50 protein-coding genes and 1 other annotated feature (2 of these 51 only partly in view) are annotated in these 57,671 nt (G+C 43.2%); of the genes, 44 read left to right on the top strand and 6 right to left on the bottom strand.

The features are described from left to right. Nucleotides 1-350: the 3' portion of a surface-displayed alpha-enolase gene (gene eno / locus HMPREF2704_RS06515; protein WP_049475342.1), read on the top strand. The gene continues 955 nt to the left of window position 1, outside the view; 350 of the gene's 1,305 nt are visible here — the last part of the coding sequence; its start codon lies off the left edge, out of view; it ends in the stop codon at nucleotides 348-350. A 103-nt stretch (nucleotides 351-453) separates the two neighbouring features. On the opposite strand, the gene HMPREF2704_RS06520 is transcribed toward eno, so the two are convergent. Next, the gene (locus tag HMPREF2704_RS06520) at nucleotides 454-639 is read right to left on the bottom strand and encodes a hypothetical protein (protein WP_009731358.1); all 186 of its coding nucleotides are present in this window, start codon (nucleotides 637-639) and stop codon (nucleotides 454-456) included. Nucleotides 640-734: 95 nt separating this feature from the next. Beyond that, entirely contained in the window at nucleotides 735-1,745 is a 1,011-nt protein-coding gene (locus tag HMPREF2704_RS06525) for a lactonase family protein (RefSeq protein WP_049507697.1), read from the bottom strand. Between the two features lie 168 nt (nucleotides 1,746-1,913). Between HMPREF2704_RS06525 and HMPREF2704_RS06530 the strand changes: the two genes are divergently transcribed. The 3 genes from HMPREF2704_RS06530 to budA all read left to right on the top strand — a co-directional run bounded on the left by HMPREF2704_RS06530 (nucleotide 1,914) and on the right by budA (nucleotide 5,097). Further along, on the top strand, nucleotides 1,914-3,089 hold the full coding sequence (locus tag HMPREF2704_RS06530; RefSeq protein ID WP_070846022.1) for an AI-2E family transporter: 1,176 nt from the start codon (nucleotides 1,914-1,916) through the stop codon (nucleotides 3,087-3,089). Continuing rightward, the gene (locus HMPREF2704_RS06535) at nucleotides 3,079-4,308 is read left to right on the top strand and encodes a tetratricopeptide repeat protein (protein ID WP_070846024.1); all 1,230 of its coding nucleotides are present in this window, start codon (nucleotides 3,079-3,081) and stop codon (nucleotides 4,306-4,308) included. The genes HMPREF2704_RS06530 and HMPREF2704_RS06535 overlap by 11 nt, the downstream gene beginning before the upstream one ends. A 72-nt stretch (nucleotides 4,309-4,380) precedes the next feature. Beyond that, nucleotides 4,381-5,097, top strand: coding sequence for an acetolactate decarboxylase (gene budA, locus HMPREF2704_RS06540; RefSeq protein WP_070846026.1), 717 nt, complete (start codon nucleotides 4,381-4,383; stop codon nucleotides 5,095-5,097). A gap of 192 nt (nucleotides 5,098-5,289) precedes the next feature. Here budA and HMPREF2704_RS06545 read toward each other — a convergent pair whose 3' ends face one another. Then, on the bottom strand, nucleotides 5,290-6,951 hold the full coding sequence (locus HMPREF2704_RS06545; RefSeq protein WP_070846028.1) for an Rqc2 family fibronectin-binding protein: 1,662 nt from the start codon (nucleotides 6,949-6,951) through the stop codon (nucleotides 5,290-5,292). Nucleotides 6,952-7,101: 150 nt separating this feature from the next. Next, nucleotides 7,102-7,333 (top strand) — a binding site (T-box leader). Between the two features lie 132 nt (nucleotides 7,334-7,465). On the opposite strand from HMPREF2704_RS06545, the gene trpX reads away from it, so the two are divergent. The 22 genes from trpX (at nucleotide 7,466) to HMPREF2704_RS06655 (ending at nucleotide 29,931) form a co-directional block, all read left to right on the top strand. Further along, the gene (gene trpX, locus HMPREF2704_RS06550; RefSeq protein WP_037615563.1) at nucleotides 7,466-8,467 is read left to right on the top strand and encodes a tryptophan ABC transporter substrate-binding protein; all 1,002 of its coding nucleotides are present in this window, start codon (nucleotides 7,466-7,468) and stop codon (nucleotides 8,465-8,467) included. Nucleotides 8,468-8,590: 123 nt separating this feature from the next. Then, nucleotides 8,591-9,010 carry a chromosome partitioning protein ParB gene (locus HMPREF2704_RS06555; RefSeq protein WP_070661943.1) on the top strand — a complete coding sequence of 140 codons (420 nt, stop codon included), beginning with the start codon at nucleotides 8,591-8,593 and terminating at the stop codon, nucleotides 9,008-9,010. 314 nt (nucleotides 9,011-9,324) lie between these two features. Continuing rightward, a complete protein-coding gene (gene pheS, locus HMPREF2704_RS06560; protein ID WP_070846030.1) occupies nucleotides 9,325-10,380 on the top strand; it encodes a phenylalanine--tRNA ligase subunit alpha in 1,056 nt (351 codons plus the stop codon). Continuing rightward, on the top strand, nucleotides 10,374-10,898 hold the full coding sequence (locus tag HMPREF2704_RS06565) for a GNAT family N-acetyltransferase (RefSeq protein WP_070846032.1): 525 nt from the start codon (nucleotides 10,374-10,376) through the stop codon (nucleotides 10,896-10,898). The genes pheS and HMPREF2704_RS06565 overlap by 7 nt, the downstream gene beginning before the upstream one ends. Before the next feature lie 73 nt (nucleotides 10,899-10,971). Next, nucleotides 10,972-13,377, top strand: a complete 2,406-nt coding sequence (gene pheT, locus HMPREF2704_RS06570; RefSeq protein WP_070846078.1) for a phenylalanine--tRNA ligase subunit beta — start codon at nucleotides 10,972-10,974, stop codon at nucleotides 13,375-13,377. A 234-nt stretch (nucleotides 13,378-13,611) separates the two neighbouring features. After that, nucleotides 13,612-13,920 (top strand): PH domain-containing protein, encoded by a 309-nt coding sequence (locus HMPREF2704_RS06575; RefSeq protein ID WP_024056335.1) that lies wholly within the window; start codon nucleotides 13,612-13,614, stop codon nucleotides 13,918-13,920. A gap of 13 nt (nucleotides 13,921-13,933) precedes the next feature. Beyond that, nucleotides 13,934-14,143 carry a helix-turn-helix transcriptional regulator gene (locus HMPREF2704_RS06580; protein ID WP_024056334.1) on the top strand — a complete coding sequence of 70 codons (210 nt, stop codon included), beginning with the start codon at nucleotides 13,934-13,936 and terminating at the stop codon, nucleotides 14,141-14,143. Nucleotide 14,144: 1 nt separating this feature from the next. After that, the gene (locus HMPREF2704_RS06585; protein ID WP_070846034.1) at nucleotides 14,145-14,948 is read left to right on the top strand and encodes a DUF3169 family protein; all 804 of its coding nucleotides are present in this window, start codon (nucleotides 14,145-14,147) and stop codon (nucleotides 14,946-14,948) included. A gap of 11 nt (nucleotides 14,949-14,959) precedes the next feature. Then, nucleotides 14,960-15,853: an ABC transporter ATP-binding protein gene (locus HMPREF2704_RS06590; RefSeq protein ID WP_023918606.1), complete on the top strand. Its 894-nt coding sequence runs from the start codon at nucleotides 14,960-14,962 to the stop codon at nucleotides 15,851-15,853. Then, nucleotides 15,850-17,064, top strand: a complete 1,215-nt coding sequence (locus tag HMPREF2704_RS06595; RefSeq protein WP_023918604.1) for an ABC transporter permease — start codon at nucleotides 15,850-15,852, stop codon at nucleotides 17,062-17,064. Before HMPREF2704_RS06590 ends, HMPREF2704_RS06595 begins: the two co-directional genes overlap by 4 nt. Nucleotides 17,065-17,216: 152 nt before the next feature. Then, nucleotides 17,217-17,825 carry a hypothetical protein gene (locus HMPREF2704_RS06600; RefSeq protein WP_070846036.1) on the top strand — a complete coding sequence of 203 codons (609 nt, stop codon included), beginning with the start codon at nucleotides 17,217-17,219 and terminating at the stop codon, nucleotides 17,823-17,825. Further along, nucleotides 17,822-18,451 (top strand): hypothetical protein, encoded by a 630-nt coding sequence (locus HMPREF2704_RS06605; protein ID WP_003007942.1) that lies wholly within the window; start codon nucleotides 17,822-17,824, stop codon nucleotides 18,449-18,451. The genes HMPREF2704_RS06600 and HMPREF2704_RS06605 overlap by 4 nt, the downstream gene beginning before the upstream one ends. Beyond that, nucleotides 18,448-19,080 carry a hypothetical protein gene (locus HMPREF2704_RS06610; RefSeq protein ID WP_070846038.1) on the top strand — a complete coding sequence of 211 codons (633 nt, stop codon included), beginning with the start codon at nucleotides 18,448-18,450 and terminating at the stop codon, nucleotides 19,078-19,080. Before HMPREF2704_RS06605 ends, HMPREF2704_RS06610 begins: the two co-directional genes overlap by 4 nt. Further along, entirely contained in the window at nucleotides 19,077-19,706 is a 630-nt protein-coding gene (locus HMPREF2704_RS06615; RefSeq protein WP_024056326.1) for a hypothetical protein, read from the top strand. Before HMPREF2704_RS06610 ends, HMPREF2704_RS06615 begins: the two co-directional genes overlap by 4 nt. Further along, nucleotides 19,703-20,311: a hypothetical protein gene (locus HMPREF2704_RS06620; RefSeq protein ID WP_003007937.1), complete on the top strand. Its 609-nt coding sequence runs from the start codon at nucleotides 19,703-19,705 to the stop codon at nucleotides 20,309-20,311. Before HMPREF2704_RS06615 ends, HMPREF2704_RS06620 begins: the two co-directional genes overlap by 4 nt. A 111-nt stretch (nucleotides 20,312-20,422) precedes the next feature. Further along, entirely contained in the window at nucleotides 20,423-21,346 is a 924-nt protein-coding gene (locus HMPREF2704_RS06625) for an aldo/keto reductase (RefSeq protein ID WP_003007935.1), read from the top strand. Between the two features lie 162 nt (nucleotides 21,347-21,508). Beyond that, a complete protein-coding gene (locus HMPREF2704_RS06630; protein WP_070846040.1) occupies nucleotides 21,509-22,084 on the top strand; it encodes a TetR/AcrR family transcriptional regulator in 576 nt (191 codons plus the stop codon). Further along, nucleotides 22,081-22,761: an ABC transporter ATP-binding protein gene (locus HMPREF2704_RS06635; RefSeq protein WP_070665383.1), complete on the top strand. Its 681-nt coding sequence runs from the start codon at nucleotides 22,081-22,083 to the stop codon at nucleotides 22,759-22,761. Before HMPREF2704_RS06630 ends, HMPREF2704_RS06635 begins: the two co-directional genes overlap by 4 nt. 3 nt (nucleotides 22,762-22,764) lie before the next feature. Continuing rightward, the gene (locus HMPREF2704_RS06640) at nucleotides 22,765-23,910 is read left to right on the top strand and encodes an FtsX-like permease family protein (protein WP_070846042.1); all 1,146 of its coding nucleotides are present in this window, start codon (nucleotides 22,765-22,767) and stop codon (nucleotides 23,908-23,910) included. Between the two features lie 234 nt (nucleotides 23,911-24,144). After that, nucleotides 24,145-25,932, top strand: a complete 1,788-nt coding sequence (locus HMPREF2704_RS06645) for a glycerophosphoryl diester phosphodiesterase membrane domain-containing protein (protein ID WP_256318018.1) — start codon at nucleotides 24,145-24,147, stop codon at nucleotides 25,930-25,932. Between the two features lie 395 nt (nucleotides 25,933-26,327). Continuing rightward, nucleotides 26,328-28,073, top strand: a complete 1,746-nt coding sequence (locus HMPREF2704_RS06650) for an ABC transporter ATP-binding protein (RefSeq protein ID WP_070846044.1) — start codon at nucleotides 26,328-26,330, stop codon at nucleotides 28,071-28,073. Further along, entirely contained in the window at nucleotides 28,063-29,931 is a 1,869-nt protein-coding gene (locus HMPREF2704_RS06655; protein ID WP_061590967.1) for an ABC transporter ATP-binding protein, read from the top strand. The genes HMPREF2704_RS06650 and HMPREF2704_RS06655 overlap by 11 nt, the downstream gene beginning before the upstream one ends. A 301-nt stretch (nucleotides 29,932-30,232) precedes the next feature. On the opposite strand, the gene HMPREF2704_RS06660 is transcribed toward HMPREF2704_RS06655, so the two are convergent. Then, entirely contained in the window at nucleotides 30,233-30,715 is a 483-nt protein-coding gene (locus tag HMPREF2704_RS06660; RefSeq protein WP_045760200.1) for a glutathione peroxidase, read from the bottom strand. 159 nt (nucleotides 30,716-30,874) lie between these two features. On the opposite strand from HMPREF2704_RS06660, the gene rexB reads away from it, so the two are divergent. The 3 genes from rexB to HMPREF2704_RS06675 are packed head-to-tail and all read left to right on the top strand — an operon-like array spanning nucleotide 30,875 to nucleotide 38,124. Beyond that, entirely contained in the window at nucleotides 30,875-34,141 is a 3,267-nt protein-coding gene (rexB, locus tag HMPREF2704_RS06665) for an ATP-dependent nuclease subunit B (protein WP_070665381.1), read from the top strand. Further along, a complete protein-coding gene (addA, locus tag HMPREF2704_RS06670) occupies nucleotides 34,138-37,803 on the top strand; it encodes a helicase-exonuclease AddAB subunit AddA (RefSeq protein ID WP_070846082.1) in 3,666 nt (1,221 codons plus the stop codon). The genes rexB and addA overlap by 4 nt, the downstream gene beginning before the upstream one ends. Nucleotides 37,804-37,806: 3 nt before the next feature. Continuing rightward, a complete protein-coding gene (locus HMPREF2704_RS06675) occupies nucleotides 37,807-38,124 on the top strand; it encodes a DUF4298 domain-containing protein (protein WP_049475317.1) in 318 nt (105 codons plus the stop codon). Between the two features lie 357 nt (nucleotides 38,125-38,481). On the opposite strand, the gene HMPREF2704_RS06680 is transcribed toward HMPREF2704_RS06675, so the two are convergent. Next, entirely contained in the window at nucleotides 38,482-38,652 is a 171-nt protein-coding gene (locus HMPREF2704_RS06680) for a DUF3042 family protein (RefSeq protein ID WP_003002781.1), read from the bottom strand. 83 nt (nucleotides 38,653-38,735) lie between these two features. On the opposite strand from HMPREF2704_RS06680, the gene miaA reads away from it, so the two are divergent. The 10 genes from miaA (at nucleotide 38,736) to HMPREF2704_RS11550 (ending at nucleotide 48,394) form a co-directional block, all read left to right on the top strand. After that, on the top strand, nucleotides 38,736-39,623 hold the full coding sequence (gene miaA / locus HMPREF2704_RS06685; protein ID WP_070846046.1) for a tRNA (adenosine(37)-N6)-dimethylallyltransferase MiaA: 888 nt from the start codon (nucleotides 38,736-38,738) through the stop codon (nucleotides 39,621-39,623). Beyond that, nucleotides 39,616-40,863 (top strand): GTPase HflX, encoded by a 1,248-nt coding sequence (hflX, locus tag HMPREF2704_RS06690; protein WP_070674426.1) that lies wholly within the window; start codon nucleotides 39,616-39,618, stop codon nucleotides 40,861-40,863. The genes miaA and hflX overlap by 8 nt, the downstream gene beginning before the upstream one ends. After that, nucleotides 40,847-41,476, top strand: a complete 630-nt coding sequence (locus HMPREF2704_RS06695) for a cystathionine beta-lyase (protein ID WP_070674429.1) — start codon at nucleotides 40,847-40,849, stop codon at nucleotides 41,474-41,476. The genes hflX and HMPREF2704_RS06695 overlap by 17 nt, the downstream gene beginning before the upstream one ends. A 3-nt stretch (nucleotides 41,477-41,479) precedes the next feature. Next, a complete protein-coding gene (gene rnz, locus HMPREF2704_RS06700) occupies nucleotides 41,480-42,409 on the top strand; it encodes a ribonuclease Z (RefSeq protein WP_003011107.1) in 930 nt (309 codons plus the stop codon). Between the two features lies 1 nt (nucleotide 42,410). Next, nucleotides 42,411-43,166 carry an SDR family NAD(P)-dependent oxidoreductase gene (locus HMPREF2704_RS06705; protein ID WP_061590974.1) on the top strand — a complete coding sequence of 252 codons (756 nt, stop codon included), beginning with the start codon at nucleotides 42,411-42,413 and terminating at the stop codon, nucleotides 43,164-43,166. 10 nt (nucleotides 43,167-43,176) lie between these two features. Further along, nucleotides 43,177-43,887 (top strand): class I SAM-dependent methyltransferase, encoded by a 711-nt coding sequence (locus HMPREF2704_RS06710; protein ID WP_049475312.1) that lies wholly within the window; start codon nucleotides 43,177-43,179, stop codon nucleotides 43,885-43,887. Nucleotide 43,888: 1 nt separating this feature from the next. Then, on the top strand, nucleotides 43,889-44,293 hold the full coding sequence (locus HMPREF2704_RS06715) for a GNAT family N-acetyltransferase (protein WP_070674435.1): 405 nt from the start codon (nucleotides 43,889-43,891) through the stop codon (nucleotides 44,291-44,293). A gap of 240 nt (nucleotides 44,294-44,533) precedes the next feature. Continuing rightward, nucleotides 44,534-46,012: a hypothetical protein gene (locus tag HMPREF2704_RS06720; RefSeq protein WP_223345974.1), complete on the top strand. Its 1,479-nt coding sequence runs from the start codon at nucleotides 44,534-44,536 to the stop codon at nucleotides 46,010-46,012. A 188-nt stretch (nucleotides 46,013-46,200) separates the two neighbouring features. Next, a complete protein-coding gene (locus HMPREF2704_RS06725; protein WP_049475309.1) occupies nucleotides 46,201-47,592 on the top strand; it encodes a hypothetical protein in 1,392 nt (463 codons plus the stop codon). A gap of 34 nt (nucleotides 47,593-47,626) precedes the next feature. Beyond that, the gene (locus HMPREF2704_RS11550; RefSeq protein ID WP_223345978.1) at nucleotides 47,627-48,394 is read left to right on the top strand and encodes a hypothetical protein; all 768 of its coding nucleotides are present in this window, start codon (nucleotides 47,627-47,629) and stop codon (nucleotides 48,392-48,394) included. A gap of 55 nt (nucleotides 48,395-48,449) precedes the next feature. Here the strand turns inward: HMPREF2704_RS11550 and HMPREF2704_RS06735 are convergent, their stop codons facing one another. Next, nucleotides 48,450-52,250, bottom strand: a complete 3,801-nt coding sequence (locus HMPREF2704_RS06735; protein WP_070846048.1) for a Spy0128 family protein — start codon at nucleotides 52,248-52,250, stop codon at nucleotides 48,450-48,452. Between the two features lie 513 nt (nucleotides 52,251-52,763). Here HMPREF2704_RS06735 and recJ point away from each other — a divergent pair. The 5 genes from recJ to HMPREF2704_RS06765 form a co-directional block, all read left to right on the top strand. Next, complete coding sequence (recJ, locus tag HMPREF2704_RS06745; protein WP_070846050.1) at nucleotides 52,764-54,989, top strand: single-stranded-DNA-specific exonuclease RecJ; 2,226 nt, start codon at nucleotides 52,764-52,766, stop codon at nucleotides 54,987-54,989. After that, nucleotides 54,986-55,579 (top strand): TipC family immunity protein, encoded by a 594-nt coding sequence (locus tag HMPREF2704_RS06750; RefSeq protein WP_049522802.1) that lies wholly within the window; start codon nucleotides 54,986-54,988, stop codon nucleotides 55,577-55,579. Before recJ ends, HMPREF2704_RS06750 begins: the two co-directional genes overlap by 4 nt. A gap of 159 nt (nucleotides 55,580-55,738) precedes the next feature. Then, nucleotides 55,739-56,251, top strand: coding sequence for an adenine phosphoribosyltransferase (locus HMPREF2704_RS06755; RefSeq protein ID WP_003007878.1), 513 nt, complete (start codon nucleotides 55,739-55,741; stop codon nucleotides 56,249-56,251). Between the two features lie 101 nt (nucleotides 56,252-56,352). Further along, on the top strand, nucleotides 56,353-57,297 hold the full coding sequence (metA, locus tag HMPREF2704_RS06760; protein WP_024055870.1) for a homoserine O-acetyltransferase MetA: 945 nt from the start codon (nucleotides 56,353-56,355) through the stop codon (nucleotides 57,295-57,297). A 9-nt stretch (nucleotides 57,298-57,306) separates the two neighbouring features. Further along, nucleotides 57,307-57,671 carry the 5' portion of a DnaD domain-containing protein gene (locus HMPREF2704_RS06765; RefSeq protein WP_049472318.1) on the top strand. Its footprint extends 319 nt past the window's final position, so only the first 365 of its 684 coding nucleotides appear in the window; it begins with the start codon at nucleotides 57,307-57,309; its stop codon lies beyond the right edge, outside the window.

Genomic DNA, 57,671 nt, shown 5'->3' on the forward strand with positions numbered 1-57,671 from the left:
ACTTCTTCGTAACAAACACTGACTACCTTTCACGTGGTATCGAAGAAAAATGTGCTAACTCTATCCTTATCAAAGTTAACCAAATTGGTACTCTTACTGAAACATTCGATGCTATCGAAATGGCGAAAGAAGCTGGTTACACTGCCGTTGTATCACACCGTTCAGGTGAAACTGAAGATTCAACAATCGCTGACATCGCAGTTGCAACAAACGCAGGACAAATCAAGACTGGTTCACTTTCACGTACAGACCGTATCGCTAAATACAACCAATTGCTTCGCATCGAAGATCAACTTGGTGAAGTAGCTGAATACCGTGGATTGAAATCATTCTACAACCTTAAGAAATAATCTAGTTTACTAGACTAAAAAGATCCTTGAGTTTTCTCAAGGATCTTTTTTGCGATTGGTATAAACAAAAACTCCTCAACTAAAGCGTTGAGGAGTAGTTCTATTAGAACAAGCCTTTGATTTTGTCCAAGGCACCGCTGACCATTTCATTTCCAGATACAAGCCCTTTGGCTTGTTCAAGGTAGTCACCGAGGTTGTCTTTGTTGTCATCAACAAATTTCTTTGCAGCGTCGAAATCTTTCTTTTCGATCATTTCTTTTACTTGGTTAAATAAGTCCATTGGATTCATGCTTGGATCTCCTAAAATATAAGTTGTGAAGTCAGGCTCGCGCCTTTTTCTCATCTATTTAATCATTTTTTTAGAGGTTTGACAACTAAAACGACTTAATGAAAAACTGTACAAACGGCCTCTGGAACATAGAAGTCGTCGGATAGAAGGGTCAATTTTCCGCTAGTAGAATCTCGTTTGAAGACGGTGGCATTAGGTGAATCTTGATGGGCTGCGATCAAATAGTTTTGATCAGGACTAAGCGTGAAATCACGTGGATTGAGCCCTTGAGTTGGAACAATTTCAATCAGTTCTAGACTACCATCAGCCACAACTTTGAAGACAGCGATGGAATTGTGAGCACGGTTAGATGCATAGAGGAATTTTCCATCAGCTGAGAGCTTGATCGCAGAAGCCCATTTTTGACCATCGTAGTCTGATGGAATTGTGGAAACAGTTTGGAAGTGTTCGAATTCACCCATACCGTCATAAAAGAGTACATCGATCGTAGCATTTAATTCATTGATGAGATAGGCAGTCTTATAGTGGGGATGAAAGACCAGGTGACGAGGTCCTGCCCCTGGAGCTGTTTGATACTGATTGATCAGGGTTAGGTTTCCTTCCTCACTGACATCATAGACATGCAAACTGTCTGTTCCTAGGTCACACGTGATCAAGTACTGATCTGGTGTAAGGTCTGCATAGTGGGTATGTGGACTTGCTTGATTGGCATGAGGACCACTTCCTTGGTGGGTGTCTTGATTGACAAAGGACAAACGCCCATCTGACTCTAGCTTATATACGAGAACTTGGCCTTTGTGATAGTTGGCTCCATAGATCAGTTGACGCTTGTCATCGACAGAGACATAGCAGAGTGGTGCTCCCTCTTCAACAACGTGATTGAGCGGCTGAAAATCAGCTGTAAAACTTGCGATTCCTCCTTTTCCCTCTTCAGCTCCGACACTGTAGAGGTTGCCTTTTTCAGAAAAAGCGATATAGGTTGGATTGGGCTCAGCTGCCACTAGTTCAAGTTGGCTCAATGTCCCTGTTTCAGGGTCAAATTGTGCCTTGTAAATTCCTTTGGATTCTTTTTTGGTATAGGTACCGAAATAAATGGTTTGAGACATAGGACACCTCGTATGATTTGTTAGGTTTATTATATCAAAGGTCCTATTGGAAGGCAATTGCTAGTTGAAAAGGCGAGGGCCTTTCTTTCTTATTTTGCTAGTTTTTTCGTAACTTCAAGCTCAAAAAATGCTAAAATAGAAACAGATTGAAATGAAAAGGAGTTCTCTGTGGATAATAAAGAAAAACAGTTTAGTTTGTCCTGGTTTTTTAGATGGTTTTTAGACAACAAGGCCATTACCGTATTTTTAGTTACCTTGCTGTTGGGCTTGAACCTTTTGGTTTTGAGTAAAATCACCTTTATTTTTATTCCTATTTTTGAGTTTGCAGGAGCCGTCATGCTGCCTGTCATTATTTCTGGTTTGCTCTATTACCTGCTTAACCCTATTGTTGACTTTCTTGAAAGAAAAGGACTCAAGCGGATTTTTGCGATTTCCTTAGTCTTTTTCTTGATTGCAGTGCTTTTAATTTGGGGTCTAGCTGTAGTGATTCCATCCGTCCAACGACAAGTGGTGAGTTTCTTTCATAACCTGCCAACTTATTTGGAAAAGGCCAATGCAACCATCGATGATTTTCTAGATAATCGCGTCTCCTCAGATATCAAACCCCAATTAGATGAGATCACTAAGGAATTGTCTGCAAACATTACTTCTTGGGCGAGTTCGATCTCTGGGCGGGCTGTCAATTGGGTCAGCAACTTGATCGGAGTGGCTTCGCAAGTCATTGTTGCCTTGATCATCATGCCTTTTATTGTCTTTTATCTTCTTCGAGATGGAAAAAATTTAAAGGGCCACATTGTTCGCTTCTTACCGACTAAGATTCGTAAACCGGCTGAACAAGTTCTCTCAGATGTCAACACCCAACTCTCCAATTATGTTCGAGGGCAAATTACGGTAGCCATTGTCGTCGCCATTATGTTTATCCTCTTCTTTAAGATCATTGGCTTACGTTATGCGGTGACACTTGGGATCTCTGCGGGGATCTTGAATTTGATCCCTTACTTGGGTAGTTTCTTAGCCATGTTACCTGCTTTAGTTTTGGGCTTGGTAGCAGGACCAGAGATGTTTATCAAGGTCTTAATTGTATTTGCAGTGGAGCAAACCATTGAAGGACGTTTCGTATCACCTTTGGTTTTGGGAAGTCAGTTAAATATCCATCCGATTACCATTTTATTTGTGCTCTTGACGTCAGGATCTATGTTTGGAATCTGGGGAGTTTTCCTTGGTATTCCGGTCTATGCATCTGCTAAGGTGGTGATCGGAGCTATCTTTGAATGGTATAAGGTCGTTAGTGGCTTGTATGAAGAACACAATGAAATAGAAGAGGAAACACAGAGTGAGTCATAGTCAACAAATGGTAGAGGCTCTTGATCAGCAAGAGCTAGAAGAAGCAGAAGTTCAATTTCAAAAGGCCTTGTTAGAAGATAGTGAAGCGCAATTATTGGATTTGGGTCAATATCTTGAAAGTATCGGTTTTTATCCTCAGGCAAAAGAGGTTTATGAACAGATTGCAGAAACCTATCCAGAAGTATATCTGAGTTTGGCAACCATCCTTGCAGAGGAAGGGCAAACGGAAGAGGCCTTTGCATATTTAGAAGAAATTGGCCCTGAGTCTAACTGGTATGTAGCCAGTCTCTTGGTTAAGGCCGATCTCTATCAGCTGGAAGGTCTCGCAGATGTGGCGCGTGAAAAGTTAGTTGAAGCAGCCAGTCTGTCTGATGATCCCATCATTCAATTAGGGCTAGCTGAAATTGATCTGGAATTGGAACGCTATCAAGAGGCTATCCAAGAGTATGCCCAGTTAGACAATCGGGAGATTTTGGAAGCAACAGGAATTTCCACCTATCAACGGATTGGTTTTGCCTATGCCAATCTTGGTAAGTTTGAAGCAGCTGTTCCTTTCTTAGAGAAAGCTCTGGAGATTGAGTTTGATGACCAGATTGCTTACGAATTAGCGACCCTATTGTCTGACCAAGAAGAATTCCAAAAAGCCCTGATCTACTACAAACAAATTGATACCTTGTCGCCTGATTTTGAGGGCTATGAGTATGGTTATGCCTTGGCTTTACAGGCTGAAAATGACCGTGAAAAAGCGCTTGAGATTGCTAAACAAGGGATCCAGAAGAATCCATTTGATGCCCAATTGAAGCTCCTTGCTTCTCAGCTTTCTTATGAACTCCACCAACCTGAGCAAGCAGAAGCTTATCTATTAGAGGCTAAAGAAGTGGCAGATGATATAGAAGAGATTGCTCTTCGCCTGACCACCCTTTATTTGGAACAGGAACGCTTTGACCAAGTCTTGGATTGGCAAAATGAAGAAGTCGAAACGGTTGTCACCCGTTGGAACATTGCCCGTGCTTTGGCTGCCTTGGAGAAAACAGAAGAGGCCGTCTCAGCCTACCAAGAGCTCTATGAGGATTTAAAGGACAACCCAGAATTCCTCGAAGCCTATGTTTATTTGTTGCGTGAGGCTGGAGATGTGACGAAGGCGCGTGAAGTGGCTAATCAGTATTTGGCGATCGTACCAGACGATGTGCAGATGCAAACCCTCTATGATAGCCTCTAATCAAAACCATATCGTGAAGATTCGGAATAGTTTGTGGTATACTGGTAGAAGATAGAATGAGGAGAGAAAAACATGGAACCAGTGAAACTTTTTCAATACAATACCTTAGGTGCCCTAATGGCGGGTCTGTACGGGGGGTCATTTACGATAGGAGAACTCTTAGAACATGGGAACCTCGGAATTGGGACGCTGGATTCTATTGATGGAGAGTTGATCGTATTAGATGGTAAGGCATATCAGGCCAAGGGATCTGGCGACCATCCTGAAATTGTTGAAGTTTCTCCGGATGCCAAGGTTCCTTATGCAGCAGTCGTTCCTCACCAAGCAGAAGTGATTTTCCGTCAACGCTTTGAAATGACGGACGAGGAATTGGAAGCTCGTATTGAGTCTTATTACGATGGCGAAAATCTTTTTCGCTCCATTAAGATTCGTGGTGACTTTGTCAAGATGCATGTCCGTATGATTCCAAAATCAACACCAGAGATGAAGTTTGCAGAGGTTGCAACCCATCAGCCAGAGTATACACGGGAAAATGTCACAGGGACCATCGTCGGTTTTTGGACACCAGAAATTTTCCATGGCGTGAGTGTGGCAGGATACCATTTGCACTTTATTTCAGATGACCATACCTTTGGTGGCCATGTAATGGATTTTGTCATCTCAGAAGGGATTGTAGAGGTGGGGGCTATCGATCAGCTGGATCAACGTTTCCCAGTCCAAGACCGTCAGTACCTCTTTGCCAAATTCAATGTCGATGAGGTCAAAGAAGATATCCATAAAGCAGAATAAAAAGAGGCTGGGACAAAAGTCCTAGCCTCTCAATTATTTTTGGATTGTCGAGCAAGACGCAGTGGTTGAGTGGGCTCTACTACGCTGATTTCATCAGCTTTTACAGCCCTACTCAACTGTGCGGAGGTGGGACGACGAAATCGAATTCTAACGAATTACCGATTTCTGTCCCACTCTCTTTTATTTTTGAAATCAGTCTGTTAGTTTCATGGCTTTGATTTTTTCTTCTTCTGGGGTAACCCTCAGAGTCTTCTGGCCAGTATAGGTCACAAAGCCTGGTTTTCCTCCGGTTGGTTTATTGAGTTTCTTGGCTTCGATCATATCTACTTGTACCAGATTTGAGAGACGGGCCTTGGAATAGTAGGCGGCCAACTCTGCGGCATCGGTCTTCACTTCATCCGTCGGATCGAGATTTCCTGTAATGACGACATGGCTGCCTGGGATATCTTTGGCATGGAACCAGAGCTCGTCTTTTTTAGCGATCTTAAAGGTCAGTTCATCGTTTTGCAGATTATTGCGACCCACTAAAATGATGGTTTTGCCATCACTAGCCAGGTATTTTTCTGGTTTTTTCCGTTTATGGATTTTTTCTCGGTTGCGCCGTTTGATAAAGCCGGTCTGGATTAACTCTTCACGAATCTCTGCCACCTCAGCCAGGCTCGCTTGAGAAAGGGCCGTTTCAACAGTTTCAAGATAAGAAATGGTTTCCTTGGTTTCTTGAATGAGGATGGTCAAATGTTTGACGGCTTCTTTTAACTTCTGGTAGCGTTTGAAGTAGCGTTGGGCATTTTGATTGGGGGTCAGGGCCTTGTTAAGTTGAATGGTGATCGGTTCATTTGTATAGTAATTATCCAAAACAACCTGGTCTTGGTCGTTGGGTACCTGATGGAGGAAGGTTGTCAGCAATTCTCCTTTTTGGCGGAATTCTTCCGCATTGTCGGTCGCCACTAACTCAGCTTCTTGTTTGGCTAATTTTTTCCGGTTCTTTTCAAGATCGTTTTCGACCTTGCGGATCAATTCACTGGCCTGTTGTTGCACTCGATCGCGCTCAGCCTTGTCTCGGTAATAGTTATCCAGCAGATCGGAAAGTGTCTCAAAGGTTTGATTGGTCGCATCTGCAAAGGGGATAGCCGAGAAGGATTTGGTCGTTAGGCGAGGCTCAGAAGGTGCCTCGAAAAAGGCACGGAAGGTCTTTAATTTTTCATCCGTCTCAAGTCGCTTGGCCAATTCTTGAGCCGTATCTCGCCCCAAACCTTGGAAACATTTTTGAAGGTTCTTTGGGCTTAATTCTTCCTTGTGAAGAAGGGCAAAGAGGGCTTCATCTCCAATTGTAAAAGGATTGACTGCGTTGGTTTTCGGAGGAGCTACATAGGTTGATCCAGGGAGAATGGTCCGGTAGCTATTTTGTGAGAAGCCGACATGTTTAATGGCTTCGATAATTTTATTGCTGGTGCGGTCCAGGAGAATAATATTACTGTGCTTGCCCATGATTTCGATCATGAGGCTGACAGAAATGGCATCTCCAATTTCGTTTTTATTGGAGACACGGATTTCAAGAATCCGGTCGTTTTCCATTTGCTCAATTCCTTCAATGACAGCGCCTTGAAGATATTTGCGCATAACCATAATAAAGGTATTGGGAAAGGCAGGATTTTCAAAGTTGGTCTGGGTCCGTTGAATCCGTCCAAAGACAGAATGGGCAGAGAGCAAGAGCTTTTGGTTTTTCCGATTGCCTCGGATTTGGAGCACCAATTCTTGCTCGAAAGGTTGGTTAATTTTTTGAATGCGACCGCTCAATAGTTCGGCCTTCAATTCTTGCACCATATGGTGTAAAAAAAATCCATCAAAAGACATGGGATTCCTCATCATTCTAGCGTTTATTCTAGTAAATTATATCAAAATTAGTGCGGAAATCCTAGAAAGAAGCTAGGGGCTGTTCAATAGAAAATGCGAACGTTTTCAAAAAAATGCAGAAAAAGTATTGACAATTTTGAAAGAAAATTTTAAAATGTAAGAAATTAGAAAAGTAGTAAATGAAAGTTTCAAGAGAGCCCACGGTTGCTGAGAGTGGGTAGCGGCAGTTTATGAAATTGGACTAATGATGAGATGAATTTGAAACAATAAAAATTCGGTTGGCACACCTTATCGTGCAACTTGTTGCTAGACAAGACAGAGATATGGGGGAGACTATCTTTTTCCCATAAGTGAGGTGGCACCGCGATGACACGTCCTCACATAGCTTTTGCTATGTGTGGGCGTGTTTTTTGTTTTAGATGAGAAGGGAGAAAAGATATGAAGAAACGATGGCGTCGCAGTCTTTAGATGATGGAAAAAAAGAAGAAAATGAAAAATAGAAGAGGTATTAAAAATGAAAAATAAACGTTTAATGGGAATTATTGGTTTGATTGCAGCAGCAGTCATTGGGACAGCGATCTATTCAGCTACAGCAGGCAAAGATAACAAGGCAGCAAGCAGCAATGAAAAGGCTAAAGTTGGGGTCTTGCAGTTGGTCAGCCACCCTTCGCTCGACTTGATCTACAAAGGGATTCAAGATGGTTTAGCTGAAGAAGGTTATGACAAGGACAAAGTGGACATTGATTTCCTCAATGCAGAAGGCGACCAAAACAAAGTTGCGACCATGAGTAAACAATTGGTAGACAAGGATAACCAAGTCTTGATTGGGATTGCAACTCCATCTGCTCAAGGTTTGGCTAGTGCAACCAAAGACAAACCAATTGTCATGGGTGCTATCACCGATCCGGTCGGTGCTAAATTGGTCAAAGATTTAAAAAAACCAGGTGGCAATATCACTGGGGTATCTGACCACAATCCAACTGAGCAACAGTTGAAATTGATCAAAGAGTTGACTCCAAACGTGAAAACAATCGGAATCCTATACTCAACCAGTGAGGATAATTCTAAAACGCAAGTAGAAGAATTTACAAAATTGGCTGAAAAAGCAGGTTACAAGGTGGTTCCTTATTCAGTACCTTCTACAAATGAAATTGCTTCAACAGTATCTGTGATGACTGGGAAAGTGGATGCCATCTGGGTTCCAATTGACAACACCATCGCTTCAGCCTTCTCAACTGTAGTCGAAGCAAACAAAACAGCTAAAAAACCAATCTTCCCAAGTGCGACAGCTATGGTAGAAGCTGGTGGTCTTGGTTCAGTCGTTGTCGACCAACATGATCTTGGAGTAGCAACTGGTAAAATGGCTGCGAAGATCTTGAAAGGTCAAAAACCTGCGGATACACCTGTTGAAATCTTTAGCCAAGGAAAATCTGTCATCAATAAAAAAGTCGCTGATGAATTGGGCATTACTATTCCAGAATCTGTCTTGAAAGATGCTGGACAAGTCATTAAATAAAAAGGAAACGAATCACAAGAATGGCAGGGGAATTTAGCATTGGTAGGTCTTTAAATTGTGATATTTAAAAATGTTTACCAGTGCTCACGACCAGCTTTGTTACTCATGATAGAGGAGAAAGATATGGAAGTTAATATAACAGATCTTCATCCGACCCAACTATATTTATCAGAAAAGAAGTTACAAGCTATTCAGATGCTGGATCAGTCGGCAGACATCATCAATGTAGATCCAATTAGTGTTCTTGCATTTGGAAATCGCTTCTTGATTACAGACGGGCATCACAGGGCTTATCAGGCTTTATTGGCAGGTCGGGATATGATTTCTGCTGAGCTTGATAGAGATGGTGGCGATGAGTTGTATGCTCTCTATGCGCAAGCTTGCGAGGAAAGAAAGATAACCTCTGTTTTGGATTTAAAACATCGTATCTTACCTCAAGATGAGTATGAAGCAAAATGGTATAACTGGTGTGATGGTTTTAACCAAGCAGCCACTCTTCTATTGAAGAAGAAAGCAGATGCAACAGACAAGGTAAATAGATAATGCACTGCCTCTTGTTCCTTTGTCTATTGAAATTAGTCTCATCTAACTTGTTTTTTAACAAAAAATCTGCTAAACTAGATAGTAATCGAATAGAAATCTGCAAGACTAGTATCTCAATGGAAGTGCGACAGGGAGAAGGGCCGTGACTGAAAGCTCTTTGCATGAAAGCTGAGTGAATTCACTTGCGTAAAGGATTTAGAAATTAAGGTCTGGTTTACAGATAAAAACGGATGGTACCGCGTGTCAACGCTCCGAATGTGGGTGTTGGCGCGTGGTTTTTTCTATGTCTGTAGAGGGACCATGGTGGAGGAAATATGTCAACGATTGAAGAACAATTAAAAGCGCTTCGCGAAGAAACGCTGGCAGCTTTGAAGCAGATCTCTGCTGAAAATGAAAAAGAATTGCAAGAACTACGGGTCTCTGTCCTTGGGAAAAAAGGATCTTTGACTGAGATCCTCAAAGGGATGAAAGATGTCTCTGCTGAGATGCGTCCGGTTATCGGGAAACACGTCAATGAAGCTCGCGATGTCTTGACGGCTGCTTTTGAAGAAACAACCAAACTCTTGGAAGAAAAGAAAGTCCAAGCTAAACTAGCTAGCGAAAGTATCGATGTGACGCTTCCAGGGCGTCCGGTTGCTAGTGGTTACCGTCATATCTTGACCCAAACCAGTGAAGAAATCGAAGATATCTTTATCGGAATGGGTTACCAAGTCGTGGATGGCTTTGAAGTGGAGCAAGACTACTACAACTTTGAACGCATGAATCTGCCTAAAGATCACCCTGCGCGGGATATGCAGGATACCTTCTATATCACAGAAGAAATCTTGCTTCGGACCCATACCTCACCAGTACAGGCGCGGGCGATGGATGCGCATGACTTTAGCAAGGGACCATTGAAGATGATCTCTCCAGGGCGTGTTTTCCGTCGGGATACAGATGATGCGACCCACAGCCACCAGTTCCATCAGATCGAAGGTTTGGTTGTTGGGAAGAACATTTCTATGGCAGACCTTCAAGGAACGCTACAATTGATCGTGCAAAAGATGTTTGGTGCAGAACGTCAAATCCGTCTGCGTCCTTCTTACTTCCCATTCACTGAGCCATCGGTTGAGGTGGACGTTTCTTGCTTCAAATGTGGTGGAGCTGGATGTAACGTATGTAAGAAAACTGGTTGGATTGAAATCATGGGAGCCGGTATGGTTCACCCACGCGTCCTTGAGATGAGTGGTATTGACCCAACAGTTTATTCAGGATTTGCCTTTGGACTTGGTCAAGAGCGTGTGGCTATGCTTCGTTACGGAATCAATGATATCCGTGGCTTCTATCAAGGGGATATCCGTTTTTCAGAACAATTTAAATTATCATGTTAGTAAAAGTTAAGCCTAATGAATTTCAAATTTTAAGGGAATTAGAGGTGGAAACCTACGGGGATACCTTTGGTCCCTACATCTCGGATGCCGATATGGAAGATTATTACCAGACAGTTTTATCGCTAGAGCAAATCCAAAAGGATTTGGCAGACCCGGAATCAGAGACCTATTTTGTCCTTGATCACCATCAGGAAATTTGTGGTTTTCTCAAGTTTAACTGGGGTAAGGCACAAACAGAGCCAGTAGAGATGGACAATGCTTTTGAAATCCAGCGCATCTATGTCAAAAAAGAACATCATGGCAAGGGCTATGGCAAGGAAATGTTTACCTTTGCCTTGAAAGAGGCTCAAAAACGTGGATTTGACTGGGCCTGGCTGGGTGTCTGGGAACGAAATTTTAAGGCACAAAACTTTTACAAACAATTCGGATTTGAACGGTTTAGCGAGCACCACTTTATCACAGGGGAAACCGTGGATACAGACTGGTTGCTGCGCAAGCATTTGAAGGAGAATCCGTAAGCTTAATTGTGGGTTCAAATTGAGAGAAAGGAATTGAGAAGATCTCACCTAGTGGGATCTTATGATCGGAATTATGTTAGTATCATATAAATGGTTAAAACAATTGGTGGACGTGGATGTGCCATCAGAAGAATTGGCTGAAAAAATGTCAACTACAGGGATCGAAGTAGAAGGTGTGGAATCGCCTGCTGATGGTCTCTCAAAAATTGTCGTCGGAGAAGTCTTGTCTTGTGAAGATGTGCCAGAGACACACCTTCATGTCTGCCAAGTTAATGTGGGTGAAGAAGAAGCCCGTCAAATCGTCTGTGGAGCACCAAATGTGCGTGCAGGCATCAAGGTCATGGTGGCTCTTCCAGGTGCTCGCATCGCGGACAACTACAAGATCAAAAAAGGGAAAATCCGTGGGTTGGAATCTCTCGGAATGATCTGCTCACTTGGTGAATTGGGCATTTCTGATTCCGTTGTACCGAAAGAATTTGCGGATGGCATCCAAATCTTGCCAGAGGATGCTGTTCCAGGAGAAGAAGTCTTCTCTTACCTAGACTTGGATGATGAAATCATCGAGCTTTCTATCACTCCAAACCGTGCAGATGCTCTTTCGATGCGTGGGGTAGCACATGAAGTAGCAGCCATCTATGACAAGGCAGTCAACTTCAAAGAATTTACTTTAACAGAAACAGACCAAGTTGCAGCGGATGCTCTTTCTGTCAGCATCGACACAGATAAGGCTCCTTATTATGCAGCTCGTATCTTGGACAATGTAACCATCGCACCAAGTCCACAATGGTTGCAAAACCTCCTCATGAATGAAGGCATCCGTCCCATAAATAATGTGGTTGACGTGACCAACTATATCTTGCTTTACTTTGGTCAGCCCATGCATGCCTTTGACTTGGATACCTTTGAAGGAAATGACATCCGTGTACGTGAAGCGCGTGCAGGTGAGAAATTAGTGACCTTGGATGGGGAAGAGCGTGAGTTGGAAACAAGTGACCTCGTGATTACGGTTGCTGACAAACCTGTTGCCCTTGCAGGTGTCATGGGGGGAGAGGCTACAGAAATCTCTGAAAAGTCTACTCGTGTAGTTCTTGAAGCGGCTGTTTTCAATGGCAAATCGATCCGTAAGACTAGTGGTCGCCTCAACCTACGCTCTGAATCATCTTCTCGCTTTGAAAAAGGCATCAATGTGGCAACTGTTAATGAAGCCCTTGATGCCGCAGCAAGTATGATTGCTGAATTGGCTGGTGCAACCGTACGTAAGGGCATCGTTTCAGCAGGCCAGTTAGACACTTCTGATGTAGAAGTTTCTTCTACTCTTGCAGACGTTAACCGTGTCCTTGGAACAGAACTTTCCTACGCGGATGTCGAAGATGTCTTCCGTCGTCTTGGTTTTGGCCTTTCTGGAAATGCAGAAAGCTTCACAGTCAGCGTTCCTCGTCGCCGTTGGGACATCACTATCGAAGCGGACCTCTTTGAAGAAATTGCTCGAATTTATGGTTATGACAAATTACCAGCAACCCTTCCAAAAGATGACGGGACAGCAGGTGAATTGACAGCGACTCAAAAATTGCGTCGCCAAGTTCGGACTATCGCTGAAGGGGCTGGATTGACTGAAATCATTACTTATGCACTGACAACTCCTGAAAAAGCAGTGGAGTTCACGACTGCACCAAGCAACTTAACGGAGCTCATGTGGCCAATGACTGTGGATCGTTCGGTCCTCCGTCAAAATATGATCTCAGGAATCTTGGATACTGTAGCTTATAATGTCGCTCGTAAGAACAAAGATTTGGCCCTCTATGAGATCGGAAAAGTCTTTGAACAGACAGGTAATCCAAAAGAAGACTTGCCAAACGAAATCAATAGCTTTGCCTTTGCTTTGACTGGCTTAGTTGCTGAAAAAGACTTCCAAACTCCAGCTGTTCCAGTTGACTTCTTCTATGCCAAGGGAATCTTGGAAGTCCTCTTTACTCGCTTGGGTCTTGAAGTGACTTATACAGCAACACAGGAAATCAAGAGTCTCCACCCAGGACGTACAGCCTTGCTCTCACTTGGTGACCAGGTGATTGGGGTCTTGGGACAAGTCCACCCTGTAACAGCTAAGGCTTATGACATTCCAGAAACCTATGTGGCAGAATTGAACTTATCTGCTATTGAAGCAGCTCTTCAACCAGCCGCAGCCTTTGTGGAAATCACCAAATTCCCAGCTGTGAGCCGTGATATCGCCCTTCTCCTCAAAGCAGAAGTGACCCACCAAGAAGTGGTTGATGCGATTCAAGCTGCTGGCGTGAAACGCTTAACAGATATCAAACTCTTTGACGTTTTCTCAGGTGAAAAACTAGGACTTGGCATGAAGTCTATGGCCTACAGCTTGACCTTCCAAAATCCAGAAGATAGCTTGACAGATGAAGAAGTCGCACGCTACATGGAAAAAATCCAAGCTTCACTTGAAGAAAAAGTCAATGCAGAAGTGCGTTAAGATGTAAAAAGATGAAACAGTTGAGAATTTCTCAACTGTTTTTTTCTTCCAGGATTTGCAAGTTATAGGCCTTAAAACCCTATAAAAATAAAGAAATTCCTTTAAGTACTCAAAATATCCATGTCAACCATCCTGCTATTATTGACAAATATTTTTATTTTTTTGACAAATATGCTTGTCAAAAAGAAAAAGAAGTGTTACAATGTTTTTAGTTGAAAGAAGGGGAGGTTTCTTATGGGAGCCATATGGATTCTATTTATCCCTTTTCTGGTTATCGTTTATGCAAGCTCAGAAAAGAAGATAAAAGGATTGAACAGACGCATCAGACGATTAGAAAAACAAGTGAAAGGAAATCAAGACATGTCTAGACTTTTAGAAGAATTGAAAGGCCAAACGGCCACTGTTACAGTAGATGGTGTTGGATTTGAGTATGAAATTATAGATATCGATGAAGATTGGGTCAAACTGACCCGTGTGATTCATAAACAACAGAGGGAAACCAAGTTAGTCCGTATCGAAGATATTCAAGGTATTCAACTATAAGGGGGCTGATGCCATGATTTTAAAAAATCGATTGAAAGAGCTGAGGGCGCGTGATGGACTCAACCAATCCGAGCTAGCCAAGCTAGCAGGGGTCTCGCGCCAGTCCATCAGTCTCTTGGAACGTGGTGAGTATACACCTTCTGTCATTATCGCCATGACCATTGCCCAGATCTTCAATGAACCAGTGGAGAATGTCTTTAGTCTAGTAGAGGGAGAAGAATAATATGAAAAAGCAACAACAAGAACGATCCGCTCGTTACCGGTTTTGGAGAAATGTCGGAATCATTACAGTTTCCGGCTTGATTGGAGGAGTCATTGGTTTTTTGACAGGCATGTTCGGATCCGAAAAACCCCTTGAAATCCAATCCTTCTTTAGTAAAGAAGGACTCCTTTGGGGTTCAATACTTTTGTTTCTTATCGTGTTTATGGTCACGATAGCCTTACTAATAAGCGCGAGAAAAGTCCATCAAAAAATGCTCCAGATAGAAGACGAAGAGGAAGCCTATCACTATGACATCCAGAAGGAAAAACTGTTTGGGTTAGCGACCATTTTTAAAGGAGTCATGATCTTGCCATACTTTTTAGTCATCATCTTTTATAGTCAATGGGTGTATATGGATAGACCTTCCACAGGGCACTTGGCTTTTATCTTTGGAGACTTTACCATGCTCTATCTCTTTCTTGTCTTGATTGCCCTATTTTTCCTATCGGATATCTTCTTTCGCAAGACCTTCCATCTGATTTATGGAAAACCGATTCCCCGCAATGCCAATGCCAATGCCAAGGAAGTGCGTGAATTTATGATGAGTATGATGGATGAAGCAGAAAAGCAGATTAGCTACGAGGAAAACTATGAAATTATCATTAAGTTAAGCAATTATATCTTGCCGATTTCCTTAATTGCGATATTCTTAGTTGGCATTGCTTTCCATACAGATATCTTGTTAGCATTAGTAGTGGTATCACTGATTTATGTCTATATCTTGGTCTCTCAGTACAAGATTACCAAACGTTATTATAAAGAGTAGAGGAGTCATCTATGTTAGAAATTAGAAATTTAGAAAAAAGCTTTGGGAATAAGCAGGTTCTCTTCGGAGTAGATCTGACAGCTCAACAAGGGCATATCCTTGGCTTAGTTGGGAAAAATGGTGCCGGGAAAACAACTATTTTCCACAGTATCTTGCGCTTTTTGGACTACAGTGGCGAGATTCGCCTAGGTGGCAAAGCGATCACCCAAGAAACCTACAAGGAAATTGGCTATTTGCCAGAAGAACGTAGTCTTATGCCAAAACTCACGATTTTTGAGCAGGTCCGCTATTTGGCTGCCTTAAAAGGAATGAGCACTGCTGAGGTCAAGGAAAAATTACCGACCTGGATGGAAAAACTCCAAGTAAAAGGAAAATTGACCGATAAAATAAAGAGTCTCTCAAAAGGGAACCAACAGAAGGTTCAATTGATCATCACCTTGATCCATGAGCCTAAATTGATCATTTTAGATGAACCCTTTAGCGGCTTGGATCCGGTCAATACAGAAGTGCTCAAGCAGGTCATTTTTGAAGAAAAAGAGCGTGGGGCAACCATTATCTTTTCTGACCACGTCATGACCAATGTCGAAGAGTTGTGTGATGATATCCTAATGATCCGTGATGGTTCGGTTGTCCTTTCAGGGCCAGTCCAAGAGGTCCGTAATAGCTATGGCAAGACTCGTCTCTTTGTTTCTAACGACTTTAGCAAAGAAGAGCTAGAAGCTCTGCCACACGTGACCAAGGTCAGCATGACCAAGCAAGGTACTTGGAAGTTGATCTTGGATGATGCGTCAGCTGGTCCAGAATTATTTGACCGCTTGACCAAGGGTCGCTACCTAGCAACCTTTGACCACCAAGCCCCAACTATTGATGAGATTTTTAAACTTGAATCAGGAGTAGAAGTATGAAACAGATGTTTGTCGTAATGAAAGAAACCTATATCAGACAAGTGAAATCATGGAGTTTCCTCTTCATGGTCTTCGGTCCCTTCCTCTTTTTAGGATTGAGCATTGGAATCGGTTATCTGACAGGTTCTTCTACAGATGCCAAAAACCAGGTGGCCTTGGTGACAGAAGTTCCAGCTGTCAAAGAAAGTCTCAAAGGAACTGATGGCTTGACCTTGGACTACAAGGATGAAGCTGCAGCTAAAAAAGCTATCAAGGATGAGAAAGCAGCTGCTTACCTAACGGTCGATGAAAAAGATGGCCAGCTAGAAGCCACTTATGTGGGTGATCAAGCCATGAAAATGGAATTGAAAAGCCTTGTCACTGCGAAATTAAGCCAGGTCCAACAAGGGATCAATCTAGCGCGTGCCAATCTAAGCAAAGAGCAGCTGACAGCCTTGTCTCAACAGGTTTCTCTCAAAGAAAAAATTGACGAGAAAAAAGAAGGCTTGAAAATGGTGCAAACCATGGTTGCAGGTGGTCTGGGAATGCTGCTTTATATGATTTTGATCTTCTACTCTAGTATCACAGCCCAAGAAGTGGCCAGTGAAAAGGGAACCAAGATCATGGAAGTGGTCTTCTCTAGTATCAAAGCAACCGACTATTTCTTCGCACGCATGCTCGGACTCTTCGGAGTGATTTTTACCCATATTTTTGTCTATGTCGTTGGGTTAGTAGCTGTTTGGATTTTTAGAGCAGATATCCCAGTTGTCAAGGATATTCTCGCTCCAAACTCTCCAATTACCCAACACCTAGCAGAAGCGATCTCGCTTAATACCGTCTTCTTCATTATCCTTGGGATCTTTATGTATGTGGTGCTCTCTGCCTTCTTAGGTTCCACAGTTGCACGACCTGAAGATTCAGGAAAAGCGATTTCGCCACTGATGATGTTAGTTATCTTTAGCTTCCTTGGGGTAACCACCTTGGGAAGTGCCGGTGATGTCTTCTTATTAAAGATCGGTTCCTACATTCCTTTTATCTCAACCTTCTTCATGCCATTCCGTACCATCAATGGCTACGCGACTGGTCTTGAAGCTTGGGGTTCATTGGGAATTGCAGTTCTCTTTACCATTGTGGGAACAGTGCTCATTGCCCGTATCTATGCGAGCCTGATCCTTCAGACCGATGACCTCGGACCATGGAAGACCATCAAACGTGCTCTTAGCTATCGCTAATCAGCTGAGCTCTCAGTTATTGCTGAGGGCTTTTAGCATGCATTGAAATTTATCGGTGGACTATTTAAAACGATATACCTTCATATGAACATGTATTATTTATTAAATTATGATATGATGGATGGGAATAAAGAGAATAGAGAAAAGGACGAATGAGACTCTACATCAAAGGCGATTATACAAAAAGAGTACCTTATGGTTATTTAGAACTAGCTGGCAAAATGTGGTTTCCAGAAGAAAAGCAAGTATCTTACTCAAATGCAGGAGACAATGATGCATTACAAGAAGATTTTTCTGTAAATTTATCCCTGAGGAAAGGCACTGCCGATAAGAGATGGTCTAGTGTCCCCCTAAAGGAAGGGGTACGAAGACTCTTTTCACATCTTGACGAATGTATTGAGATAGAGTTTGAAAATGCATTCGCTACGGATTATAATGAAAAGGGAGACTATCTCCGTATTTTAACCAGCCATCTAGAAGTTTTAATAGTTGATAAACGCGCCATGTACATTATGGCGCTTGAGATTGCAAAGGTGATTGACGGGCAAATTAGCGAGGATAATAAGAAGACATGGCTAACAGTCGAGGAGTTTAGGAAAAAGCACGAGGCTATTCTATCTCTAACTTTTGAAGAAGCAAATGAACGAAGTTTGACTGAAATTCAAATGATGGATGTGGTAGATGACCCTCTTTGGGAGGAAGAAGCCACTCGTCGAAAAGAATATATACTAGCACATGGAGGCGATATCTCAGATTTATGAGACTATACATCAAAAGTGATTTTACGAAAAAAATAGACTTCACAACTAGAGAGCTTGTTTGGAAGATGTGGTTTAAGGAACGGAATGGCAAGAAAATAAGTTTCTCCAATGTTGGTGATGATGCTATGTTACAGGATGATTTTTACTTTGGTGTTCGGTTACACAAATGGTCTTCAGTTGACGAAAGATGGGATAAGGCTCCTTTTATAATTCCTAGTAATCCTTGGTTGTCTTTGGAATATGAGAGTATAACACTTGAATTTGAAAAAACTTTCATTACAGAGTGGAGAGAACGTGGAGATTATCTACGTATCGCAACATCTCATATAGATGTTTTAACTGTAGACAAACGTGCTTTATACATTATGGCAGCTGAAGTAGCATCTGCCATTGATGGTCAGATTAGCGAGGACGGCAAGCAAAATTGGCTAAGTGTAGAAGAATTTAAGGAATATCACAAGGATGTTCTTTCACTGACTTATGATGAAGCTGTTGAAATCAGTTTGGAAGAATTAAAGACAATGGTACCGGTAAGAGATCCTCTATGGGAAGAGGAGGAACGGCTTCGAGAAGAATACACCAAAATCCATGGTGAACGTGTTTATGACGATGAGGAAGACGATTGAAATTATATATCAAAGGCGATTACACCAAAGAAATTCCGTTTGATTATTTAGAACTAGCGAAGAGAATGTGGTTCGAAAGCTATCAAGGAGAAGGTATATCTCTCTCCTATTCTGGTTTTCTTCAAATCAGAGATGGGAATGATATAGCCATTCATCTAAAACTAAATAAACAGGATTATGACGAACGTTGGTTGTGTATTCCGATACAAGAAGGGATAAAATATCGTTTTTATTCACAAATTGATGAAGACCTAAATTTGGAATTTGAGAATGCTTATGTAACAGATTTTCGAGAAAATGGAGACTGTTTGCGTATCGCTTCTACCCACCTTGAACTGCTCACTCTTGATAAAAGAGCGTTCTATATCATGGCCATTGAGATTGCCACAATCTTTAATGGACAAATCAGTGAAGACGATAAGAAAACATGGCTAACAGTCGAGGAATTCAAGGAAAAGCACCAAGATATCTTATCTCTAACTTTTGATGAAGCAAATGAGATGAGTTTGGAAGAAATTCAGACGATTGACGCTATTGATGATCCCATCTGGGAAGAATTGGATAGGAAGCGTGAAGAGTACATCAAAATCCATGTCGAACGTGTTTATGACGATGAGGAAGAAGATTGAGAATTTATATTAAAGGTGACTATACAAAAGAAATCCCGTTTGATTACTTAAAACTAGCAAAGAGAATGTGGTTTGGGGAAAAAGATGGAATAGAACCTGACTTGTCGTATGCAGGGTATCTAGATTTACCAATCGAGAAACTTTCTATCCACTTAAAATTAAATAAGTGGATGCATGATAATAGATGGAGTAATGTTCAGATTAAGGAAGGGATAAAATATGATTTTTTATCCCATAAATATGAAGATATAGAGCTAGACTACGAAGATGCTATGATGTCGGACTTTCGTGAGAAAAGTGAATGTTTAAGAATCGCTACTAAGCACCTTGAACTCCTCACCGTTGATAAACGTGCTTTCTATATTATGGCCATTGAAATTGCGACTGCTATTGATGGTCAGATTAGCGAAGATGATAAAGAGAGCTGGTTAAGTGTGGAGGAATTTAAAAACCGGTATGAAGATATCCTATCGATGAGTTATGAACAGGCTAATGAGATGAGTCTGGAGGAAATTCCGTTTATGGATGATGTGAGAGACCCGGTTTGGGCAGAAGATGACCGCAGAAATGAAGAATACATCCGAATCCATGGAGAAGTGGAGTTGGATGACGAGGACGACGAGTGAAACTATATCTTAAAGGTAACTACGAAACTAACATCTATCAAGCCTGTATGGAATATCCTTGGAAAATGTGGTTCAAGGAACGTAAGGGAGTGCAGGTTGAGTTTTCTTATGCACGTGATGATGACTTCTATTTTAGTGTTAGTTTGGATAAATTTTCTTCAAATGATGAGCGTTGGGGAATGGCTGATTTTAGAGTAGGCAACGATCCTTGGGCGACTTTTAAGTATGAAGATATAAATTTAAATTTTGTAGATTCCTATGAAAGTGATGGACGAGAAAAAGGAAACTATCTACGAATCATCACGACTCATAAAGATATTCTAACGGTTGATAAGCGAGCTCTTTATATCATGGCAATTGAGGTAGCCTCTGCCATTGGCGGTCACATTAGCGAAGATGATAAGGAAACATGGCTGAGCATTGAAGAATTTAAAACAAAACATGCAGATTTGTTGCATTTAACCTACAATGAAGCGGTTGACATTAGCTTGAAAGAGATAGAAGCAATGAAAGCTGTTGATGAGCCACTCTGGGAAGAATTGGATCGAAAGCGTGAAGAATACATCCGAATCCATGGAGAAGTGGAGTTGGTTGACGACGAATGAGGCATTCTACTTCAATCTGTAAGCCTTCAGTTGTTTCTGAGGGCTTTTTGATTTCACATTGACTTTTGCAAGCCTTTTCACTACAATAGAACTACAGAAAAGGAGGCGGACATGAACTATATTGAGTTTGCTGAAAATGAGCGTCTGTCCACGATTGTCCTTGGGATGATGCGGATCAGTCAGATGAGTGAAGACGAGGTGGAGGCCTTGGTGGAGGCGGCCTTATCGATTGGGATCAACACTTTTGACCTGGCGGATATCTATGGCAATGGTCAGTGTGAGATCCTGCTGGGGAAGGTTCTCAAGGGCCGTCCGGATCTTCGGGATCAGATGTGGATCCAGTCTAAGTGTGGGATTCGCAAAGACGGCTTTACCTATTTTGATTTTTCTAAGGACTATATTTTGGACTCCGTCAATGGCATCCTCGAGCGTTTGCAGATTGAGCGCTTAGATAGTCTCCTCCTTCACCGACCGGATGCCCTCATGGAGCCGGAAGAAGTGGCGGCAGCTTTTGATCACTTGGAGCAAGCGGGCAAGGTCCGTCATTTTGGGGTGTCCAATCAAAATCCTATGATGATGGAATTGCTTAAAACAGCTGTCAAACAACCACTCAAGGTCAACCAGTTGCAGTTGAGTGCCGCCTTTACGCCTAGCTTTGAGGCTGGTTTTCATGTCAACATGGAAGGGCCAAAAGCAGCCGTGCGAGATGGCAGTGTCTTTGAATATTGTCGCTTAACCGATACGGTGATTCAAGCCTGGTCTGCCCTCCAGCATGGCTATTTTAAGGGGAACTTTGTCGGCAAGGAAGAGTTTGCGGCCCTCAATCATGTCCTCAATGACTTGGCGAAGAAATACCAGGTCACTCCGACAGCCATCGCCCTTGCTTGGGTCCTTCGCTATCCGGGTAAGATGCAGGCTGTCATCGGAACGACCAAACCCCAGCATGTCCTTGAAGCAGGGAAAGCAGCAACAGTCACTCTAACCCGCAAGGAATGGTACCAAATCTACTTGGCTGCAGGAAATGATTTGCCTTAGAATCTTGTTAGTAGACCAGACTTCACTTGTATCAGTGGGCTGGTCTTTTGTTTTATACTTTACGAATTTTTCTTGACAAGTCTTTCTTTTTTATGGTATTCTTTATGCAACAAGTGTTGCGTAACAACTGTTGCGCAACAACTGTTGCGCGAAAGGAGTCTTATGCCACCCAAGGTTAAATTTAGTAAAGAGGCTATCATTGGGACAGCTTTACAATTGGTGAGAGAAGAGGGCCTGGCTAGTTTGACGGCTCGAGCATTAGCGGATCAACTGGGAGCCACACCAAGGGTCATTTTTGGGCAATTTGCCAATATGGCTGAGTTACAAGCAGAGGTTGTTGTAGCTGCGGAAATGGTAGTGGTGGAGTATATTCGCAAGGCCCTAGATGATGAGAAGCCTTTTCGATCTGTCGGGGTTGCTTATATCCTATTCGCCTCAAAAGAGCCCCAACTCTTTCAGTTGCTTTTCCAAAATCCTAGCAAAGATCCGATTCGTCGCTTTCAAGATTTTCTTCCCATGAAGGATCATAGCTACCAATTGGTTCTGGAATCGATTGTCGCAGACTATCCATTGACGTTAGAGGAGGCTAGTCGCTTGTACCAGCATTTATTTATCTACTCACACGGGATGGCCTCTATGGTTGCTTCTGGCATTTATCAGTTCAGCATGGAAGAAGTGATTGGTTTATTGACAGAAGTTTGTCAATCTCTCATCAAAGAAATGGTAGGAAAGAAATGATTCAACTAGAAAATGTTCACAAAAGTTACGGCCAAACCAAGGTTTTAAAAGGGATTGATTTGCAGATTCAAGACCAGGATGATGTGGTTATCCTGGGACCTTCTGGATCAGGAAAGTCAACCCTCTTAAACGTGTTATCCGGATTAGAAAAGGTAGATGAGGGGCATATTCTCATTCAAGGACAGGATTTGTCTCAACTCACGGATGCTCAATTGACAGCCTTTAGACGTGAGAAGATCGCCTTTATTTTTCAGCAGTATTATTTATTACCGAATCTCACGGTTAGACAGAATGTAAAGATGGGAGCTGATCTGGCAAACAATCATGATTTTTTGCAGATCATCGAGGATTTGGGTCTTGGCGATAAGCTGGACAAGTATCCAAGTGAATTGTCGGGTGGGGAACAGCAGAGAGTCTCCATTGCTCGTGCCTTGGCCAAAAAGCCAGAGATTCTCTTCTTAGATGAGCCGACGGGGGCCCTAGATGAAGAAACAGGGCGCAAGATTCTCGACTATATCTGGAAGTTAAAGGAAAAGCTAGGCTTTACCCTCATTATGGTGACGCACAACCAAAATATTGCGGATATGGCCAGAACCATCATTCGTGTCAATAGTGGCAAGATTACCCAAGTTGTGACCAACGATCAGCCTCAGACTGCCTATGAGATTGGATGGTAAGACATGTTTTCAGTAAAAGATATTCGAAAATTAGTTGTCGTCAGTATCATTGGGGCTTGTGCGGTCTTTGTGGCCAATCTCTTCTTGAATTTTTACCTGGATATCGAGCAGTTGGAGATTTCTAAATCCAATCCGATGATTCAGACCTACTATGATGCCCAGGTTTCGCTATCTTGGATGGTGGCCATGGTCAGTGGGGTCGTCTTGTCCTTGACGTCGATCCTTCTCATGTGTTTTTATATCAAACAATTTGTTGATGACCACAAGGAACAATTAGGGATTTTAAAGGCTTTAGGCTATAGCAATAGCCAGTTGGCGAAACGATTTTGGGCTTTTGGACTCAGTTTTGGAGTTGGAGCACTTCTTGGCTATTTCGCTTCTTTTCTTATGATGGGTCATTTTTATGACTTTCGCAATGAGAAGGGGATTCTGCCAGACATTACCATTCATTTTCATTGGCAGCTCTTGGTCGCTTTGGTGATGCTGCCAACGACTTTCTTTATGGTCCTTGCGATTGGCTATGCTAGAAGACAACTACAAACGCCGGCCCTTCGCTTATTGAAAAAATCCCCAAGTCCAATCAAGGTCAAAAGGAGAAAAAGGGCTTCTAAGAAAGAGAAATCCTTCCTAAAAGAGCTGTCTTCGTCGCTGATTTGGGGGAGAAAATCGATCCTGTTTTTTGTGGTCTTTGGCTCTATGTGTTTCGCGTCCATGGTTCAATTGTCTTTTGGCCTAAGGGACTACACAGATGACATCATCCAAACCATGATGATTATGATTGGTTTGATCCTTTCTTTCTCAATCCTCTTTTTGTCATTGGGAATTGTCGTTTCAGAAAGTCGCGAAACCTTGGCTCTTATGAAGGCTTTTGGCTACACCGATCGTGAATGCCAAAGTCATATTCTCGCTCCTTATCGTTTCTGGGCTTATCTAGGATTTGCCCTTGGGACGGCTTATCAATACGGCATCATGGAAATCTTGATTGGTGTGATCAAAGATACGGTACCTGAAAAGATTGAGCACAACTTTGACTGGAATGTGTGCTTTTGGACCTTGCTTGGTTTTGCGGTGGTTTATGAAAGCCTCTTTTATCTATCCAACAGAAAACTCCAAAAGCAAACCATCAAAGAAGTGCTCTTAGCAGAATAAATAGAAAAGAGAGTGGGACAGAAATTGGTAATTCGTTAGAATTCGATTACGTCGTCCCACCTCCGCACAGTTGAGTAGGGCTGTAAAAGCTGATGAAATCAGCGTAGTAGAGCCCACTCAACCACTGCGTCTTGCTCGACAATCTAAAGACAATTGAGAGGCCAGGACTTTTGTCCCACTCTCTTTCTTTTGAAACGCATTGACAAGGGGAGGCTTTTCCGCTATTCTAGGGGAATGAAAGAAAGGAAAGGGATTGAGATGAAACGGACTTATTGGCAGGACCTGAAGGGGGGCTTTTACTTGATCTGGCGCAACAAATGGTCCTTTATCGCGATTGGAATTTTGCTACAATTTGTAGTTGGTATAGGGGCTGCGGCCTTGAGTTGGGTCTTTCATCTGGCAGTCTTGCTTGCGGGTCAGGCTAATATCGATAAGAACAACCTGGTCTCTGTTATGAGCCATCCCTTGAGCTTGCTGGCGCTTTTGGTCTTTATCATGGTCTTTGCTTTCTTGTTTATGCTGGAGATGCGGACCCTGATTTCGGTCATTTACCTATCGCGAACCGACCGACACTTGTCCTTTAAAAAGGTCTTGCGGCAATCATTTGGTCGCTTGAAGGACCTAGCGGGAAGGAATCTGCTTTATTTTCTGCTCTATCTCCTTTTGACCTTGCCTGTTGCAGGTGTCTTGATAGGATCGACCTTGACGGATGGGCTTTATATTCCAACCTTTATCACAGGGGAGTTTGAAAAGACCACGATTGGCTCCATCGGGCTCTTTGTGGTGCAGCTGACCTTTATCTATCTTAATCTTCGCTTGATCTATACGGTTCCCAACCTCGTGGTAGAGGAGTTGCCATTTGGTCGTGCCTTGAAAAAAAGCTGGACCATGACCAAAAGAGGAGGTTTTCGTCTCTTATGGAGAATTCTGTCCTTTGAGTTTCTCTTAACCTTTCTAGGGATTTTATTGATCTTGGGTTTGGTCTTTACCTTGACCGTGATCGATAAAGAAGGCCAGTATTTCTGGGTGGTGACCATCTTTTTGGTCTTGATTCGGACCTTCCTATTCATTTTTACAGTCTTGACAAAGGTGGGATCGCTCGGCATTATCTTGGATTCTGCATGGGAGGTACCGAGCCGATCGGTCATGCGCTCCAAAGGCAGTCGAAAGATGAAGGGGCTCTTTGCCCTGACAGTGGTCTTTCTAATGGTCCAATCGGGAATCTCAGCCTTTGAACTGGCAACCCTAAAGGTGAATGATCAGATCAAGCTCATCGCCCATAGAGGGGATGTTTCTAAAGGGGTAGAAAATTCCCTGGAAGCTTTAGAAGTAGCTGCCAAGGGAAAGGCAGCTTATGCGGAGATGGATATCCTTCTTACCAAGGACCATCAATTTGTCGTCATGAATGACTACAATCTCAAGCGTCTTGCTGGGGTAGACAAGGATGTGAAAGACATGACCCTTGCTGAGGTGCAAGGTCTCAAGATTCAACAGAATGGCCACACGAGTCATATCCCTTCATTTGATGAATATGTCAAACGGGCCAAAGAATTGAAGATGAAGCTCTTGGTCGAGCTCAAGCCCCATGGTGGAGAGCCTGCTAATTATGTGGATCTCTTTGTGCAGAAGATGCGGGACTTAGGGGTCGAAAAAGATTATCCGGCCATGTCTTTGGATCTGTCGGTCATGGAAAAGGTCGAGAAAAAAGCCCCTGAGATCAAGACCGGCTATGTCATTCCCATTCAATTCGGTCGCTTTGAAAAGGATTCGGTCGACTTCTTTGCGATTGAAGACTTTTCTTATCAGGAGGATTTGGTGACACAAGCCCATGAGATGAAAAAAGAGCTCTATGTCTGGACCATCAATAACAAGCAGAAGTTGACCAAGTATTTGCAACAACCTATTGATGGCTTGATTACGGATGAATTGACAGAGGCGCAAAGACTGAAAAAGGATTTGAAACAAAACAAGTCCTACTTTGATCGCTTCTTGAATCTCGTCGCTACGTCTAAGGAAGAATAAGACAGGATACGCCTAGAGAGAGTGGGACAGAAATCGGTAATTCGTTAGAATTCGATTTCGTCGTCCCACCTCCGCACAGTTGAGTAGGGCTGTAAAAGCTGATAAAATCAGCGTAGTATAGCCCACTCTGCCACTGCGTCTTGCTCGACAATCCAAAAACAATTGAGAGGCTAGGATTTTTGTCCCAGCCTCTTTTATACTAGACCAACAGAAAAACGGATGCTGTCTAAAAATCTTGCATTTTTTTGCAATTTAGGTTACAATGAAAACTATAAAAAACGCGTAATCCCTAGGGTCTTTCCCTCAGGGAATTTTGTGTGTTTTGACCAATTTTTCAGTGGAAAAAAGCTTTGCTTCTACCGCAGAAAAAAGTATGAAAAACTATGGAGGTAATAATGATTCGATCCTTAATTTCCGAGATCAAAGAATTCAAGAAGCCCTCGATTTTGGCTTCCTTGTTCATGGTCTTTGAAGTCATGTTTGAGATTTCGATTCCCTTTGTCATGGCGAGTCTTTTGGACCAAGGTGTTCAACAAAGAAACATGAACAATATTTTGTTTTACGGTGGGCTCATGCTGGTCTGTGCCTTTCTCTCCCTCTTTTGTGGGATGCAGTCTGCCCGTTATGGCGCCTATGCATCGGCTGGTTTTGCCAAAAACCTTCGTCGGGCTATTTTCAAAAAGGTTCAAACCTTCTCATTTGAGAATATTGATCAGTTCTCATCTGGTGGTCTGGTTACTCGGATGATGACGGACGTGACCAATGTGCAAAATGCTTATCAAATGGTCATCCGGATCTGTGTGCGGGCACCGCTCAATTTGATCTTTGCCATTGTGGCTTGTTTCTTGATCAATCCGGAAATGGCCATGATCTTTGTCTATGTGACCATCTTTTTGGCAGCGGTCTTAAGCATCATTATGAAGATTGTGTATCCGCTCTTTACAGAAGTATTTGAAGCTTATGACAATCTCAACAACAGCATTCAGGAAAACATCACCAATATGCGAGTGGTGAAGTCCTACGTTAAGGAAGCAGATGAAACCGTTAAATTCAAAAAGGCTTCACGCCGGATTTATAACATGTTTATGAAGGCTATCCGTGTCGTTGTCTTGAGTAGCCCAGCTATGATGCTTTCCATGTATGCTTCTTTCCTTTTGATCTCTTGGATTGGGGCTCATCTGATCGTTGGTGGCCAACTCTCCACTGGGAATCTGACTTCTATGTTTAGCTACACCATGACCATTCTCATGTCGCTCATGATGTTTATGATGATCTTTGTCATGCTATCGATTTCTATGGCCTCTGTCGAGCGGATCAATGAAGTCTTGACGACCAAAGCGACCATTGTCTCTCCAGAAAATGGGATCAAAGAAGTCGCAGATGGCTCGATCAACTTTGAAGATGTGACTTTTGCCTATACCGATGAAAATGGCGACAAGACCCATGTCTTGCAAGGGATTAACCTTTCCATTCGTTCAGGGGAAGTCATTGGAATCTTGGGAGGAACAGGATCAGGGAAATCGAGCCTAGTACAGTTGATTCCTCGTCTCTATGATGTTGAGTCTGGTCGGGTGACAGTGGCAGGCCACGATGTCAAAGAATACGATCTGGATTCCCTTCGTAAGCAAGTGGCCATGGTTCTTCAGACCAATGTCCTTTTCTCTGGTACGATTAAAGAAAATATGCGCTGGGGAAATAAGGATGCGACAGATGAAGAGATCATCGCAGCCTGTAAGATCGCCCAAGCCGATGAATTTATTCAAGATTTCAAAGAGGGTTATGACACCATGATTGAGCGTGGGGGATCTAATGTCTCCGGTGGCCAACGCCAGCGTCTCTGTATCGCGCGTGCCCTTCTCATGAATCCGAAGATCTTGATCTTGGATGATTCGACTTCGGCGGTCGATACCAAGACGGATAGTTTGATCCGTCAAGGATTGGCAACCAGTTTGAAAGAGACTACCAAAATCATCATTGGTCAACGAATTTCCTCTATTCAAGATGCAGATCGCATCATCGTGATGAATGATGGCCAAATCGATGCGATCGGTCGTCATAAGGAATTGCTTGCGACCAATGCCATCTACCAAGAAGTATATGAAATGCAAACACAAGGGAAAGGAGAAGCAGATGAAAACTAAGAAAAAAGCAAATCTAGGCTCTATCCTTCGCCTGCTCGACTTCCTTTGGAAAAACTACAAGGTGTCCTTGATTGTTTCCTTTATCTTAATTATTCTATCGTCACTTGCGACGGTCAATGTGACAGCTTCGATTCAGTCCTTGGTCGACGTCTATGTGGAGCCCATGCTGACAAGTAATAGCCATGATTTTGGACCGCTCTTGTCCTTCTTGACAAGGGTTGGTTTGATCTGTTTGATCGGGGTCCTTGCCAACTATGGCTTTACCTTGATCATGGCGACTGTTTCACAAGACTCACTTAGAAGTCTTCGAAATCAGTTGTTTGCCCGCATGCAAAAACTGCCAGTTCGTTACTTTGATACCCACCAACACGGGGACATCATGTCTATCTATACCAATGATATTGATGCCCTTCGCCAAGCGATTGAACAATCCATTCCTCAACTTCTATCCTCAGCGATTACCATCCTTGGGGTAACGATTACCATGCTGACGGTTAGTCCACTCCTGTTCTTGATTGTTCTTTTCATGGTTATCGTCATGGTCTTTATCATCAAGGATGTTTCTGGTAAATCAGGTCGTTACTTTGGGGCCCAACAAAAGAACTTGGGGATTGAGAACGGCTTTATTGAAGAAATGATGTCTGGTCAAAAAGTGGTCAAGGCCTTTGTGCATGAAAGAGAAAGCATTGAGGATTTTGACCGGATCAATGATCAACTCTTTGAGTCTTCCTACCAGGCTAACCGCTATGCCAACGTCCTCATGCCGATTCTTGGGAACTTGGGAAATGTTTCCTTTGTTCTAACAGCCTTGATCGGGGGCCTCTTTGCGCTAAACGGCGTCGGTGGTTTAACCATTGGTGGTCTTATGGCCTTTCTGCAATTGAACCGTTCCTTCACAGGTCCCATTGCCCAGGTCTCTCAACAATTGAACTTTGTCCTTATGGCCTTGGCTGGTGGAGATCGTGTCTTTGATCTTTTGGATGAAGAAGAAGAAGTCGACCAAGGAAAAGTGACGCTGGTCAATTATGAACTGGTCGATGGAGAAATGGTTGAAACTGATCAGAAAACCAACAAATGGGCTTGGAAACACCCACGTCCAAACGGAGATTACCAGCTTGTGAAGATGGTCGGAAATGTGGTCTTTGATGATGTTGATTTCTCTTATGATGGGAAGAAACAAATCCTTCATGGCATCAACTTGTACGCGGATAAGGGGCAAAAAGTGGCCTTTGTCGGAGCGACTGGTGCGGGAAAGACAACCATTACCAACTTGATCAACCGATTCTATGATATCCAATCCGGAATGATTACTTATGATGGGATCGATATTAAATTGATTGAGAAAGATTCTCTGCGTCGTTCCCTTGGAATCGTTCTTCAAGATACCCACTTATTTACTGGTACGATTGCAGAAAACATCGCTTACGGCCGTGCTGATGCAACACGGGAAGAAATCCTTGAAGCAGCTCGGATTGCCAATGTGGATTCCTTTGTCAAGCACTTGGATCAGGGCTATGAGACAGTCTTGACGGATGATGGGGCTGGTCTATCAAATGGTCAACGACAATTGATCGCCATTGCCCGTGCAGCCCTTGCCAATGCGCCTGTCTTGATCCTGGACGAAGCGACGTCTTCTATTGACTCACGGACAGAGAAGATGGTGCAAGAAGGGATGGACCGCTTGATGGAAGGTCGGACAGTCTTTGTTATCGCCCACCGTCTATCGACGATTGTCAATTCCGATGTCATCATGGTGATGGACCACGGACGCATTATCGAACGAGGCAACCATGCTTCCTTGATGGCAGAACGTGGCACTTATTACCGCTTGTACACCGGTGGACTTGAAATTGATTAATAATAAAAAAAGCTTGAGCGTTAGCTCAGGCTTTTTTGGCTTATGGATAATGACTTCTTAGAAACTTTCCTTAGGTGAGTACGGACGTCAGCGAACATCGAAGAAGTTCCATGACTAATTATTGAGCCCCTTCGCTCTTTAATTTCTGGGCTCAGGCTAAAACAGTTTCCCAAACTGTTTTACTCTCAAAATTCCTGAGTGCCTGAAACGTTATTGTTTCAGGCACTTTTCTCACAGCGGAAAGTCTCGAAAATAAATAGCCATTCATCAAAAATCCTGACTACACTTTCAGGCTTTTTGCTTATTTCTCAAGTAAGTCTTGGATCAAGTCTTCCATGGCAGCTGGCTCTGTTTTGGAGGAGAAGCGTTGGGCAACTTGGCCTTGTCGGTCGATGACAAATTTTGAGAAGTTCCATTCGATGCGTTTGCCCAGTGGTCCAGCTGCTTGACTTTTGAGCCAGTCATAGAGAGGAAGGGCTTCTTTACCATTGACCTTGGCTTTAGCGAATCGTGGGAAGGTGGTCTGGTAGTTGAGGCTGCAGAAACTATTGATTTCTTCTGCAGTTCCTGGTGCCTGCCCCATGAATTGGTTACAGGGAATGTCTAGGATTTCCAGCCCCTTTTCCTGGTAGCGCAGGTAGAGATCTTGCAGTCCTTGGTATTGCGGGGTCAAGCCACAGCCTGTTGCTGTATTGACCACGATGAGGACCTTACCTTGGTAGTGAGAAAGGGGAATCTCCTCCCCATTCTGGTTTTCTAAAGAAAAATCATAAATGCTGGTCATCGGGATCATCCTTTCTGTTTCTTTAACTTCTATTGTAGCACAAATGTCCTAAAATTGGGGCAAGAGGAGCATGACTTCTTGCTTTAGTCCCTCCTGTGAAAATGATATAATAAGAAGATAACAAGCTCTCAAGAAAATGCCAAAAGGAGAACGGATCGGATGAAATTACTCTATACGGATGTTCGGACCCCCTTGACCCAGGTCCTGACACAAGAAGCCGTAGGGTTAGTAGAACAGGGCAAGCGTGTGTTTTACATTGCGCCCAACTCTCTTTCCTTTGAAAAAGAAGCCAAGGTCTTGTCCTATTTAGAAGGTCAGGCTTCTTTTGCCATTACCGTCACGCGCTTTGCCCAAATGGCCCGTTATTTCATCCTGAATCAGGTTTTTGAGGAGCAACCCTTGGATGACATCGGTCTAGGTATGCTATTTTTTAAAGCCCTGTCCCAGATGAAGGAGCAGGATCTCAAAGCTTACGGGGCCCTGCGCAAGGATCCTCAGTTTATCCAGCAACTGGTCCAGCTCTATCATGAATTGCAGACGGCCCAGATGGATTTTACCGATTTGGAGTTGCTCGAGGAAGCTGAAAAAAGAGAGGACCTCTTGGCGATTTTTGAAGCGGTCTCTGAGATGCTGGTCAAGCATCAGTATGAATCCCAGTCCAAGATGGCCTTTTTCCTCAATCAGGTCGAAGAAGGGCAGCTGGAAGAGCAATTACAGGATGTGGCGATCGTCGTCGATGGCTTCACGCGTTTTTCTGCAGAAGAAGAGGCTTTGATTGGTCTCCTTCACCGAAAAGGAGTGGAGATTGTCATCGGAGTCTATGCCAGTGAAAAAGCCTACCGGGCAAGCTTTAGAGAGGGAAATCTTTACCAAGCCAGTGTTGACTTTCTCCTCCAACTGGCAAAGACTTTCCAAGTTCAGCCTCAGTATTGTGGGCAAGCGATCGAAGACTCTTTTAGTCGCATTACCCGCATGCTAGAAGCGCGCTACGATTTTTCACAAGTGGAAAATGAGCTGGAGGACCAAGATCGAACAGCTATCCAACTCTGGCAGACCAATACGCAAAAAGAAGAGTTGGAATTTGTTGCCAAATCCATCCGTCAGCGTCTTCATGATGGGGCCCGCTATCGGGATATTCGGGTCTTGTTAGGCGATGTGGAAGCTTATCAACTGCAACTCAAGACCATTTTTGATCAGTATCAGATTCCCTTTTACTTGGGACGAAGTGAGGCCATGGTCCACCATCCCTTGATTCAGGTCATTGAATCGCTAGGGCGGATCAAACAGTTCAATTACCAGACAGAAGATGTCATCAATCTATTGAAAACGGGTCTGTATAGTGATCTGACGCAAGCAGAAGTCGATGCTTTTGAGCAATACCTTTGCTTTGCGGAAGTAAAGGGTGCTACAAAATTTCACAAGCCTTTTACTAGCAATCGTCAGGGCAAGTTTAATTTGGAAAAGCTTAATACTCTCCGAGAACGCGTCGTAGAACCTCTAGTCCCTTTCTTTTCACAGCGCAAACAAAAGGTGACCCAACTCTTAACCACCTTTACAGAGTTTCTGCAAGAGGCTCAGCTTTCTCAGAATCTACAAGCTTTGATCAAGGATCTAGCTTTGGAAGAGCAGGAGCGCTATGACCAGGTCTGGAAGACCTTCCTCCACGTCTTAGAAGAATTGAGTCTGGTTTTTGAGGACCAAGAACTGACAGTGGATGACTTTTTAGCTCTTGTCTTATCCGGCATGCAATTGTCACAATACCGGACAGTTCCTGCTACAGTTGATGTAGTGACCGTTCAGTCCTATGACTTGATTGAGCCCTTGACAGCCCCTTATGTCTATGCCATTGGGCTAACCCAGGAGCGATTTCCCAAGATCGCCCAAAACACCTCTCTTCTCAGTGAAGACGAACGCCAGCAGCTCAATGAGGCCACCCAAGAAGGAGCAGAGCTCCAGGTGGTGACCAGCGAAAATCTCAAGAAGAATCGCTTTGTGGCGGTTTCGCTCCTCAATGCAGCGACCGAACAACTGGTCCTATCGGCCCCTAGCTTGGTCAATGAAACGGAAGATAGTGTCTCTCCTTACCTTCTAGAATTGGCCAAGGAGCCCATTGCCATCAAGTGGACGACCAAACAAGCCCAAGCTTCGAGTGATGATATCGGGACCTACCGAGCCCTCTTAGCGCGCGTGATCGAACTCCATCAAGAAGAGATCACTAGTGAGCTGTCCGCTGAAGAAGCCAGCTTTTGGGGTGTGGCGGTACGGGTCTTGCGCAAGAAATTAGCCGCTGAAGGCATCCAGATTCCTCAAATTTCAACAGAATTGAAGAGTCGCCAGCTCCAGTCGGATACGCTTCAAGCGCTCTACCCAGAAGGCAAAGCCTTGACCTTATCTGCTTCTGCCTTGAATGAATACTACAAGCACCAGTACGCCTTTTATCTGCGCTATGTCTTAGGGCTACAAGAGGATGAGACCATCCAGCCAGACGCTCGCAGTCATGGGAATTTCTTGCACCGAATCTTTGAAAAAGTCTTAAAAGACAGCTCCGATCAAGCGTTTGATCAGCGCTTAAGCGAGGCGATTCGAGAAACCAGCCAAGAAGCAGAGTTCCAGCAATTGTATGGAGAAAATGGAGAGACCGAGTTTATTCGCAACTTGCTTCTTGATACCGCTAAAACAACGGGGCGTGTCCTCGCTCAGCAAAATGGCATCGAGACCATTGGTGAGGAGACCCTCTTTGGCGGGAGCGCCCACACCTCTTATCCTTTGTCTGATGGCCGTTTCCTGCGGCTACGAGGCAAGGTGGACCGCATTGATCAGTTAAGCGATCGGGGAGCTCTTGGCGTTGTGGATTACAAGTCGAGCTTGACGCAATTTCACTATGACAAGTTCTTTAATGGACTAAATTCTCAATTGCCAACCTATCTCTCTGCGATTCAGGATTTGAAGGAATACCAAGCGGAGCAAGGGATTTTCGGTGCCATGTATTTGGAAATGGGAGATCCCCTAGTAGATCTGAAAAAGACCAAGACAGTCGAGGACGCCATCAACCAAACTATGAAAAGTCAACAGTACAAGGGACTCTTTATGGCAGATCAGGCGCCTTATCTGGGAGAGGCCTATGATAAGAACAAGGCCATGATGCTGAGTAAGGAAGAGCTGGACCTGCTCCTCTTGTACAACGCTTATCTCTATAAAACAGCAGCAGAAGGGATTCTCAAAGGGCAATTTGCCATCAATCCCTATAGTGAAAATGGGCGCAATATCGCACCATATGTGGAGCAGTTTAAATCCATCACCGGCTTTGAAGCGGATCGTCACCTTGGTCAGGCACGGTTCTTGACCAAACTAGACCAAAAAGGAATACGCGGTGAAAAGGTGAAAGCCGCTTGGATCGAGAAGATGAAGGAGGTCTTGAACAAATGATCAAACAAGTATTTTTGACAAGAGAAGAAATCAAGGCCCTTCAGGCCCAAGAGGCAGCCTCTACTAAAGAGCAAAAGCGGACACCGGAACAGATCGATGCCATCTATAGTTCGGGGACCAATATCTTGGTGTCGGCCTCTGCTGGTTCGGGGAAGACCTTTGTCCTGGTGCAAAGGATTTTGGATCAGATCCAGCGAGGCATTTCGATTAAGGAGCTCTTTATCTCGACCTTTACGGTCAAGGCAGCAGGGGAGCTCAAGGAGCGTTTGGAAAGTGAACTTGGAAAAGCCCTGCAAGCGAGCGATGACCCAGAGCTCAAACAACATCTGGCCCGTCAAATCGCAGATGTTGCCACTAGTGATATCGGAACCATGGATTCCTTTACCCAAAAGGTCCTAACGCGCTATGGCTATTTGCTTGGGTTGACACCCCAGTTTCGGATTTTACAAAATGCCAGTGAGCAACGTCTCTTACAAAATGAAGTCTTTCAAGCTGTTTTTGACCGCTATTACCAAGGGGAAAATCAAGAAGCTTTTGTCCAGATGGTCAAGAATTTCACGGGACAGCGCAAAAATTTGACCTTGTTTAAAGAGCAGGTCTACCAGATCTATGATTTTCTTCAGTCGACCAGTGATCCAGAGAAATGGTTGGAGGAGCATTTCCTAAAAGGTTATGAGGAGACTGATTTTGAACAGGTTGAAGGTGCTCTGATGGAGAGCATCCAGCAGGCCCTTTATGAGGCAGAAAGCTTTTTTGCCTTTCATTTGTCCAATGAGGGCCAAGCATTTGGCAAGGCCAAATATTTGGAAGCGGTGCAAGAGGTGCTGGATCAGATTGGAAGCCTCACAGAGCGCCCTAATAAAGCGCAACTGACCTCTGTCCTAAAGGCAGTCGTGGCGATTAGTCGAGCTTCAAATGGGGGAGCCTTGACCAATAGAGCTCGTAAGGAAGAGTTGAAAGAGTTAGTCACGGCTTATAACCAGGATAAAACCATACATATCAACCGCCTCAGAGACTTGGACAATCAGCTCTATCAGCTGGAATTTCAACAAACCTTCCACCAAGAAGAAGGCCCCATGCTCTCCTTGCTCCGGGACTTTATCAGAGACTTTGCTCGCGCTTATCTGGAGCGAAAAATCCAAGAAAAAGCTTATGAATTTGGGGATATCAGTCATTTTGCCATTCAAATTTTAGAGCAATTTCCAGAGGTGAGACAAGCCTTTCAAGAGCGTTATCATGAGGTCATGGTCGATGAGTACCAGGATACCAACCACACCCAAGAGCGGATGTTGGACTTGCTGTCAAATGGCCACAATCGCTTCATGGTGGGGGATATCAAGCAATCCATTTACCGCTTCCGTCAGGCGGATCCACAGATTTTTAATGATAAATTTAAAGCCTACCAAGAAGAAGGGGCGAAAGGGCGGTTGATTCTCCTCAAGGAAAATTTCCGGAGTCATGTGGAGGTGTTGGACGCGACCAATGATGTCTTTCGTCATTTGATGGACGAAGAGGTGGGCGAGATTGAATACAATCAAACCCACTATCTGGTCGCAGGAAGCGATAAGCAGCGGATGGCCTTGCCTCAACATCGGGCAGAATTTTTGCTTTATGATGGCACCCAAGATCAGGAAGAAAAGACCGAAGACGAGGAAGCTCCTCTTGGAGTCGAGACGATTTCCAAGGGAGAAATTCTCCTGGTTATCAAAGAAATTTTACGTCTCCATCGGGTGGAAAAAGTGCCCTTTAAAGAGATCACGCTCTTAACGGCGACTCGAACGCGAAATGATGCGATACTGGAAGCCTTTGACCAGTACCATATTCCGATTGTGGCAGATAGCGGACAGGCGCATTATCTTGAGTCACTGGAAGTGATGGTCATGTTGGATACCTTGCGGACCATTAACAATCCCTTGCATGATTATCCCTTAGTAGCCCTCATGAAATCCCCCATGTTTGACTTTGATGAAGATGAGTTGGCACGGATTTCCTTGCAGACGCTTCCAGAGCAAAAGCAAATGGCCTTCTACCACAAGGTCCAGTTAGCCCTTGAAAAGACTGCAGAGCAGGCACGATTGATCGATGCCAAGCTCTCAGCTAAAATCGAGAACTTCCTCAAGGTTTTATCCACTTGGAGAGCTGCTGCTAAGACCTCTTCGCTCTATGATTTGCTGTGGAAAATCTATGAGGATCGCTATTACTATGACTATGTCGGCGCCCTTCCAAATGGCGCCAAGCGACAGGCCAACCTCTATGCCTTGACGCTTCGAGCCAATGATTATGAAAAAGCCAGCTTTAAGGGCTTGTCGCGCTTCATTGCCATGATCGACAAGGTGATCGAAAATGAACACGATTTGGCCAGCGTCCCTCTTGCAGCACCAAAAGATGCCGTCCAGCTCATGACCGTCCATAAGAGTAAGGGGCTGGAATTCAAGTATGTCTTTATTCTCAATATGGACAAGGCCTTTAACCGTAAGGATCAATCGGGGCCGATTATCCTCAGCCGTCAAAAAGGGATTGGCTTTAAATACATTGCCAACCTGCCAGTTGAGACCGAAAATCCAGCCGCTCCTGAAAGCATCCGCCTGCAGATCGAAACACCTTGCTACCAAGGCAATGTGGAAGAAACAAAATTAGCCACGATTTCAGAGCAGATGCGTCTTCTATATGTTGCTATGACACGGGCCGAGCTCAAGCTCTATCTGGTCGGAAAAGGTAGCGAGGACAAATTGCGTGATACCGATTGGGGGACCAGTCGCAATGGCAAGCTGGATCCGGAAAAACGAAAAGAATGGACCTCTTATCAGGACTGGCTCTTTGCTATTCAAGATGTGTTTGCCAAGAATACCCTGGCTTATGACACGCGTTTTGTGACAGATGAAGACCTAACACCGGATCAACTGGTGCCTATAGAGAAAGAGCAGGATTCCCGCCTGGATCAGCTCAAGGATGTCCGCCAGTCAGAGGATATTCGTCGGGCCTTGGATATCTTGGAAAATGTTGATCGGCTCAATCAGCTCTATGCTCCGGCCATTCATTTACCAATTGTTCGTACACCAAGTCAGATCAAGAAATTCTACGAGCCGGTCATGGATGCCAATGGCGTCCAGATCATGGATGCGAAGACTATGACGCCTGACTTTGAGCTGCCAACTTTTGGTCAAGAAAAAGCCGTGACAGGAGCCCAAGTCGGTAGTGCTGTCCATGAACTCATGCAGCGCGTGCCTCTTGGAGAAGAAATCACGCTGGATACGCTGCATCAAGCCTTGGAGCAAGTTCAAGCAGAGCCAGCGGTCAAAGCGCGCATCAAGCTAGAGGCCATCCTTGCTTTCTATGAGACGCCTTTGGGGACCTTGCTTCAAAAAGAGGCCTCTCGAGTCCGTCGCGAAGCTCCCTTTGCCATGCTGAAGAAAGATCCAGCCAGTGGAGAGGACTTCGTCGTGCGGGGGATCCTGGATGGTTACGTGGTGCTAGAAGACCGGATCCTGCTCTTTGATTATAAGACGGATCACTACAAGGTTCCTAGCCAATTGGTCGAACGCTACCGGGATCAGCTCGATCTCTATGCAGAAGCTCTTCGTCGTTCTTATGGCAAAGAGCAAGTAGAAAAATACCTCGTGCTTCTAGGTGGCCCCCATCTAGAAGTGGTGAAAGTGGAGTAAATCATGGCAATTGCACAGGAAAACATCGAACGGATCCAAAGAATGGAAGGTTATTTGAATGACTATGCCAAAACTTTGGAAGAAACTAAAAAAGCAGTGGATCAGCTAAGAGAGCATCAAGAAAGCTATATCCAACTTCGCGATTATTATAGTAGTCAGGTCTATTTTGATGATTTGGACTTGTCCAATCAAGCTGACTTTCCAGCAGATCTACCATGTGGTGTCTTGTCCGAAGATGCCGTTTATGATTTATTAGACGAGCACTTTCAGATGGGAGTGGAACTCTTGGAGATCGCAACGAAGATGATCAAAGAACGGTGAAATTTCAATCTAAAAGCTCAGGTTTCCCGAGGCTTTTAGATTGAAGACAAACGTCATCATAGAAACTTTCCTTAGGTGAGTACGGACGTCAGCGAACATCGAAGAAGTTCCATGACTTAGTTTTGAACCTAAAGTTTCAAAACTCCCGAGTGCTAGAAACAATAGTGTTTCTAGCACTTTTCTCACGGCGGAAAGTTTCAGTATATGTTTGAATAAGCATAATATATATCATTCTAATTCTTTTAGCATTACTTGTGTTAGCATATCGTGACAAACCCTACCAGTAAAAGAAAATTTTCCAAAATGGACTTTTTCTTCAGCAAAAAAAGCTCCGGTTTTCCGGAGCTTTTTGAATGATTAGTGTGAGACACGGCGACGTGCTGCTTTTTTGCGGTTTTCTTCGATGAAAGCTGCTTTTTGTTCTTCTGGTTCGATTACTTTTTTCTTGAATGTGTAAACTGCACCTGCGACAGCAGCAACTGTACCAGCAACACCAGTAACAAAACCTTTACCAAATCCTTTAGCCATGAGAATTTCTCCTTTTCTGAACTTTAAATATTTATGTTATAATATATGGTAACGAAAAAACGTGAATTTTGCAAGGAAAAACGATGAAAACCAAGATAATTGTGATTGTGGGACCAACTGCTGTTGGGAAAACAGCTCTTGCGATCGATTTAGCGCAAGCCCTCAATGGTGAAATTATCAGTGGCGATAGCCAGCAAGTCTATCGCGAGCTGGATATTGGAACGGCCAAGGCGACACCAGAAGAGCAAGCAGCAGCTCCCCATCATTTGATCGATGTGCGGGAGGTGACCGAGTCTTACTCGGCTTTTGATTTTGTAAGAGAAGCTAAGACTGCGATTGAGGATATCACAGCTCGAGGCAAGCTTCCTATCATTGCAGGTGGGACGGGTCTTTACATCCAAAGTCTGCTCGAAGGTTATCATCTAGGTGGTGAAGTTCCTCATGAAGAGATTCTGGCCTATCGCGCTCAATTGGACGTGCTGTCGGACGAAGACTTGTACCAAAGAGTGGCGGAGCAAGGACTTGTGATTCCTCAGATCAATCGCCGTCGGGCCATGCGGGCTCTTGAAATTGCGCATTTTGGAAAAGACCTAGCAAACGAAGAGACCGATTATGAACCCTATCTGATCTGTCTAGATGATGATCGGTCCTTGATCTATGATCGTATCAATCGTCGAGTAGATAGCATGTTAGAGGAGGGCTTACTGGATGAAGCTCGCTGGCTCTATGACCATTACCCAGATGTGCAAGCCAGTAAAGGGATTGGCTACAAGGAACTCTTTCCCTACTTTAAGGGGGAGCAAAGCCTTGAAGAAGCCAGTGAGACCCTCAAGCGCAACACCCGGCGTTTTGCCAAACGGCAGCTGACCTGGTTTCGAAATCGGATGGAAGTGACCTTTTACGCCATTTCTGCCCCCCACTTCAAGGAGCAGGTTCTTGCAGATGTAAAGGAGTTTTTAGAGCATGATTGAAACAGAAAAGAAACAAGAACGCATCCTTTTGGTTGGTGTGGAACTTCAAGGCATGGACAATTTTGATATGTCGATGGAGGAGTTGGCAAGCCTAGCTAAAACAGCCGGTGGAGATGTCCGGGGCTCTTATACACAAAAGCGGGAGAAGTACGATACTAAGACCTTTGTCGGCTCAGGAAAATTAGAAGAAATTGCTCAGATGGTCGAAGCAGATGAGATTACGACAGTGGTGGTCAATAACCGCCTGACGCCCCGGCAAAATGTCAATTTAGAAGAAATCCTTGGGGTTAAGGTTATTGACCGGATGCAGCTGATTCTAGATATCTTTGCCATGCGAGCTAGAAGCCATGAAGGGAAGTTGCAGGTGCACTTGGCCCAGCTTAAATACCTCTTGCCACGCCTTGTTGGTCAAGGGATCATGCTCAGCCGTCAGGCCGGGGGAATTGGATCTCGTGGTCCAGGGGAAAGTCAGTTGGAGTTGAACCGCCGGAGCGTTCGCAATCAAATCACCGATATCGAGCGCCAGCTCAAGGCTGTTGAAAAGAACCGGGAAACCCTTCGTGAAAAACGCTTGGAATCACCTGTCTTCAAGATTGGTTTGATCGGCTATACCAATGCAGGAAAGTCGACCATTATGAATCAAATGACTAGTAAGAGCCAGTATGAAGCTGATGAACTCTTTGCGACCTTGGATGCCACAACCAAGAGCATCCACCTAACAGGCAATCTACAAGTAACCCTGACCGATACAGTCGGCTTTATTCAGGACTTGCCAACAGAGTTGGTATCAAGTTTTAAGTCGACCCTGGAAGAAAGTAAGAATGTGGATCTCTTGGTCCATGTCATCGATGCTTCTGATCCCAATCATGAGGAGCATGAAAAGACCGTTCTCTCTATCATGAAAGACTTAGATATGCTAGAGATTCCTCGCTTAACCCTCTACAACAAAGCAGATAAAGTAGCAGACTTTACTCCAACCCAGACACCTTTTAGCTTGATTTCAGCGCGCTCTGAGACAGCCCGTGAAGATCTCCAGGCTTTGTTCCTAGAAAAACTGAGAGAACTCTTTGTTCCCTTTACCATTCGCGTTCCCTTTTCAAAATCCTATCGGACACATGATCTAGAAACGGTTGCGATCATTGACCAGCGCAAATTTGAAGAGGATGTCGAGGTCATTCAAGGCTATATCGCAGAGAAAAATAAGTGGAAGTTGGAAGAATTTTATGACGGATTACGTTGATTTAGCAATAAAATATGGAGGTTATACTAGCCTCGATCGGGTCTATCTGACCAATCTTTTACGCACGATCCCTGAGGAATTGCGTCTCCGTGTGATTACGCCTCCCCCAAGTGTGATCAACGCTTATTTTGCTGAGCTCTATCAAAAGAAGAGCCCCAAGGAGGCCATGGATTATTTCTTGGACTTGAGCCGGGTATTTGACTTATTCACAGTTCAGCAAAGCTTTGATGAACGAAAGCCATTTATCCGCCTCAATTTATCAGGTAAATCTTATGGCTTGGCTTACGTAAATGAAGAGCTAGCCTGTGTCTTTGCTGAAGATCCAGCAGAGGCTATCACCCCTGCCATTTTATTTGAAGTCGCAGAGATCTTTCCGCATTGTTTGATCTTTGAAAAAGATGGCAAGATCTGTCTGCAAGAGGCCGGCCCAGAAGGGGTCACTAAAACAGAAGCCCTCTCTGCCTTGACTGACTTGATGACCTTGGAAGATGGACGCTTGAAACTATCAGGATATAACCAAGAGGAGCTCCTTGAGCTAGCGCAAGCCTACCCAGGCAACCTTTCTTTCCGTTCAGAGAACCGGACGGCCATGATTTATATAGATAGAAAGTAGACAATGGACATTCAATTTTTAGGAACGGGAGCTGGGCAACCCTCAAAAGCCCGTAATGTATCGAGCCTAGCGCTCAAATTGCTGGACGAGATCAATGAAGTCTGGCTCTTTGATTGTGGCGAAGCGACACAGAATCAAATTTTAGAAACGACTATTCGTCCGCGAAAGGTTAGCAAGATCTTTATTACTCACCTACACGGAGATCATATTTTTGGTTTGCCAGGTTTCCTCTCTAGTCGGGCCTTTCAGGCCAATGAAGAGCAGACGGATCTGGATATCTATGGACCAGTAGGAATCAAATCCTTTGTGATGACCAGTCTTCGCGTATCAGGCTCTCGCCTGCCTTACCGCATCCATTTTCATGAATTCGATGAACATTCTCTGGGTAAGATTTTAGAAACCGATAAATTCACGGTTTATGCGGAAGCTTTGGACCACACTATTTTCTGCGTGGGTTATCGGATCATGCAAAAAGACCTCGAAGGGACGCTGGACGCAGACAAGCTGAAGGCAGCGGGTGTTCCCTTTGGACCGCTCTTTGGCCAGGTCAAAAATGGACAAGATGTCACCCTGGAGGATGGCACTAAGATCATTGCAGCGGATTATATTTCAGCCCCTCGACCTGGTAAGATTATCACGATCCTTGGAGATACCAGAAAGACTGATGCCAGCGTCCGACTTGGAGTCAATGCGGATGTCCTCGTCCATGAGTCTACCTATGGCAAGGGCGATGAGAAGATTGCTAAGAAACACGGTCACTCGACCAATATGCAGGCGGCAGAAGTGGCGCGTGAAGCTGGAGCAAAACGCCTTCTTTTGAACCACATCAGTGCTCGCTTCTTATCAAAAGACATCAGCCAATTGCGCAAGGATGCGTCCAGCATTTTTGAAAATGTCTATGTCGTCAAAGATTTGGAAGAAGTGGAGATCTAAGATGCGAACCATTCTCATAACAGGAGCAAGTGGAGGCTTGGCCCAAGAAATGGTCAAGCTCCTCCCTGAAGATCGGCTGATTCTCTTAGGCAGAAATCAAGAAAAACTGGAAAAACTCTATGCCAATCATCCTCAAACAGAGTGCATCGAGATCGATATCACAGATCCATCAGCTGTTCAACAGCTAGTCGAAAAGCTCTATCAGCGCTATGGACAGATCGATGTTTTGGTCAACAATGCAGGCTATGGCATCTTTGAGGACTTTGATCGCATTTCTGACCAGCAGGTGCGGGAAATGTTTGAGGTCAATACCTTTGCCCTCATGCAGCTTTCACGCTTGATTGGTGCGCACATGAAGGCAGTAGGCAAGGGGCACATTGTCAACATCGTCAGCATGGCGGGCTTAGTAGCAACTGCCAAATCCAGCCTTTATTCGGCCACCAAGTTTGCAGCCATTGGCTTCTCTAACGCCCTGCGGTTAGAACTGATGCCCTTTGGTGTCCATGTGACGACAGTCAATCCAGGCCCAATTCGGACCACTTTCTTTGATCAGGCAGACCCAGACGGAAGTTATGTCAAAGCTGTGGATCGCTACATTTTGGAACCAGACTTTGTGGCTAAGAAGATCGTGAAAAACTTTGGAAAACCAAAACGCGAGCTCAATTTGCCTTGGCTCTTGAACCTGACCCACAAGCTCTATACTCTTTTCCCTCGCATCTCGGACAAGCTAGCTAGCAAGATGTTTAATTACAAATAGGAGGAACCAGATGGCAGCCAATATCCAAGCCTATTTAGAAACCCTCCAGCAACCCTGGGGACAGATCTATTATGATATCCTTTTTGAGCAATTACAGGAAATCAAGGAAAAGAGGGTGCTTGATTTTGGCAGTGGTTTTGGCCTTGTAGCCAACCACCTAACGAAAGATAATCAAGTCCTTGCTGTGGAGCCCAATGAGGAAATGGTAGCCTTGCGAGTCCAGGACCATCCCTACCAACAAATCGTCGGAAGTCTGGATCAGTTAGCAAGTCTTGAAGATGCCAGCTTTGATGTTATCCTCTGCCACAATGTCTTGGAGTATGTAGAAGATCGCAAGGAGATTCTCAAGGTATTTACTCGTCTCTTGAAACCAGGAGGCCTGCTATCTATCGTCAAGCACAATGAGGTTGGACGCGTCCTGCAGACCGTCGTCTTTGAAAATGATACTCAAAAGGCTCTTGATCTCCTAGCAGGTCAAGACCTGGAAACCCACTCCATGGGTTTGGCCCAGGCCTATGATCTCGGTGCAGCAGTAGAAGACTTAGCCCTTGAAGTTCAGGATTACCAAGGGATCCGAGTCTTTTATGCCTTGCAGGACAATCGCTTCAAGGGCCAAGAAGGCTGGCGAGAGTCTATGCTCAAGATGGAGCTGGCCGTTTGCCAAGAGTCACCTTACCGGGATATCGCCTTCTTCCAGCACTATACCTTAAAAAGGAGTTAAGATGTTCCATTACAAACAAGAAATTCCAGCGATGACAGACCTAGTCGCACTCTACAGCTCGGTCGGATGGACCAATTATACCAACAACCCAACTATGCTGGAACAAGCTGTCAAAGCCAGTCTCTGGCAGTTGGCAGTCTATGATGAGAAAGAGCTCGTCGCCTACATTCGCTTGGTAGGTGATGGCTACTCGGTTATTTTTGTGCAGGACCTTTTGGTAAGACCAGATTACCAGCGTCAAGGTATCGGAAGGAGACTCTTAACAGAGGCTTTAGCGACCTTCCCTACTGTCTATCAACGGCTCCTTGCCACTGAACGTAGCGAGAAAAATCTAGCCTTTTACCAATCCCTGGGCTTTGTTGAACTTTCAGAGCAAGCCTGTACAGGGATGATTTATATGAAATAAGAGAGTGGGATAGAAATCGGTAATTCGTTAGAATTCGATTTCGTCGTCCCACCTCCGCACAGTTGAGTAGGGCTGTAAAAGCTGATGAAATCAGCGTAGTAGAGCCCACTCAACCACTGCGTCTTGCTCGACAATCCAAAGAAAATTGAGAGGCTAGGATTTTTGTCCCAGCCTCTATCTATTTGACTGACAAAAGGGGGGATTGATGGTAAAATGAGGAAGAGATTAGGAGGAGATGAAATGAAGAAGAAAATAAAATGGGGCCTTGTCTTATGTTCGGTACTTATACCAGTATGTTTGAGTGCCTGCAAACAAGGAACTGTAGAAAAACAAGGTTCTTCGAATAAAGAAGTACAGAAGAAAATCGATCGAAAAAACATTCATTTTGACAAGACAGGACCTGCAGCAACATTTGATTGGGATGCAAAGAACAGTATCAGATACATAACGTTTGAAAAACTTCCACAATATATGAGGTCAGATGATAGCGATGGTATTTCAATATATGGACAGCAACCGAATGAAGTCTCTCTATCTGAGGAAGGAAGAGTTCAAAAAGCTTTGCAGGTCGTTGAAGGAATCTATGTAGATCCAAGGGGAATAGACACAGTAATCAAGGCCAATGGGGCAAAAAATCAAGAGGATATGTATACTCGACTCTGGAACGATTATATTATCCCTAAAATTGAAAAAAACAGTAGTACTTTTGATCCAAATACTTATGTGGAATATCTTGGTGAGAAGTACCCCCTCAAAATATATGGTCCCATGTATTTGAAGCTCATGACGAATGCATTGAGCTTTGGAAAAAAATATGAATTAAAGGGCTATGCAGTTAAGGGAAACAAAGTATTTATTCGCATTCAGGTACCAACGTACTTCCCAGAGCTTTTACCGAGAGGGAATAAATATTATAAAAATCCTAATGAGTCAGATTTCAATCAAGCCTTCTATGATTGGCTCGATGAATTCCATCAAAGGTATGCTGAAAAAGAAATAAATCGAGATGATCATATTTCCTATATCATGCTTTCAACAGTTTTACAACAGTTAGTTAACAAAAATTTCGAGGCAACCTCATTATCCGGTTATGCTTATAGTAAAACTTCGCCTACGGAATTCACGGTTGAAATGGAAGTGACAAATCAAGGTGATGTTCGAATTGATTTAAAAAACTTGGCTATTCTCTTACAAATCCCTCAGCAAATGAAGGGGGATAATCAGTATGGTAAGCAAGATGAGAATAATATCTTTTGGACCATCCCATCTGGAAATAATAATGACGGACAAAAGATAAAAGAAAAATTAAAGAATTTTAATCCCAAAAATCCTGTTAAAAGTTATGCAATTGGAGAGCCAGTTGTATTTGCTAATGGCTTAGAAGTTACACTGAATAGTGTAACAGACGATCCAAATTTGGATGTTCAGGATGATCAAGACCGTATCGATACAAGGAAAAAACAACATCGATTGATCGTCGAATTCACCCTATCGAATACAACACCTCTCAGTATTGAAAATACTCCAGATTATACAAATGTAGATCTCTATGATGGCCATGGCAAATCTGCTTATATGTTGAATAATACTTTAAATTACAAACAGCCAACAGTCCTTGAAGCAGGAGAATCTGGTATATATAAAATTAACTATTTAACAGATGGGGATGGGCCGTTTACGATCGTTTATGGTGATGCCAAATGGGTCGTTCAAAAATAGAGAAAAATCCAAATCTTTAATCAGCTTATTGTAAAAGCTAGTGAGTTTAAGAAATTATAAGAAGCTTCAGTTGTCAATAAATTATTAAAGAAATTTATTCATATGTGGTTGGAAAAGTCGGAATACTTTTAAAGAAAAATGACGAACAAATAAGGTAAAAGAAGCGTACAGAAAGTAGAAAAGAGAGAATGAAGAAGATTTTTAAATCAATCAAGTTTTGGATATTTGTATTACTTGTTACCTTGGCAGGAGGCTGGTTTATCCGGTATGAAATTCATAAGCGTGATATATCACAATTTGTAACTTGGAAACCTCGTCCACACATAGTTGATTCCCAATTTATTGCAGGTGGGAAAGCAGTAGCTATTCAATGGGATAATAAAAAAGAAGTGGATGAGGCGCTGGAAGCAAATTCGTACAATCCAAAAGTTAAAGTAGAATGGTTTATAAATGGTGGAAATAGTGAACGGTACATTGCACAAGAAAGTTACAAATTAAAATCTGACCCACGTCTCTATTTTCAATATTATATTCGTGGTAATCAAGTTCCTTACCTAACTACAAATAAAGCACAAAAGGGAGAGTACTGGCTCATTGATGTCTATGATACCAAGGACAAGCGCTTAGTGAAGAAAACATATGATGTTTTTAAGATAGTACGAGATATGGATAAGAATTATATCCCCTTATCTGTTAAAGTTTCTTCTATGTTGTTGGATACAGATGATGGAGAAACATACATTCCGATTGATATTCTTGTCGATAAGAAAGACAAATATATTGTAGAACCTGGAAATATCTATGTACAAACAGAGTATCAATCTCGTATAGGGTTAATGAATGTTAAGGATGGAAAGTTCGCTTGGAAAACCTCATCAGGCAAAGGTTATGAACAAGTTCAAAAAGAAAATCGAGAAAGCGACAAAGACTTACATCCATTTGAATACAATTTTGAAAGAGGACAATTGCAGCTCCAACATTCACGTTTGTTATTTACAGATCGTAGTAATGAGACTAAGGATATCCCATTGAAAACACTCTATCCGAAAGTATATTCGATTTTAAGCAAAGGGAATAATCCAACTACTTTAAAATGGGATGAAAAACCGACAAAAGGGGAGAATGCCTACCTATACTTTCTCGGACCAGAAGATCTCAACTTTGATATTTCATTTTTGGAACTGCTTTATAAAGTTCCAGAGCAGCGTTCAGGTGGATGGGATGATGTCCTACGGTATCATAAGATACCAGCAGAATTTTCAAAAGATGGTCAAGAACATCTTGCGAATAATAAAAAAGAATTTTTCCAATATTTTAAAAAGGATTTAAATCAAAGTAACGATACTACAGAGTTCTCATTGCTGAGACGCTTATATGAAGTACAGAACTACGTGGTCTCTAGAGATTTTGGTCAGTCCTTCGGTGATCTGACCATACCAGCTGAGTATACTAAAGATGGGAAGGTTCATGTCGTTCAAAATGATGAAGAATTCTTCAAATATATGGATTTAGAGAAGATTCCTAATAAAAAGATGAAAGAAGATATTAAAAAAAGGTTCCCATTTGCTGTAAAAAATTAATCGATTAGGTCGAATTTAGCAAGGAGGTCAGGCTATGAAGCTCAATTATTTCAAACTATTCGCAGGAATTCCACTTATTCTATGTTGCCTGTTTCTTTCCAGTTGTAAGATCATGACACCGAGTGATTACAAAAAGGCTAAAGAAGTTGTTACAGAAGTTTTTAAAGAAAATGATCTTCATGGCAAAGTTACCATCACTAAGTTATCCTGGACTGCCCTAGAATACCCACAGTATCATGTGAGCTACGCATACTCTGAGAAGACCTACGATGATCAAACGGTACAATTGGAAGATGAGGACGTAACTTTTAAAGATGACTGGTCGAGGTCATATAGTAGTTTTCTTCCATCATACAAGGAAGCGTTTTTAAAACAGAAATCTATTAAAAATATCGAGGAAAAACTAGAGACTGAAATAAAGAAGCAATCTCTAGGTCTTCCTATTAGTTTCTTTGGTTTTTTATCTAACTCCAACCGTGATGAGAAGGAGCAAATTCTAGATAGTATCGCAAGTCAAAATCTCAAAGAAGGGAAAAAGGACTTTGCTGGTTACTATCAAATCCCTTTTCAGACCTTAATCGATCAAGAGTTAATCCGTATGACTATTTATATAGAGGATGGTGTATCCGTTAAGGAACAAGACTTAAAAGCAGCAGCTAAAAAATTAGACGCTAGCAAACTACCGGATGGTGCCTATGATTTCTACTATTCCAAAGGTAGTTATGCTGATTCCATCAGTTACTCATTCAAAGTTAAAGATGGGAAAGTTATTTTTTATGAAGATCAAAACAAACCAGAATAAGAGAAGCAGATACAAAAAAAGATCTAGTCGTGTTTGACTAGATCTTTCATGTTGCTTAGAAGTCTTCCTTCTTCTTAAGTGTCATAGAAGCAATAGCTGTAGCGACGAATGTCAAACCAGTTACAAGAAGTCCTAAATGATCTGCAGTTCCTGTTGAAGGAAGAGATCGTTTACCTTCTTTAGGCTTGTCACTAGATTTAGGAGTTTCACTAGATTTAGGTTTGTCACTAGGCTTAGGCTTATCTCCATTTGGTGATGGAGTTTTAGGTTTGCTATTACTTGGTGTTGGTATATTTGGAATATCTGTTGATGGTGGAGGTGGAAGAAGTTTATTCACCACGTTTCCTTTATCAACGACAAGGTTTGTTGCAGAAGCAAAGTCGCTTGCAGAGACCTTGATGGTTGTATCTGAAAGTTGGTAACCACTTGGAGCTGAGAGCTCTTTGATGACATACTCTTTAGCTTCAAATCCAACGAAGCTTGCAAGTCCGTCTTGACCAGAAATCGCTTGTGCTTGGCCTTGACCATAAGGATTTGCAACAGGTGTCACACCATCCGCTTCAAAGAGTCCAAATACCGCACCGGCAAGGTAATCACCCTTTTCATCTACCTTACGAACTCTAAGGGTGTAAAGTTTCAATTCAGGATTATTCACTGTTGGTGGAGTTGGTGGGATGACCTTATTGATAAAGGTTTTCTTCGCACCGTATGAAACAACTGCTTGGATAGCGTTTGATGCTTCATCTTTTGTGACGGTCACTGTGACATCCACTTGACCTTCGTCATATTGGATATTTGCCTGATCAGCTGGTACGACTTCTTTAATGGTATATTTATGAGTACCAATCATCGCTTCCGTGTAGGCGATCGCATCAAATGTCACTGTACCATCTGCAGCATTTTGTTTTGTTTGAAGAACGGTTCCATTTTCGTCCAAGAGGTTAAAGCTAAATTCGCCACCTTGAAGGTCACGACCTTCTAAAATCTTACTTGTGGTAATTTGTTTTTCACTTGGAGTTGGAGGTGTCGGAGGCGTATAGGTGTTGGTAAAGGTAGGAGTATCTTTCTTACCATCGTATTGCACATCCGCGCTCAATTGTCCAGTTGCATCTTTTGTGACAGTCACTGTGACAGTATGAACAGCTTCATCATAAGTGATGGCTGATTCCGGTGTAGCTGGTTTTTGTTCAGCAATTGTGTAGGTGAAAGTACCAGCTTCATTAAAGCTTACTGGATTGAAGAGAATATCACCATTCTCACCATTTGTCTTAGTATCAACGAGCGTACCATTTTGATCCTTGAGAAGGAAAGTAAACTCATTTGCTTTCAATGTACGATCGCTCGAACCATTGATCGCCAATACTTTTTTAGCCTTGAATTGAGCGGACGTTGGTTTCACTGTTGGAGGAACAGGAGTTGGAGGTGTTTTCGTATTTGTAAACGTATCTCCTTTTTCAGCATCCCCACCTGAGTAAGTCACAGTAGCGACGAGTTTGTCGTTTGCTTTCTTCACATCGACAGTAGCCGTGATGCTTTGTGTGCTATAGTTGATAGAAGCATCCGTACCTTTATTTTCGGTAATGGTATAAGTATGTGTTCCTTCTTCACTATAAGAAAGGTCCTTAAAGGTTACAGTACCATTTGCCTTGTTCTTGGCAGTTTCAAGGGTATTGTTTCCTTCTTTCAAGACAAATTCAAATTGATCGTCTGTCAACGGTAAGGATGTTTCACCTTCTTTAAGGAGCTTGTTCACTTGAAGTGTAGCTGTTACACTTTCTGTTTTAGGAGCTTCTTTTTTGTTGGTGAACGTATTTGTCTCAGTTTGACCATCAGAGTAGCTGATTTGTTCTACAACCAAGGCGTTGTCTTTTTCAACCACTACAACTGTAGCCGTGATGGTTTTATCACTGTAGGTAATGGTTTTGTCCGTACCTTTTGTTTCAGTGATGGTATATTTGAATGTGCCTGCTTTGTCTACAGTGATGTTATCAAAAGTAATTGAACCATCTTTTTTGTTCTTGGTTGTGCCAACAACTTTATCGTTTGCATCTTTTGCAACAAACTCAAAGTCATCACCCTTAAGTTCGCCACCTTCAAATGCTTTTTTAAGGGTTAAGGTCACTTTAGCATTTGAAACTTTTGGTTTGTTTTGAGTATTGGTGATCGTATTTTTTTGTTCACCATCTCCACCTGAGTAAGTGACAGTAGCGACGAGTTTGTCGTTTTCTTTTTTTACATCAACGGTAGCAGTGATGCTTTGTGTACTATAGTTGATAGTAGCATCCGTACCTTTGTTTTCAGTGATCGTGTATGTATAGCTACCTTCTTTATTGAAGGTTAGAGACTTGAAGTTAACAGTGCCGTCTGCTTGGTTCTTGGCAGTTTCGACTACTTTGTTGTTTTCGTCTTTCAAGACAAACTCAAATTGACCTTCTGTGACTGGAACTTGTTTATGTTCCTGATCACCAGCTACTTCGAAAGCTTTTTTAACGACAAGGTCTGCAGTAGTTTCAGTCACCTTTGGTTTGTTTGATGTGTTGACCACTTTAATCACGTTGTCATCATCAATTTTCTCAACTTTAGAAGTGTAACCTTCAGGAGTGTTTGTTTCTACTACTGAATATTCAATGGCCTTACCATCTTTGATACCTGGTAATTTCGTAAATGCTGCTTTCCAGCCAGAAGCTTTTGTAAGGGTTTGTGTCATCCCATCCAAAGCTTTGCCGTCCGCATACAATTGAACAGTAATATCTTTACGGTCAGCTTCTTCGTCACCAACCCATTCTTTTTGAACAGTGACAGTTTTATCACCGCTAACCCAGAATTTCAATTCAGGGTTGTTCCAGAATGCTGGGTCAGTTTGAGGTGTTGTGATTTCATCAGCTGTCAATGTAGCATTGTTGTCAACACGGATGGTTGTCTTAGGAATTAATGTTTGGTATTCAACGATCAATTCATCGCTAGATGCTGTTTTAAAGACATCACTGACATCTGATAAATTCACGGTAAATCCATTGCCGTTCGCATCGAATTTCACATGTTTCCAGAAGTCCCAACCAGAAGCCACTACTTGTCCACCTTTTCTTAAAGTGAAGGATGGTTTCAAGTAAGTTCCCACAAAGAATTCATTTGCAGCGTGGTTTGCAGCAGGAGCAAAAGTGATTTTTGAGTAATCGACTGCTGGGGCTTGGATTTTATCTGACACAACAGGGTTTGTGATGGCTTGTTTCTTACCATCTCCGTTGATACGGATGAACCATTTTGTTAGATAGTAGTCATCTCCAACATTTAACCATGCATAGTTTTCAGATGCGTCTAATTTGAATTGCTTAGTTACATAGGAACCATCAAGGTTGTACTTGTTCAACACAGATTCAAATACGCCAGGTCCATCAGGACGTGTAATGATGACAGATTCTGAACCGACTTTAGAAGTGGCAGTTTTATTTCCAGGATTTCCTGGAGTGTTGTCCCATACTGCATTGTATGAGAAACCACCTTTAACGTTTTCGTTCATGGATTCGATTGCTTTTTTAAAGGTGAAAGTAATCTTTTTGTTTGTCATCGAAATGGTTGCGACTTCAGCTCCATTTGCTTGGAGTGATTGAGTTGCAACTTCAGTGATATTGACACCTTCTGGAGCATCAATGGTAAACGTATCGCCTTCTTTAACTGACTTCCCAGTTAAATCCCAGTCAAATGAAAAGGTAACTTTTTGTCCACTTGCCTGAGCCTTTAAATTGGTAACAGTTGGTGAAACAGAAGCCGCGCTAACAGGTTTGATCACAGACAAGCCTAAGGCTACCACGGCGATGATAGCTACAAATGCAACTATCTTTTTATAAAGAGATTTCAATTGGCCTCAATTCCTTTCTTTTGCATAAATTTCGTAAAGTTTTTCTATATAGTGATATCTCCTAAAACTGAAAAACTCCTGATCTTTGCTCCATACAATCAGTTGCTTTATTTGAACATGTATTTAGAGAAGAAGGACCTTACCTCTATTGAGAAAATATGGGGGCATACCTCAATATCCTATCTTTAGTCTGTCCATACTAGAGGATTGGTTGGACCTGAAACAAACTTTCTAAAAACAATGATTCGATAGAAAAACGGAAGAAATTTACGCTTCATAATATAAAATGATAATAAGCAGTGCAAACTTAACAGAATAATCATCCCATTACATTTTTAAAAGATTATTATCAACATTATTATATTCTTTTAGTGTGATAAGTCAAGTTAAATGCAACAAAAATAAGGCAAAATGTTGATTTTGGTTTTTGTATAAGTCGACCTTTTATTTCCCGCCATTTTAGCCTTTCATGTTATAATATTCAGATAAGAAAAAGAGGAGACCAAAAGCTAGATGATCACTTCAAAATATGATTGGCAGTTAGCTTCGCCAAGTGCAGATGAGGCCTTTTTAGCCCTTGCCAAAAAAGCAGGCCTAGAAGCATCTGTAGCAACCTTGCTGTATGAGCGTGGCATTCAGACCAAAGAGGATTTAGAAGACTTTTTAGAACCCAAGCTGGAGAAGCTACACGACCCATATTTGCTCCATGATATGGACAAGGCAGTGGAGCGCATTCGTCGGGCCATCGAAGATTACGAGCAGATCCTCATCTATGGAGACTATGACGCGGACGGGATGACTTCGGCCTCTATTATAAAGGAAACCTTGGAGCAGATGGGAGCAGAGGTGCAAGTCTACCTACCCAACCGCTTCACAGACGGCTATGGTCCCAATGAGAGTGTCTACAAGTACTTTATCGAGCAGCAAGGTATTTCTTTGATTGTCACGGTGGACAATGGTGTCGCGGGTAATCAAGCCATCGCTATGGCCCAGGCAATGGGAGTAGATGTCATTGTAACGGACCACCACTCTATGCCAGAGGACTTGCCGGATGCTTATGCGATCATCCATCCGGAGCATCCAGATGCGGCTTATCCCTTCCATTATCTAGCAGGTTGTGGTGTGGCCTTTAAGTTGGCCTGTGCCCTCTTAGAAGAAGTGCCGGTTGATCTTTTAGATTTGGTCGCGATCGGGACCATCGCTGACATGGTGAGTCTGACAGATGAAAATCGAATTCTGGTTAAATACGGTCTGGGTGTTCTCCAACATACCCAGAGGATGGGCTTGCAGGAGCTTTTGGAGATCGCAGGGATTCGTCTGGAGGATGTCAATGAAGAAACAATTGGCTTTCAGATCGCCCCTCGTCTCAATGCCCTTGGTCGCCTCGATGACCCAAATCCAGCCATCGAACTACTGACTGGTTTTGACGATGAAGAAGCGCACGAGATTGCTCTCATGATTCATCAAAAGAATGAGGAACGAAAAGAGATCGTCCAAAGCATCTACGACGAAGCTAAAACCATGGTCGACCCAAGCTTGTCTGCCCAGGTCTTGGCTAAAGAAGGCTGGAATCCGGGAGTGCTTGGCATTGTTGCCGGTCGTCTCTTAGAAGAACTTCACCAGCCGGTTGTTGTTTTAAGCATCGAAGATGGACGGGCTAAGGGGAGCGCTCGGAGTCCTGAGTCGTTCAATATCTTTGAGGCTCTCGATCCTCACCGGTCGCTCTTTGTCGCCTTTGGAGGACATGCCGGTGCAGCAGGGATGACCTTAGATGTGGACCAACTCCCTTCCTTGTCTCAGGCCCTTACGGATTATATTCGAGAGCAAGAGATTGATCTCAGTAGCAAGTCCACCTTAGCCATCGATGAGGAACTACATCTAACAGAACTAACGCTTGAGACCTTGAAAAACTTTGATCGCTTGAGCCCTTTTGGCATGGACAATAAAAAACCAGTCTTTCTGGTCCGTAATTTCAAGGTAGAAGGGGCACGCTCGATGGGAGCTGGCAATACCCACTTGAAACTCAAGATCTCTCAAGAAGATGCGACCTTTGAGGTGGTTGCCTTTGGCTTGGGAAGTTTAGAGGCAGAGTTTGCGCAAGCGCAAGACCTAGAGCTAGCCGTGCAGTTGTCGGTCAACCAATGGAATGGCCAAACAACCCTTCAGCTCATGTTGGTTGATGCGCGTGTGGACGGCGTGCAGCTCTTTAATATCCGCTCTAAAAATGTCAGCCTCCCCGCAGGTGTTCCCGTTCTGGATTTTACTAAAGAATTGCCAGATCTATCTGGGGCATCCGCTGTGGTGGTTGGAAATATCCCAGAGGATATAGAGCAACTACGGCAAATCTTCCAAGAGCATGATTTGCAAGCCGTCTATTTCAAAAATGAGATCGCCAAAGCCTACTATCTAACAGGCTACGGTAGCAGGGACCAGTATGCCAAGCTCTATAAGACCATCTACCAGTACCCAGAGTTTGATGTCCGCTACAAACTGAAAGACCTAGCAGCCTATCTCAAGATCCAGCAGATCCTCTTGGTCAAAATGATCCAGATCTTCCAAGAGCTGGGCTTTGTGACCATTGAAAATGGGGTCATGAAGGTCAATAAAGAAGCAGAAAAACGGGAAATCGCTGAAAGCACCATCTACCAAAAACTCAAACAAACGGTGAAAGAGCAGGAGTTGATGGCCCTTGGGACGGTTCGTGAAATCTATGACTATCTGACAGGACAGACCTTATGAAAAAACACCTAAAACAGTTTCTCTGGCTCAGCCCCTTCCTGCTTTTAGCTCTTTATTGGCTAGGAATCTACCTGAGTTTAAAAAATCCCATGGATGAGATTGTCTACTCTGAAAATGGTGGCTTGATGCGCTATGTGATGTTTAAGCCCTTTACAGAAACGATAGGAAATGATGGTATCTGGAAAGAAGATGAGGGATTTCAAACCTACCATTATTCAAAAGGAATTGTTGATGGAAACGAAGACTTGTCCGTGATGATGTTTAGAGGAACTCCCAACTGGACCTATATGTATGATTTTAAATTGGAAAAAGGTGTGACACTCGGATTTATATTTAAATACGACTCGTCAAAAAAGCTGTTTTTTCAGAAGGAGGTCTACCTTTCTAAAGAAGATACTACCTACGAGGGCCAGCAACTCCTTGAGAAACTTGCTACCTATGGCAAAGACCGTGCTTGGCTTCGAGACCAAAGTAAGAAAGTCGCTGAACAATACATCCTTGGTACCTGGTTCAAAAATGGAAGCTCCCGATATTCCCTGAAAAACTTGGGAGATATGAAAATCGAGTACAATAAATTCATAGAAGAATAGTAAGTTTTTTTGGAATTCAATCCCACATCATTTTTCGGATGTGGGATTTTTGCTTTTGACGCGGGAGCTTGGGAAAATGATTTGGCAAAAAATGATGCAAGTTAGTAGAATTCATGATATAATGGAATGTAAAAAAATTTTTATGAAAGAAAGTTAACCATGAATTTAAAAGATTACATTGCAAGCATTGAAAACTATCCACAAGAAGGAATTACCTTCCGTGATATCAGCCCTTTGATGGCAGATGGCAATGCTTATAGTTATGCGATTCGTGAAATCGTTCAATACGCGACAGATAAGAAAATCGATATGATCGTTGGTCCTGAAGCGCGTGGTTTCATCGTTGGATGTCCGGTCGCTTTTGAGTTGGGAATTGGATTTGCGCCTGTCCGTAAGCCTGGTAAATTGCCACGTGAAGTCATCTCTGCTGACTACGAAAAAGAATACGGCGTTGATACCCTCTGTATGCACGCAGATGCCATCAAACCAGGCCAACGCGTCCTCATCGTTGATGACCTTTTGGCTACGGGTGGTACCGTTAAAGCAACCATCGAAATGATCGAAAAACTCGGTGGCGTCGTTGCAGGGTGTGCCTTCTTGATCGAGTTGGATGAATTGAAAGGTCGCGAAGCGATCGGCGATTACGACTACAAAGTCTTGATGCATTACTAATATAGTCTAATACTATAACTGGCTACAGAAAAACCATAATTGAAAACTATAAGCTCCTATCATATAATGTTAGTTAAGAACTTGCACGATGGGAGCTTTTTATGCCAATTACTCTAGATAAAAAATTACCAGCAGTCGATATCCTTCGTTCAGAAAATATTTTTGTCATGGATGATGTTCGAGCAACTCACCAGGATATTCGTCCTATAAATGTTCTGATTTTGAATCTCATGCCGACTAAGGAAGCAACTGAGACTCAACTGCTACGCCTCCTGGCCAATACGCCCTTGCAGATCAATGTAGATTTCCTCTATATGGCGAGCCATAAGTCTAAAAATACAGCGGCCGAGCATATGGAGAGTTTTTACAAGACTTTTGAGGATATCAAGGATAATTACTATGACGGCTTGATTGTGACGGGGGCGCCTGTCGAAAAGATGGACTTTGAGGAAGTGGACTACTGGGAAGAGTTGACCCAGGTCTTTGAATGGGCCAAGCGTCATGTTTTTTCTACCCTGCACCTCTGTTGGGGAGCCCAGGCTGGACTGTACCACCGTTACGGAATTCAAAAAGTAGAGCTCTGTGACAAGCTATCGGGCATCTATGACCAAGCAGTGGTGCGTCCCGATAGTCTGCTCATGAGAGGATTTGACGATCGCTTCCTTGCCCCTCATTCTCGCTATACAGATATTCCTTTGAAGGAAGTCCTTGAAAAGAGCAATCTTCAAGTGATCGCTCAGGGAAATGAAGTTGGGCTTTCCATCATTGCTAGTCCAGACATGCGTGAGGTGTATAGCTTTGGCCATCTGGAATATGATCGCGATACGCTGGCAAAAGAATACCACCGAGATGTCAAGGCGGGCTTGGATCCAGATGTTCCCAAGAATTACTTTGATGGGGATGACGCTAATACAGAGCCTCGCATTCGTTGGAATCTAGCTGCGACGACTTTCTTTAGTAATTGGATCAACTATGCGGTTTATCAAGAAACACCTTACCGCTTGGAAGAATTGGAAAAAGATATTTCATTTTATGGTTACCTATAAAGGGGAATTATGACATATTCACAAGCATTTAAGTATGGCAACTTGGTTCTTCCAAGTGCCTTGCTTTTTCATTATCATGAATTGTTTGACCAAGCAGATGATTACTTGGTTTGGCAGTTTTTCTTCCTTCAAAATACGACTGGCCAAGAGGCCTTAACTCCCAATCAGATTGCTAGTCATCTAGGAAAAACGGTGACAGAGGTCAATCGGATTATGTCCAATCTGACCACCAAGGGACTCCTTCAGTACCGGACCATTGAGCTCAATGGCGAGATTGAAGCCATCTTTGATGCGACCATTGCCCTGGAGCGCTTGGATGAGATTTTAGAATCCCAATTACAAGGGAAGGCACAGAGCGCGCCCGCTAAGGGAAA

Origin of the sequence: Streptococcus sp. HMSC076C09 (assembly GCF_001837905.1) — a bacterium.
Classification (GTDB): domain Bacteria; phylum Bacillota; class Bacilli; order Lactobacillales; family Streptococcaceae; genus Streptococcus; species Streptococcus parasanguinis_I.

What these genes read in the sequence shown, in the direction of transcription:
- metA (WP_024055870.1), top strand. Translation starts at nt 56,353, where the DNA reads ATGCCAATTACTCTAGATAAAAAATTACCAGCAGTCGATATCCTTCGT.
- HMPREF2704_RS06590 (WP_023918606.1), top strand. Translation starts at nt 14,960, where the DNA reads ATGTTAGAAATTAGAAATTTAGAAAAAAGCTTTGGGAATAAGCAGGTT.
- trpX (WP_037615563.1), top strand. Translation starts at nt 7,466, where the DNA reads ATGAAAAATAAACGTTTAATGGGAATTATTGGTTTGATTGCAGCAGCA.
- HMPREF2704_RS06600 (WP_070846036.1), top strand. Translation starts at nt 17,217, where the DNA reads ATGAGACTCTACATCAAAGGCGATTATACAAAAAGAGTACCTTATGGT.
- pheT (WP_070846078.1), top strand. Translation starts at nt 10,972, where the DNA reads ATGTTAGTATCATATAAATGGTTAAAACAATTGGTGGACGTGGATGTG.
- rnz (WP_003011107.1), top strand. Translation starts at nt 41,480, where the DNA reads ATGGACATTCAATTTTTAGGAACGGGAGCTGGGCAACCCTCAAAAGCC.
- HMPREF2704_RS06695 (WP_070674429.1), top strand. Translation starts at nt 40,847, where the DNA reads ATGACGGATTACGTTGATTTAGCAATAAAATATGGAGGTTATACTAGC.
- HMPREF2704_RS06520 (WP_009731358.1), bottom strand. Translation starts at nt 639, where the DNA reads ATGAATCCAATGGACTTATTTAACCAAGTAAAAGAAATGATCGAAAAG.
- HMPREF2704_RS11550 (WP_223345978.1), top strand. Translation starts at nt 47,627, where the DNA reads ATGAAGCTCAATTATTTCAAACTATTCGCAGGAATTCCACTTATTCTA.
- HMPREF2704_RS06660 (WP_045760200.1), bottom strand. Translation starts at nt 30,715, where the DNA reads ATGACCAGCATTTATGATTTTTCTTTAGAAAACCAGAATGGGGAGGAG.
- HMPREF2704_RS06750 (WP_049522802.1), top strand. Translation starts at nt 54,986, where the DNA reads ATGAAAAAACACCTAAAACAGTTTCTCTGGCTCAGCCCCTTCCTGCTT.
- HMPREF2704_RS06715 (WP_070674435.1), top strand. Translation starts at nt 43,889, where the DNA reads ATGTTCCATTACAAACAAGAAATTCCAGCGATGACAGACCTAGTCGCA.
- hflX (WP_070674426.1), top strand. Translation starts at nt 39,616, where the DNA reads ATGATTGAAACAGAAAAGAAACAAGAACGCATCCTTTTGGTTGGTGTG.
- HMPREF2704_RS06565 (WP_070846032.1), top strand. Translation starts at nt 10,374, where the DNA reads ATGTTAGTAAAAGTTAAGCCTAATGAATTTCAAATTTTAAGGGAATTA.
- miaA (WP_070846046.1), top strand. Translation starts at nt 38,736, where the DNA reads ATGAAAACCAAGATAATTGTGATTGTGGGACCAACTGCTGTTGGGAAA.
- HMPREF2704_RS06645 (WP_256318018.1), top strand. Translation starts at nt 24,145, where the DNA reads ATGAAAGAAAGGAAAGGGATTGAGATGAAACGGACTTATTGGCAGGAC.
- HMPREF2704_RS06755 (WP_003007878.1), top strand. Translation starts at nt 55,739, where the DNA reads ATGAATTTAAAAGATTACATTGCAAGCATTGAAAACTATCCACAAGAA.
- HMPREF2704_RS06605 (WP_003007942.1), top strand. Translation starts at nt 17,822, where the DNA reads ATGAGACTATACATCAAAAGTGATTTTACGAAAAAAATAGACTTCACA.
- budA (WP_070846026.1), top strand. Translation starts at nt 4,381, where the DNA reads ATGGAACCAGTGAAACTTTTTCAATACAATACCTTAGGTGCCCTAATG.
- recJ (WP_070846050.1), top strand. Translation starts at nt 52,764, where the DNA reads ATGATCACTTCAAAATATGATTGGCAGTTAGCTTCGCCAAGTGCAGAT.
- HMPREF2704_RS06640 (WP_070846042.1), top strand. Translation starts at nt 22,765, where the DNA reads ATGTTTTCAGTAAAAGATATTCGAAAATTAGTTGTCGTCAGTATCATT.
- HMPREF2704_RS06585 (WP_070846034.1), top strand. Translation starts at nt 14,145, where the DNA reads ATGAAAAAGCAACAACAAGAACGATCCGCTCGTTACCGGTTTTGGAGA.
- HMPREF2704_RS06725 (WP_049475309.1), top strand. Translation starts at nt 46,201, where the DNA reads ATGAAGAAGATTTTTAAATCAATCAAGTTTTGGATATTTGTATTACTT.
- HMPREF2704_RS06680 (WP_003002781.1), bottom strand. Translation starts at nt 38,652, where the DNA reads ATGGCTAAAGGATTTGGTAAAGGTTTTGTTACTGGTGTTGCTGGTACA.
- HMPREF2704_RS06625 (WP_003007935.1), top strand. Translation starts at nt 20,423, where the DNA reads ATGAACTATATTGAGTTTGCTGAAAATGAGCGTCTGTCCACGATTGTC.
- HMPREF2704_RS06545 (WP_070846028.1), bottom strand. Translation starts at nt 6,951, where the DNA reads ATGTCTTTTGATGGATTTTTTTTACACCATATGGTGCAAGAATTGAAG.
- HMPREF2704_RS06580 (WP_024056334.1), top strand. Translation starts at nt 13,934, where the DNA reads ATGATTTTAAAAAATCGATTGAAAGAGCTGAGGGCGCGTGATGGACTC.
- HMPREF2704_RS06630 (WP_070846040.1), top strand. Translation starts at nt 21,509, where the DNA reads ATGCCACCCAAGGTTAAATTTAGTAAAGAGGCTATCATTGGGACAGCT.
- HMPREF2704_RS06655 (WP_061590967.1), top strand. Translation starts at nt 28,063, where the DNA reads ATGAAAACTAAGAAAAAAGCAAATCTAGGCTCTATCCTTCGCCTGCTC.
- HMPREF2704_RS06650 (WP_070846044.1), top strand. Translation starts at nt 26,328, where the DNA reads ATGATTCGATCCTTAATTTCCGAGATCAAAGAATTCAAGAAGCCCTCG.
- pheS (WP_070846030.1), top strand. Translation starts at nt 9,325, where the DNA reads ATGTCAACGATTGAAGAACAATTAAAAGCGCTTCGCGAAGAAACGCTG.
- HMPREF2704_RS06720 (WP_223345974.1), top strand. Translation starts at nt 44,534, where the DNA reads ATGAAGAAGAAAATAAAATGGGGCCTTGTCTTATGTTCGGTACTTATA.
- HMPREF2704_RS06705 (WP_061590974.1), top strand. Translation starts at nt 42,411, where the DNA reads ATGCGAACCATTCTCATAACAGGAGCAAGTGGAGGCTTGGCCCAAGAA.
- HMPREF2704_RS06555 (WP_070661943.1), top strand. Translation starts at nt 8,591, where the DNA reads ATGGAAGTTAATATAACAGATCTTCATCCGACCCAACTATATTTATCA.
- addA (WP_070846082.1), top strand. Translation starts at nt 34,138, where the DNA reads ATGATCAAACAAGTATTTTTGACAAGAGAAGAAATCAAGGCCCTTCAG.
- HMPREF2704_RS06710 (WP_049475312.1), top strand. Translation starts at nt 43,177, where the DNA reads ATGGCAGCCAATATCCAAGCCTATTTAGAAACCCTCCAGCAACCCTGG.
- HMPREF2704_RS06675 (WP_049475317.1), top strand. Translation starts at nt 37,807, where the DNA reads ATGGCAATTGCACAGGAAAACATCGAACGGATCCAAAGAATGGAAGGT.
- HMPREF2704_RS06525 (WP_049507697.1), bottom strand. Translation starts at nt 1,745, where the DNA reads ATGTCTCAAACCATTTATTTCGGTACCTATACCAAAAAAGAATCCAAA.
- HMPREF2704_RS06635 (WP_070665383.1), top strand. Translation starts at nt 22,081, where the DNA reads ATGATTCAACTAGAAAATGTTCACAAAAGTTACGGCCAAACCAAGGTT.
- rexB (WP_070665381.1), top strand. Translation starts at nt 30,875, where the DNA reads ATGAAATTACTCTATACGGATGTTCGGACCCCCTTGACCCAGGTCCTG.
- HMPREF2704_RS06595 (WP_023918604.1), top strand. Translation starts at nt 15,850, where the DNA reads ATGAAACAGATGTTTGTCGTAATGAAAGAAACCTATATCAGACAAGTG.
- HMPREF2704_RS06575 (WP_024056335.1), top strand. Translation starts at nt 13,612, where the DNA reads ATGGGAGCCATATGGATTCTATTTATCCCTTTTCTGGTTATCGTTTAT.